Origin of the sequence: Sinorhizobium sp. P24N7 (assembly GCF_042436655.1) — a bacterium.
In the GTDB taxonomy this organism is placed as follows: domain Bacteria; phylum Pseudomonadota; class Alphaproteobacteria; order Rhizobiales; family Rhizobiaceae; genus Sinorhizobium; species Sinorhizobium meliloti_A.
In genome coordinates, this window is the sequence record NZ_JBHMIW010000013.1 from 1 (window position 1) to 56,873 (window position 56,873).

The 56,873-nt window shown below is 61.5% G+C and carries 49 protein-coding genes and 1 pseudogene (1 of these 50 running past the window's edge); 29 read left to right on the forward strand and 21 right to left on the reverse strand.

Annotated elements, in window-relative coordinates:
• Positions 1–297 precede the first annotated feature (297 nt).
• A pseudogene (locus ACFHWW_RS21960) lies at positions 298–1,597 on the forward strand (ISNCY family transposase).
• Between the two features lie 297 nt (positions 1,598–1,894).
• On the opposite strand, the gene ACFHWW_RS21965 reads toward ACFHWW_RS21960, so the two are convergent.
• A complete protein-coding gene (locus ACFHWW_RS21965) occupies positions 1,895–2,635 on the reverse strand; it encodes a hypothetical protein (protein ID WP_379940801.1) in 741 nt (246 codons plus the stop codon).
• 234 nt (positions 2,636–2,869) lie between these two features.
• Between ACFHWW_RS21965 and ACFHWW_RS21970 the strand changes: the two genes are divergently transcribed.
• Positions 2,870–3,262 (forward strand): GFA family protein, encoded by a 393-nt coding sequence (locus ACFHWW_RS21970; protein WP_100673979.1) that lies wholly within the window; start codon positions 2,870–2,872, stop codon positions 3,260–3,262.
• Between the two features lie 27 nt (positions 3,263–3,289).
• On the opposite strand, the gene ACFHWW_RS21975 is transcribed toward ACFHWW_RS21970, so the two are convergent.
• Positions 3,290–4,798, reverse strand: a complete 1,509-nt coding sequence (locus tag ACFHWW_RS21975) for a winged helix-turn-helix domain-containing tetratricopeptide repeat protein (RefSeq protein WP_379940803.1) — start codon at positions 4,796–4,798, stop codon at positions 3,290–3,292.
• Between the two features lie 132 nt (positions 4,799–4,930).
• Between ACFHWW_RS21975 and ACFHWW_RS21980 the strand changes: the two genes are divergently transcribed.
• Positions 4,931–5,143 carry a DUF1127 domain-containing protein gene (locus ACFHWW_RS21980; protein ID WP_379940805.1) on the forward strand — a complete coding sequence of 71 codons (213 nt, stop codon included), beginning with the start codon at positions 4,931–4,933 and terminating at the stop codon, positions 5,141–5,143.
• Between the two features lie 11 nt (positions 5,144–5,154).
• Complete coding sequence (locus ACFHWW_RS21985; RefSeq protein WP_379940807.1) at positions 5,155–6,321, forward strand: MFS transporter; 1,167 nt, start codon at positions 5,155–5,157, stop codon at positions 6,319–6,321.
• Between the two features lie 88 nt (positions 6,322–6,409).
• Here the strand turns inward: ACFHWW_RS21985 and ACFHWW_RS21990 are convergent, their stop codons facing one another.
• Entirely contained in the window at positions 6,410–7,165 is a 756-nt protein-coding gene (locus ACFHWW_RS21990) for an SDR family NAD(P)-dependent oxidoreductase (protein ID WP_379940809.1), read from the reverse strand.
• A 168-nt stretch (positions 7,166–7,333) separates the two neighbouring features.
• Here ACFHWW_RS21990 and ACFHWW_RS21995 point away from each other — a divergent pair, with 168 nt between their 5' ends.
• The 6 genes from ACFHWW_RS21995 (at position 7,334) to ACFHWW_RS22020 (ending at position 11,390) form a co-directional block, all read left to right on the forward strand.
• Positions 7,334–7,915, forward strand: a complete 582-nt coding sequence (locus ACFHWW_RS21995; RefSeq protein ID WP_018097670.1) for a L,D-transpeptidase — start codon at positions 7,334–7,336, stop codon at positions 7,913–7,915.
• 189 nt (positions 7,916–8,104) lie between these two features.
• Positions 8,105–8,245, forward strand: coding sequence for a hypothetical protein (locus ACFHWW_RS22000; protein ID WP_003529619.1), 141 nt, complete (start codon positions 8,105–8,107; stop codon positions 8,243–8,245).
• Positions 8,246–8,408: 163 nt separating this feature from the next.
• Positions 8,409–8,993, forward strand: coding sequence for a hypothetical protein (locus tag ACFHWW_RS22005; protein WP_379940812.1), 585 nt, complete (start codon positions 8,409–8,411; stop codon positions 8,991–8,993).
• Between the two features lie 133 nt (positions 8,994–9,126).
• A complete protein-coding gene (locus ACFHWW_RS22010) occupies positions 9,127–9,714 on the forward strand; it encodes a protein-S-isoprenylcysteine O-methyltransferase (RefSeq protein ID WP_018097672.1) in 588 nt (195 codons plus the stop codon).
• Positions 9,715–9,723: 9 nt separating this feature from the next.
• A complete protein-coding gene (locus tag ACFHWW_RS22015) occupies positions 9,724–10,509 on the forward strand; it encodes a hypothetical protein (RefSeq protein WP_379940814.1) in 786 nt (261 codons plus the stop codon).
• Positions 10,506–11,390 (forward strand): SDR family NAD(P)-dependent oxidoreductase, encoded by an 885-nt coding sequence (locus tag ACFHWW_RS22020; protein WP_379940816.1) that lies wholly within the window; start codon positions 10,506–10,508, stop codon positions 11,388–11,390. The genes ACFHWW_RS22015 and ACFHWW_RS22020 overlap by 4 nt, the downstream gene beginning before the upstream one ends.
• Positions 11,391–12,270: 880 nt before the next feature.
• On the opposite strand, the gene ACFHWW_RS22025 is transcribed toward ACFHWW_RS22020, so the two are convergent.
• From ACFHWW_RS22025 to coaD, 6 genes are all read right to left on the reverse strand, one after another.
• On the reverse strand, positions 12,271–13,092 hold the full coding sequence (locus ACFHWW_RS22025) for a transporter substrate-binding domain-containing protein (protein WP_379940988.1): 822 nt from the start codon (positions 13,090–13,092) through the stop codon (positions 12,271–12,273).
• 290 nt (positions 13,093–13,382) lie between these two features.
• A complete protein-coding gene (tgt, locus tag ACFHWW_RS22030; RefSeq protein WP_275597970.1) occupies positions 13,383–14,513 on the reverse strand; it encodes a tRNA guanosine(34) transglycosylase Tgt in 1,131 nt (376 codons plus the stop codon).
• Positions 14,514–15,596, reverse strand: a complete 1,083-nt coding sequence (queA, locus tag ACFHWW_RS22035) for a tRNA preQ1(34) S-adenosylmethionine ribosyltransferase-isomerase QueA (RefSeq protein ID WP_100673989.1) — start codon at positions 15,594–15,596, stop codon at positions 14,514–14,516.
• A 181-nt stretch (positions 15,597–15,777) separates the two neighbouring features.
• Positions 15,778–16,287 (reverse strand): peptidylprolyl isomerase, encoded by a 510-nt coding sequence (locus tag ACFHWW_RS22040; protein ID WP_003529604.1) that lies wholly within the window; start codon positions 16,285–16,287, stop codon positions 15,778–15,780.
• A gap of 24 nt (positions 16,288–16,311) precedes the next feature.
• Positions 16,312–16,884 carry a peptidylprolyl isomerase gene (locus ACFHWW_RS22045; protein WP_018097677.1) on the reverse strand — a complete coding sequence of 191 codons (573 nt, stop codon included), beginning with the start codon at positions 16,882–16,884 and terminating at the stop codon, positions 16,312–16,314.
• A gap of 26 nt (positions 16,885–16,910) precedes the next feature.
• Positions 16,911–17,402: a pantetheine-phosphate adenylyltransferase gene (gene coaD / locus ACFHWW_RS22050; protein ID WP_018097678.1), complete on the reverse strand. Its 492-nt coding sequence runs from the start codon at positions 17,400–17,402 to the stop codon at positions 16,911–16,913.
• A gap of 225 nt (positions 17,403–17,627) precedes the next feature.
• On the opposite strand from coaD, the gene ACFHWW_RS22055 reads away from it, so the two are divergent.
• Entirely contained in the window at positions 17,628–17,759 is a 132-nt protein-coding gene (locus ACFHWW_RS22055; RefSeq protein ID WP_003529597.1) for a hypothetical protein, read from the forward strand.
• A 243-nt stretch (positions 17,760–18,002) separates the two neighbouring features.
• On the opposite strand, the gene ACFHWW_RS22060 is transcribed toward ACFHWW_RS22055, so the two are convergent.
• The 3 genes from ACFHWW_RS22060 to ACFHWW_RS22070 form a co-directional block, all read right to left on the reverse strand.
• Positions 18,003–19,403 carry an MATE family efflux transporter gene (locus ACFHWW_RS22060; protein WP_100673991.1) on the reverse strand — a complete coding sequence of 467 codons (1,401 nt, stop codon included), beginning with the start codon at positions 19,401–19,403 and terminating at the stop codon, positions 18,003–18,005.
• Positions 19,404–19,570: 167 nt separating this feature from the next.
• Complete coding sequence (locus tag ACFHWW_RS22065) at positions 19,571–20,830, reverse strand: TCR/Tet family MFS transporter (RefSeq protein WP_379940821.1); 1,260 nt, start codon at positions 20,828–20,830, stop codon at positions 19,571–19,573.
• Positions 20,831–20,991: 161 nt separating this feature from the next.
• Entirely contained in the window at positions 20,992–21,900 is a 909-nt protein-coding gene (locus tag ACFHWW_RS22070; protein WP_379940823.1) for a LysR family transcriptional regulator, read from the reverse strand.
• Between the two features lie 118 nt (positions 21,901–22,018).
• Here ACFHWW_RS22070 and ACFHWW_RS22075 point away from each other — a divergent pair, with 118 nt between their 5' ends.
• Entirely contained in the window at positions 22,019–23,017 is a 999-nt protein-coding gene (locus ACFHWW_RS22075) for an aldo/keto reductase (RefSeq protein ID WP_379940825.1), read from the forward strand.
• A 41-nt stretch (positions 23,018–23,058) separates the two neighbouring features.
• On the opposite strand, the gene ACFHWW_RS22080 is transcribed toward ACFHWW_RS22075, so the two are convergent.
• A complete protein-coding gene (locus ACFHWW_RS22080) occupies positions 23,059–23,994 on the reverse strand; it encodes a neutral zinc metallopeptidase (protein WP_018097684.1) in 936 nt (311 codons plus the stop codon).
• Between the two features lie 214 nt (positions 23,995–24,208).
• On the opposite strand from ACFHWW_RS22080, the gene ACFHWW_RS22085 reads away from it, so the two are divergent.
• From ACFHWW_RS22085 to ACFHWW_RS22095, 3 genes are all read left to right on the forward strand, one after another.
• Entirely contained in the window at positions 24,209–25,252 is a 1,044-nt protein-coding gene (locus tag ACFHWW_RS22085; protein ID WP_324763364.1) for a zinc-dependent alcohol dehydrogenase family protein, read from the forward strand.
• A gap of 202 nt (positions 25,253–25,454) precedes the next feature.
• The gene (carB, locus tag ACFHWW_RS22090; protein ID WP_379940828.1) at positions 25,455–28,946 is read left to right on the forward strand and encodes a carbamoyl-phosphate synthase large subunit; all 3,492 of its coding nucleotides are present in this window, start codon (positions 25,455–25,457) and stop codon (positions 28,944–28,946) included.
• 83 nt (positions 28,947–29,029) lie between these two features.
• Entirely contained in the window at positions 29,030–29,374 is a 345-nt protein-coding gene (locus ACFHWW_RS22095; protein WP_379940830.1) for a DUF6894 family protein, read from the forward strand.
• A gap of 3 nt (positions 29,375–29,377) precedes the next feature.
• On the opposite strand, the gene ACFHWW_RS22100 is transcribed toward ACFHWW_RS22095, so the two are convergent.
• Entirely contained in the window at positions 29,378–30,820 is a 1,443-nt protein-coding gene (locus ACFHWW_RS22100; RefSeq protein WP_379940990.1) for an MFS transporter, read from the reverse strand.
• Between the two features lie 319 nt (positions 30,821–31,139).
• Between ACFHWW_RS22100 and greA the strand changes: the two genes are divergently transcribed.
• Positions 31,140–31,616, forward strand: a complete 477-nt coding sequence (greA, locus tag ACFHWW_RS22105; RefSeq protein WP_003529568.1) for a transcription elongation factor GreA — start codon at positions 31,140–31,142, stop codon at positions 31,614–31,616.
• Positions 31,617–31,696: 80 nt separating this feature from the next.
• A complete protein-coding gene (locus ACFHWW_RS22110; protein WP_379940833.1) occupies positions 31,697–32,752 on the forward strand; it encodes a glycosyltransferase family 4 protein in 1,056 nt (351 codons plus the stop codon).
• 6 nt (positions 32,753–32,758) lie between these two features.
• Here ACFHWW_RS22110 and ACFHWW_RS22115 read toward each other — a convergent pair whose 3' ends face one another.
• The 4 genes from ACFHWW_RS22115 to ACFHWW_RS22130 all read right to left on the reverse strand — a co-directional run bounded on the left by ACFHWW_RS22115 (position 32,759) and on the right by ACFHWW_RS22130 (position 36,232).
• Positions 32,759–33,781: a glycosyltransferase gene (locus ACFHWW_RS22115; protein WP_338283091.1), complete on the reverse strand. Its 1,023-nt coding sequence runs from the start codon at positions 33,779–33,781 to the stop codon at positions 32,759–32,761.
• The gene (locus tag ACFHWW_RS22120; RefSeq protein WP_379940835.1) at positions 33,778–34,809 is read right to left on the reverse strand and encodes a glycosyltransferase; all 1,032 of its coding nucleotides are present in this window, start codon (positions 34,807–34,809) and stop codon (positions 33,778–33,780) included. Before ACFHWW_RS22120 ends, ACFHWW_RS22115 begins: the two co-directional genes overlap by 4 nt.
• 18 nt (positions 34,810–34,827) lie before the next feature.
• Positions 34,828–35,664, reverse strand: coding sequence for a glycosyltransferase family 2 protein (locus tag ACFHWW_RS22125; protein WP_379940992.1), 837 nt, complete (start codon positions 35,662–35,664; stop codon positions 34,828–34,830).
• Positions 35,665–35,761: 97 nt separating this feature from the next.
• The gene (locus ACFHWW_RS22130) at positions 35,762–36,232 is read right to left on the reverse strand and encodes an Lrp/AsnC family transcriptional regulator (protein WP_003529557.1); all 471 of its coding nucleotides are present in this window, start codon (positions 36,230–36,232) and stop codon (positions 35,762–35,764) included.
• 433 nt (positions 36,233–36,665) lie between these two features.
• Between ACFHWW_RS22130 and trxB the strand changes: the two genes are divergently transcribed.
• The 7 genes from trxB to ACFHWW_RS22165 all read left to right on the forward strand — a co-directional run bounded on the left by trxB (position 36,666) and on the right by ACFHWW_RS22165 (position 43,365).
• Entirely contained in the window at positions 36,666–37,640 is a 975-nt protein-coding gene (trxB, locus tag ACFHWW_RS22135) for a thioredoxin-disulfide reductase (RefSeq protein WP_379940837.1), read from the forward strand.
• A gap of 233 nt (positions 37,641–37,873) precedes the next feature.
• A complete protein-coding gene (locus tag ACFHWW_RS22140; RefSeq protein WP_003529555.1) occupies positions 37,874–38,770 on the forward strand; it encodes a LysR family transcriptional regulator VtlR in 897 nt (298 codons plus the stop codon).
• A 645-nt stretch (positions 38,771–39,415) separates the two neighbouring features.
• Entirely contained in the window at positions 39,416–39,706 is a 291-nt protein-coding gene (locus ACFHWW_RS22145; RefSeq protein WP_100674004.1) for a helix-turn-helix transcriptional regulator, read from the forward strand.
• Positions 39,707–39,752: 46 nt separating this feature from the next.
• Positions 39,753–40,874 carry an alkene reductase gene (locus ACFHWW_RS22150; protein ID WP_379940840.1) on the forward strand — a complete coding sequence of 374 codons (1,122 nt, stop codon included), beginning with the start codon at positions 39,753–39,755 and terminating at the stop codon, positions 40,872–40,874.
• A gap of 71 nt (positions 40,875–40,945) precedes the next feature.
• The gene (locus ACFHWW_RS22155; protein WP_324763357.1) at positions 40,946–41,740 is read left to right on the forward strand and encodes an aminoglycoside phosphotransferase family protein; all 795 of its coding nucleotides are present in this window, start codon (positions 40,946–40,948) and stop codon (positions 41,738–41,740) included.
• A gap of 55 nt (positions 41,741–41,795) precedes the next feature.
• On the forward strand, positions 41,796–42,305 hold the full coding sequence (locus tag ACFHWW_RS22160; protein WP_379940842.1) for a GNAT family N-acetyltransferase: 510 nt from the start codon (positions 41,796–41,798) through the stop codon (positions 42,303–42,305).
• 46 nt (positions 42,306–42,351) lie between these two features.
• Positions 42,352–43,365, forward strand: coding sequence for a lytic transglycosylase domain-containing protein (locus ACFHWW_RS22165; protein ID WP_275597980.1), 1,014 nt, complete (start codon positions 42,352–42,354; stop codon positions 43,363–43,365).
• Here the strand turns inward: ACFHWW_RS22165 and ACFHWW_RS22170 are convergent.
• The gene (locus tag ACFHWW_RS22170) at positions 43,355–44,395 is read right to left on the reverse strand and encodes an NAD(P)H-binding protein (RefSeq protein WP_379940844.1); all 1,041 of its coding nucleotides are present in this window, start codon (positions 44,393–44,395) and stop codon (positions 43,355–43,357) included. The two genes, ACFHWW_RS22165 and ACFHWW_RS22170, sit on opposite strands and share 11 nt — an antisense overlap.
• Before the next feature lie 90 nt (positions 44,396–44,485).
• On the opposite strand from ACFHWW_RS22170, the gene ACFHWW_RS22175 reads away from it, so the two are divergent.
• Positions 44,486–45,379 carry a LysR family transcriptional regulator gene (locus ACFHWW_RS22175; RefSeq protein WP_379940846.1) on the forward strand — a complete coding sequence of 298 codons (894 nt, stop codon included), beginning with the start codon at positions 44,486–44,488 and terminating at the stop codon, positions 45,377–45,379.
• Positions 45,380–45,444: 65 nt separating this feature from the next.
• Here the strand turns inward: ACFHWW_RS22175 and gyrA are convergent, their stop codons facing one another.
• Positions 45,445–48,240, reverse strand: coding sequence for a DNA gyrase subunit A (gene gyrA / locus ACFHWW_RS22180; protein ID WP_100674010.1), 2,796 nt, complete (start codon positions 48,238–48,240; stop codon positions 45,445–45,447).
• Positions 48,241–48,526: 286 nt separating this feature from the next.
• On the opposite strand from gyrA, the gene ACFHWW_RS22185 reads away from it, so the two are divergent.
• Complete coding sequence (locus ACFHWW_RS22185) at positions 48,527–49,156, forward strand: MarC family protein (protein WP_379940848.1); 630 nt, start codon at positions 48,527–48,529, stop codon at positions 49,154–49,156.
• Positions 49,157–49,222: 66 nt separating this feature from the next.
• Here the strand turns inward: ACFHWW_RS22185 and ACFHWW_RS22190 are convergent, their stop codons facing one another.
• Complete coding sequence (locus tag ACFHWW_RS22190; protein ID WP_003529546.1) at positions 49,223–49,747, reverse strand: single-stranded DNA-binding protein; 525 nt, start codon at positions 49,745–49,747, stop codon at positions 49,223–49,225.
• Between the two features lie 286 nt (positions 49,748–50,033).
• Between ACFHWW_RS22190 and uvrA the strand changes: the two genes are divergently transcribed.
• The 3 genes from uvrA to ACFHWW_RS22205 form a co-directional block, all read left to right on the forward strand.
• Positions 50,034–52,955: an excinuclease ABC subunit UvrA gene (uvrA, locus tag ACFHWW_RS22195; RefSeq protein ID WP_127710944.1), complete on the forward strand. Its 2,922-nt coding sequence runs from the start codon at positions 50,034–50,036 to the stop codon at positions 52,953–52,955.
• Positions 52,956–53,054: 99 nt separating this feature from the next.
• Complete coding sequence (locus ACFHWW_RS22200; protein WP_379940850.1) at positions 53,055–53,858, forward strand: DUF72 domain-containing protein; 804 nt, start codon at positions 53,055–53,057, stop codon at positions 53,856–53,858.
• A 675-nt stretch (positions 53,859–54,533) separates the two neighbouring features.
• On the forward strand, positions 54,534–56,873 hold the 5' portion of the coding sequence (locus tag ACFHWW_RS22205; RefSeq protein WP_379940852.1) for a vitamin B12-dependent ribonucleotide reductase. It continues 1,452 nt past the right edge of the window; only the first 2,340 of its 3,792 coding nucleotides appear in the window; its start codon is at positions 54,534–54,536; its stop codon lies off the right edge, out of view.

The window sequence follows — 56,873 nt, forward strand, 5'->3', positions numbered from 1 at the left end:
TGAAAGCGGCGGAGTGATCGGGATGTCAAAGCTAAAGTTTATCTTGCAGCTGGAGCCATCCGCCGCCGACCGGGCTGCGCAACCCTGACCAGCTCCACCCGGCCGGCGGCTTGCGTCTCCGTACTTTTTAAATATAGCAACTTGCAAATGCAGTAGTAATGGATAGGATGTTGTCGCGTTTCTAAGTTGACTACTTTGTCTCATCTTTAAATAGCTGTGACAATGCATGTAGCCGCAAAGTTAAAGTGTCCTGTTTCTGCAAAGTAAGAATGTCACTCTCCCGGCGGTTTGACGCGCATGACGCTGGTTTCGGCAGCGCATGTCCTGGGCTTAAGCACGCGCCAGGTCCGCCGCTTGCTGGAGCGTATCCGGAGGGATGGTGCAGCATCGATCCGGCACAAGGCCATTGGTCGGCCATCGAACAATCGGATTTGCGACGGTGTGCGGGATTATGCCCTTGCGATCGTGCGCGAACGCTATGCGGACTTTGGTCCGAGCTTGGCAGCCGAGAAGCTTGCTGAGCGCGATGGTTTGCGGGTGTCGCGCGAGACGCTGCGCAGCTGGATGGCGGATGCCGGACTTTTGGCTGTCGCGCAAGCAGCGACGGACGTTTCATCAGCCACGATTGCGACGTGAGGCCTATGGCGAACTGGTGCAGATCGACGGGTCGGAGCATCGCTGGTTCGAGGATCGCGGGCCGCCGTGCTCGCTTTTGGTGTTCGTCGATGATGCGACCGGCAAGTTGATGCAGTTGCGGTTCGTGCGCTCGGAAAGCGCGTTCACCTACTTTGAGGCGCTGGCGCTTTACCTTAGGCAACATGGGGCACCTGTGGCCTTTTACTCCGACAAACATTCGGTGTTTCGGGTGGCGAAGAAGGATGCCAAGGGTGGCCAGGGCATGACTCAGCTCGGGCGTGCACTTTGCGAGCTAAACATCGAGATTCTTTGCGCAAATTCCAGTCAGGCCAAAGGTCGCGTCGAGCGGATGAACCGGACGCTGCAGGATCGGCTGGTCAAGGAATTAAGGCTGGCGGGTATCGACGGCATGGAGGCTGGCAATGCGTTTCTGCCTGGCTTCATGGAGCACTACAATGCGCGGTTTGCGGTTGTCCCTGCCCGACCCGATGATCTGCATCGGCCAATGAATCTGGCGCCCGATCGGCTCAAAGAGATCCTGTGCAAACGCGAGCAGCGCTATGTCGGATCGCAGCTGACGTTTTCGTTCGAGCGCCAGCGGATCATGCTTGAGGAGACCGATGTGACGCGCGGTTTGGCTGGTCGCTATGTCGAGACCTATGCCTATGCCGATGGTCGATTGGATGTGCGGTGGAAAGGCCATTGCCTGCCCTACCGGGTGTTCGATAAGGACCAGCGGGTGACGCATGCGGCGATCACCGAGAACAAGCGGCTTTCCGATGTGCTGGCCTACATCAAGGAGCGCCAGGACGAGCGGCCGCCGAAGGTGAAGACCAATAGCGAGAGGATCGGTTACAAACCGAGTGGCCGCAAGCCGGGACGTCGGACCGATTTCACGAACGATCCAGCGGTCATTGCCCGACGGCGACAAGCGCTCTCCGAGCTCGATGCGGCGGAATGATCCGCCGTCGCAAGGTCTCAAAGCTAAAGCGTTTGGTGCGTCTCACCCGCCCCCTCCCTTCCCTTGCAATCCGATCCAGCCGGTCCGGTCGGGGGCTTGCCTCAGTGCCAGTGGGGATGTCGCATGTCGCATTTCTAAATGGTTGGTGACGCACTCACAGTGACATTTTAACTTTGCGCAACAGCGGACATTTCAACCCGGCCGCCACAATGCATGTAGCCGGGGGTACATTCTATTTCCAAGTGCGACATGGCAATAAAAACAATGGCTTGCCTCTTGCAGATCTTTGCATGTGTCTCAAGAGACAGTGATCTCGGCTTCCGTATCGGATTCCAACTTTAAACAGGCTGTCCATAGAGGTGTTTTGTAATAGGTACCGTCCTGCAGAAAATCTAGCCCTTCGCGCTCTTCCTGCAGCAATCCCAGCCAGCACAAGGGCCGAATAATGTCGTAGCGGAACTCCCCTCTGATCGTTGTAGCTTGGATAATCGTTTCTGCTTGCGCCAGCGAGTACGACTCGCTCGGGTATAACTCGCTCACCAGGTCGTCCAGCGAACAGCCCGTTCTCGCCTTGATATTGATAAGATTGAGAAAGACGTGCCACCACCGCATCCGCACGCGCACATCGTCCCGTGTCTGCCCGTAGTCGATATAGGCATAAAGATAGTCCGTCGCGATCTGATCGAAGAAGGTGTGGGGTCTTGCAAGAAAATCCCGACCGCGTTTGGTGGGAAACAATCGGTCTTTTTTTCGCCGCACAAGCCTTAGGTGCTTGAGCATGTCGTGGACCACCGAAAGCGGCGGCATGTCAGCTTCGTTCAGAACCTTGTTGACGCTGTATAGATCCTCCGGAGTGTTGCCGGGCCAATCGAAGTGAACAGCGGCCCAGTGCACAAACTTGCGGTTCATCGCACCGGACGCAGTCAGACCGATGCCGCCTTCGGTCTCGGCATAGGAGATGGCCATGACCATGCCGCGAACCAGTGGCGACATGACCACTACGTCCACGTCCGCAACGAGCTTAATTTCCGGAAGCATTGCGCGCGCTCCTGGCGAGTCCGGTCGTTTGAATTTATCCGGAACGATCTCCCAAGAGCGCGGAGATTGAAACCCCCAAAAGCTAAGCAAAGGAAAGAAAGCCCCTCACCCGGCCCGGCTCTTGCAACCCGGACCAGCCCGTCACATTCTACCGGATAGACATGCGACAAGCCGCACCTCTCGGGATGCCGGACAACGTCAACGCTGGACCGCTTGTTTTAAGGGAGACACGGTATGGACCGATTCACAGGCGGTTGCCTGTGCGGCAACTTGCGATTGGTGGCGTCGGGACGACCATACCGAGTCGGTCTCTGCCATTGTCTCGACTGCCGCAAGCATCACGGGGCCCTTTTTCACGCGTCCGCCATTTTCCCTGAGGATTCTGTGACGGTCGATGGCGAGACACGCGATTACGCCGGTCGGCATTTCTGTCCCCGTTGCGGCTCGATCGTCTTCGCACGCACCGGAGACGAAATCGAGGTGAACCTGGGATCCCTGGATGCCCCGGATCAATTGATGCCAACCTACGAAAGCTGGACCGTTCGTCGCGAATCCTGGCTGCCGCCGTTTCCCCTCAAGAGACGATACGAGCGGGATCGTGATGAAACGAGTCGCTTCGAGGATTAGGCCCCGCAAACGGACGATGGATGCGGGTCACTCCGGTAGGCCCGCCTTGCGGTAACCGTCAACGAAATGCGCAAGCGTCACAGGGTCGCGGAACGGCTCCGTACTCGCCCAGTGTCGCGTTGTAAAATGCGGGTTGGCGACGAGGAACAGTTCAACCTCGGCGCGCGCCTCGTCGAGCCGGCCCAGTTGGGCAAGGCTTGCCGCCAGGAAACGTCGCGAGCTGGTGCGATACGTCTCGTCCCTCCGCAGTGTCTCGACGGCGGCTTCGTATTCGCCGGCGGCATACTGGGCCTGGCCGAGCGTCAGATAGTACCAGCTTGCCGGAAACGGGTTCAGCCGGAACGCCTTGCGGATGTGCTCAAGACCCTCCTCCACCCGCCCGGCCAAGACCGCTATGTCGGATAAAGTCGCCCAGGTATCGGCCTCATTCGGGTCGAGCTCGATCGCCTTGGCGAATTCCGCATCCGCCTCGGCGAAGCTGCGCTCATATGCAAGCAGGTTGGCCAGCACCCAATGGCAGCCGGCATCGTTCGGATCGATCGCCACGGCTTTGCGTGCCAGTTCCAAAGCAATGCTACGGTTCGGCTCGACCGGTTCGCCCCAATGCACCCATCTCATCCAGTGGTTCATGGCAAGCCAGCGATTGGCCTCGGCATATTCCGGATCAAGCGAAATCGCGCGCGTGAGCATCAGATGCGCTTCCCGCGCCGTCTGAGGCGAATCATCGATCAGTTTCCGCGCCCGCACGCAGAGATCGTAGGCCTCGAGATTCTTGGGGCGATTGCGCGGCGGCTGTGGGCGCAGCCGGCCGAGCAACGCCTCCACGATCTTGCCGGTGACCTCGTCCTGAACTGCAAAGATATCTTCGAGGCTGCGATCGAAGCGTTCCGCCCATAGATGATTGCCGCTCACCGCATCGACCAGCTGTGCGTTGATGCGCACGCGCCCTGCGGCGCGTCGTGCGCTACCCTCCAGCAGATACCGCACGCCAAGGTCCGCAGCGATCTCGCGCACGTCCCTCGCCTTTCCTTTGAAGGCGAAGGCCGAGTTGCGCGCGATGACGAAGAGGCCGGAGATCCTGGACAGGTCGGTGATCAGGTCTTCGGTCAACCCATCCGCGAAGGAATCCTGCTCCGGATCGCTGCTGAAATTAACGAAAGGCAACACGGCGATCGATGGTTCGTTGGGCAGCGCCAGTGGATTTCGCTTCGCGCCACCGACCTGTTCGACAGGGCCCGTGAAGCGGTAGCCGACCCGCGGAACCGTGGCGATCCATTCTCCGCCGTCGGGGGGCGCACCAAGCATTTTCCGCAGCTGCGCGATCTGGACGGTGAGATTGCCTTCCTCGACCGCCCTGCCCGGCCACGCCGCATCCATCAACTCGGCTTTTCCCAGGATTTCGCCCGGCCGTCCGGCGAGCGCCTCAAGCAGCTTCAGCCCGCGATAGCCGACGGCGACGGGGTCATCGTTCCGAACGAGCGTTCCTGCACCCGGATCAAGGACGAACGGACCAAAGACGATGCGTGATCGCTGCATAGGCGCATCTATAGTGCGTTTGGAAGTTTTTGAGAACTTTTTGGAGGAGCTTAATTACGACGCTTTTCGCATAACGCAGAATCGTCCTCCCCAGGTCGAGGGCTCTGCCCCTCAAGCCGTATGGAGGTTGCAATGAACGATACCCCCTCCGTTATGACGGAAACGCCGCGTCGGCCCTACCGCCTCGCGACCCTTCGAAGCATTATCGCGACGTGGGAGGAGCGGAAGCGCTTTCGCTGCGAGCTTGAGCAGAAGTTGAAGGACGATCCGCATTTGATCTGCGATATCGGTCTGACGAGGCTTGAGGCCGAGGCGGAGATCGCCAAGCCCTTCTGGCAAGTATAGGCGTAGTCTGCATGACCACTGAAAGCACGACATTATCGCTCCACGAGCGGATCCCATGGGCCGCCATGGCCGGCATCATCGCGACCGTCACGGTGTTCGCCGTGGCACAGGGGCTTACCTATCCCCTGCTCAGCTTCATCCTGGAGCGGCAGGGGACGACGCCCGGCCTGATCGGCGTGTCCGCGGCGATGACCCCGCTGGGTTTCATCGTATCCGCCCTCTTCATACCGGCACTGGCGCGGCGCATTGGCGGGGCGCGGCTTGCGATCCTGTGTTCGGGCCTGGCCGCGCTCACGCTGATCGCAATCGGCTGGTCGCGGGAGGTCTGGATCTGGATGCCGCTGCGTTTCCTGCTCGGCTTCTTCGCCAATCCGCTTTACGTGATCAGCGAGACCTGGCTGCTCTCGATCACGCCCGCGCGGCGGCGCGGCCGCATCATGGGCCTCTATTCATCGATCGTCTCGGGCGGCTTCGCCATCGGCCCGCTCTCGCTCGGTCTTGTCGGCACGCAAGGGTGGCCGCCCTTCATGGTCGGCATCGTGGCCTTCCTTCTCTGCGGGCTAATCGTGCTTGCGGTCGTGCCGCACCTGCCGAAGATGCCACATGAAGGCGAAGCGACATCGGTCGGAGGCTTTTTCGCACTGGCGCCGCTCCTCTTGTTCGCGGTTTTCGCCGCCGCCGCCTTGGAGCAGACCCTGCTTTCCCTGTTCGCGGTCTATGGCGCGGCGCTCGGCAGCACAGAAGGGCGCATCGCCTCGCTCATCACCTGTTTCATCGCAGGCAATGCCGTGCTGCAGATATTGCTCGGGCGGGTGGCCGAACGGTTCGGGTCGCTGGGGACGATGATGCTCTGCGCCTTGGCTTCACTGGGTGGCTGCCTGCTGCTGCCGGCGATCTTCGAATCATGGCTCATCTGGCCGCTCTTTTTCGTCTGGGGCGGAGCCTCGTTCGGAATCTACACAATGTCGCTGATCCAGCTCGGCGAACGCTTCACCGGCCAGGCCCTGATCGCCGGCAACGCGGCCTTCGCCTTCGTATGGGGCATCGGCGGCATCGTGGGCTCGCCCGCGACCGGACTGGTGATGCAACTGATCGGACATCAGGGGCTGCCATCATCCCTTGGCCTGCTTTGCTTCGTGCTGGCGGTGTTTCTCGTGGCAGAGAGACGGCGGATCTGACCGGGAATTGCGTCGTGCCGCGGTCCAACAAATTGAAACTATGCACTTCCGGACGGAATGCCGTTATCCACCCTTTCCCGGAAGTGCTCTAATGCGCCGTAAAAGCACCGTCGACCGGATAATAGCTGCCGGTGATGAAGCTCGCCTGTTCCGACAGCAGGAAACAGACGAGAGCGGCAACTTCCTCCGGTTTTCCCCGTCGGCCGAGCGGCTGCAGCGCTTCCAGGCGTCGTGTCTTCGCCAATTCCGAATGTCCAGACAGAAGCGGCGTTTCGATCCAGCCGGGACCGACCGCGTTGACGCGAATCCCCATTCTTGCATATTCGATCCCGGCAGCTTTGGTGAGCCCCACCACCCCGTGCTTGGCGGCGGTGTAGGCAGACGCGGTGGGCAAGGCGACTGCGCCGAGAATCGAGGACATGTTGACGATGGCGCCGCCGCCATTTCCGAGCATGGCGGCGATCTGGTATTTCATACAGTAGAAGACGCCGTTCAGGTTGACTTCTATCAGCCTGCGCCAATCTTCGAGCGGGTAGTCCGCGGTCGCTTTGCGCGGCCCCTCTATGCCTGCGTTGTTGACCGCCAGATGCAATCCGCCGCATTCCCGCACGGCGTAGGCGACCATCTGCTCCACCGCCCCCGCGTCGGTGACGTCGACGGTGAAATCTCGCGCCCTACCCCCGGCTGAGCGAATCTCGGCGGCGACGCTGCGCGCCGCTTCGGCGTCGCGGTCGGCGACGATCACTTCCGCACCCTCGCCGCCAAGTTGCCTGGAAACGGCGGCGCCGATGCCGGAACCCGCACCGGTCACGATTGCGATTTTTCCTTCCAGGCCAAGTTTCATCGTGCCGCTCCTTGTCTCCGCTGCTTCCCCGAACCAGTCGATCAGACGCCGGTTCCGGTCGCAAGAGGTTTCATCCTTGCGGTCGTAACCGTTGCAAGGCTTGGCCGACACGCGCTTGGGTGTTAAACACGAAATCGTAGGGACTCACAATTTACTCAGCAGGTGAGAATGGAGAACGATCGCATTACGCGCCGGGTACTCGTGCTGGGTAGCCTGGCTCTATTGGCCTCCGGTTGCAGTTCGTTGCGACCAGCCGACAGCCCGCAAACGGCCAGGACCCGTATAGACCCACGATACCGCAGGCAGGAGGTCGCCTATTATGGCGGCGAAGCGCCCGGAACGATCGTTGTCAATACGGGAGAACGCTATCTCTATTATGTTCAGGGTGGCGGTTCGGCGATTCGCTACGGGATCGGCGTAGGTGAGGAAGGCCGCACTCTCAAAGGCCGAGCGAAAATCGGCCGCAAGGCGGAGTGGCCCTCCTGGACGCCGACTGCAAACATGATTCGCCGCAAGCCGCATCTAGCACAATATGCCGGCGGCGTGAGCGGCGGGTTGCATAACCCGCTTGGGGCCGCGGCCCTCTATCTTTACCAGGGCGGAAACGACACTATGTTCCGGCTGCACGGGACGAACGAGCCCTGGACGATCGGGCAGGCCGTATCGAGCGGGTGCATTCGCTTGACGAACGACGACATCGTCGATCTTTACAGCCGTACCCCGGTGGGTACGACCGTGCTGATCATATGATGGCGTTTTCCGTTACATTTCGGTATAAATGACTAAGCCCCGTGTGTTCCGACGCGGTTGATAACCCGGTAACCATAAAGCGGTTATCAACTGTGTCCTTTCTGCACTAGGCCCCGGCGCAAATCGCCACTATTACTTGAAGTGTTGCCTTCGATAACCCATTCCGACTATTGAGGAAAGGACTACTTGATGAGCCGAATTCTAGTTGTGATGATTGCGTTGCTTTCCGTTGCCGGCCTCACCGCGTGTGATACGATCGGCAAAGGTAAGGGTAAGGCCCCGCCGCCTGCTGCCGTCGATACGGTAGAGCCGGCGCCGGTATACAAGTAACAGTGACTTTGCGCCGTGGGAGAGCTCAACGAGCGCTCTCCCACGGCGCGTTATTCAGGGTTAGACCGGCTGTGAGACTGACGGCATAGTACGTGTCAAGAACTCCAGCAAGCCGGCCCGAGGTCTGGACTGTCAGAACTCGGAAGACAATCTAAGTGGTGTGATGACGCTTGCACGAGGCCGCATATCCTTTGTGATCTTGGTCGCACTGGCAGCAGCAGCATGCCAGACACAAGACAAAAATCCCGAACCGCGCTACGTTTCCAGCAGCCTGAATGCGCCGGCGAAACTTGAATCTCAATCGCGAGAGCAGGGTTATTTCATCGAATTTCGCTCCCGCTACGCGCTGAGCTATGGCCACACCTACGTCATCTACGGGCGCACGAACAAGTCTGGCGCGGTCGTTCAGCGTCAGGTTGCCGGCCTTGCACCGGCCACGCTCGATCCGACGCCGTATGTCCTCGGCCATTTTGTGCCCGTTCCCGCCGAAACCGGCGCGAGCGACGGTGACCTCGAGGAAGAATACCGCTCGGCAAGCTGGCGCGTCATGCTGACGGAGGCGGAATACAAGAAGGTCGTGGCTTTCATCGACAAACTGAAAGCCAGGTCGAAGGTCTGGCACGCGTCGCTCTACAACTGCAACGCCTTCGTGGCCGAAATCGCCCGCTCCATGGGCTATAAGACGCCCGGCATCTGGCTTCGACCGCAGGAATTCATTACAAGGCTTCGGGAGATGAACGGAGGTTGAGAGGCGACGGGCACAGAGCTCGCGATCCAGCCGTCACCGTTCGACATAGAATCACGCTGCGAAGCATCGGCTGAAGAAGGTTCCCGCCCGATCGTTGACGCCAGGCGCATGCTAAGGATTTGGGGAACTAGACATGTCGGTATCCTCCATCGGCGAGATCGCCTGGGTGCTCGGAATCGTTGCCTGGTACTTCATTCGCCGCCCCTATGAACGCCGGGCCAAGCGCGTGCGAGTCGTAAGCCATCGCCGCTCAACCTCCGAGATGCTGGGGCTGGCGGCAGCCCTGCTCGGCCTCGCGATCATTCCCGCTTTTTATGTCGCAACCGGCATCCCGGAAGGAGCCGACCACCCTGCCCGGCTCTGGGCCGTCGTGGTCGGTGCCGCTATTTTCTGTCTGGCCATGTGGGTCTTTCGCAGAACCCACAAGGAACTCGGGCGCAACTGGTCGATCACGCTCGAGATTCGCGACAAGCACGAACTGATTCGCCGCGGTCCTTACGCCCTAGTCCGCCATCCCATGTATACTTCGTTCCTGCTGATGGGCGTCGGCCAGGCGTTTCTTCTGCCGAACTGGGTCGCAGGGCTGGCGGGTCTTGCCGGTTTCGCGGTCCTCTTTCTTCTGAGGGTGGACAAGGAGGAACGCATGATGATGGAAATGTTCGGCTCTGAGTATCGCGACTACATGGCGGACACCAAGCGGATCATTCCGTACATTTACTAGAGGTGCATGATGCGAGGCCGAGCCCTCAAGCTTTCAGCGTCTCGGCGCCTGGTCGGGGATCTCATGCGATTTTCAATGAAGGTGCCGCGGGTGAGCGTGCAGCGGCGGATGAATCTCGGGCCGTTGCTCAAGGCCAGAACATCGCTTAAAAGCAGGCCATCCTGGACCGCGCTTTTCCTCAAAGGATACGCCCTTCTCGCGCAGGAGACGCCCGAGTTGCGGCGCGCTTACGTCAAGTTTCCCAGACCGCAGCTCTACGAGTATCCCGGAAGCATCGCTTCCATCGCGCATGAAAGGGAGTACGAGGACGAACGAATCGTGCTGCTGACGACGATCAAGAATCCGGAGCGCCGTTCGATCGCGGAGCTGGGCTCCTTGATGCAGACGGCGCGAACCAGCCCCGTGCTGGAGGTCAAGGAATTCCGGCGCGCCTTGAAGATCGCCCGCCTCCCCGGCCCTGTCAGATGGCTTCTAATGTGGCTCGGTTTGAATATCGGCCGGCAAAGGGCGCGCCGTTTCGGTACATTTCAGCTGTCGGTCTATTCGGGCCTCGGCGCAGAATCGCTCAACCCCCTCACGCCTTTGACCTCACTTCTGAATTACGGCCCGATCGACAAGGATGGCTCGGTCACGGTGCGTATCCACTATGACCACCGGGTCATGGACGGCGCCAACGTCGCGCGCGCCCTCGAGCGGTTCGAGAGGATATTGAACGGCGAAATCACCGCCGAGCTGGAGGGGCTTGCATTTGGGCGCGACGTGACCGCTGCGGCAGGTTCCGAGGCAGCGCGATGACTTCGGGCGGTCAAAGTCGTCCGGCCGTAGTCGTCGTCGGTGCATCGCGGGGAATCGGCAAGGCAATCGCCGAAGTGGCCGCGAGGGATGGCACGCCGGTCGTGATGGTTGCGCGTTCGGCCGAGTCACTGGCGGCCGCCGCCGACGGTATCCGCAAGGCCGGAGGCGAGGCGTTCACGGTCCCGCTGGATTTCCTGGCTGATGACGCGACGCTCGGTCTCGAGAACTTCCTGTCCGCAAACGGCCTGTTCTGCGACGTACTCGTCAACAGCGCCGGTTATGGATTGCGCGGAGGGGCGACGGTCCTGCCGCTCGATGAACAGCTCGGCCTCGTCGACCTCAACATCCGCGCCCTTACCGAACTCACCCTGCGTTTCCTGCCGGCAATGGTCGCGCGCGGTCGCGGCGGCGTCATCAATCTCGGTTCGGTCGCAAGCTTCACGCCGGGGCCGTATATGGCGCTCTACTATGCCAGCAAAGGTTTCGTCCGCTCCTTTTCGGAAGCGCTGCATCAGGAACTGCGTCGCACCGGCGTGACCGTCACATGCGTGGCGCCGGGCCCGGTCTCGACGGAATTTCTGGCAACCTCCGGCGCCAATCGCGTCGCGCTGTTCAAGATCCTGCCCAAGCTCGAATCGGGCTATGTCGCTGAAAAGGCCTGGCGCGGCTTCAAAGCGGGCCGCCGCCTCGTCATACCCGGCATTGCGTCCAAGCTGACGATCCTGTTGGCGACACTGGTCCCGTCGGCGATCATGCTGCCCCTGATCGGCCGATTGCAGCGCAGGAGCAAGGATCCGTGCCCTTGCGGATCCGGAAAAAGTTTCACCTCGTGCTGCGGTGCCCGCGGCAATTCGCTCGGAATCACCACGCAGAGTCGATAGCGAAGTAGTCGCGGAGTGGCGAGCGGCCATGAAACACCGGCCTCTCCGATGAGGTCGAGCCTCTACGATCGATGAATAAACAGATTAAATGGCGTCCATATCTCCTTGATAATCAAGCGACATCGTCAAAGCCCCTTCTATAGCGTTTCACTGTGCCATTGAAACAGTGAGACGCTATAGCCCTCTGAAACTACGCGCTCTCGGACAGAGAACCGCCACACCTTTCTTGCAAGTGCTCTAACAAAGGCCAGTTGAGATTTCGGATTCCCGCAGCGGCTTGTTTTGTTTGATCTCCTCATTCCTGTGCTTGTCACAGGAATCCCAGCCAGACCAAGTCCTTGGGCTGAAAGAACGCTTCCCGCGCCGCAGACGCGGCGCTGCTGGATCCCCTGTGACGAGCACAGGGATGAGGGTAGAGAGGGTGCGGTCCCTCGGCGCGTTTCATAAACCGTGACGATAGTAAGGCGGCGCGGAAGCTCCCGCCCGTATACCGCGTCCCGCTTCGCTTCGATGTAGTGGCCGCACATCTCGGTCCCTCATTCCTGTGCTCGTCACAGGAATCCAGCCAGACCAAGTCCTTGGGCTGAAAGAACGTTTCCCGCGCCGCAGACGCGGCGCTGCTCTCATCTCTGTGACAAGCACAGAGATGGCGAAGGAGGAGAGGTTGCATTGAAGCAAGCACGTCCGGCGGGAAACTGCTACGACGCGATCGACTGATTTCCAGATCCGAAACGCATCGTTCGGGGATTTGGCCAGGCTCCCATGGACGGCCAAGCGGCTTTTCCCTGACACGGGAAGAACCAGAGCATCGGATCCTGGAAGACCGGATGCTCTGGTCGTGGCTTCAGCACCTCCGAAGAGCGCCGGCTTCGTGACGCTATCAGTCCTTGCTGTAGTCGGCGCCGTACCACGTGGTCGTCAGTTTTCCGAGTGTGCCGTCGGCCTTCATCGCTTTGATGATTTCACCGATTTTGGCAGTCCATTCCGGGTCACCTTTATCGGCAATGACGACCGCGGGCGACCGAAAGGGATAGACATCCTCGAGGATACGGACGGGATAGTCGTTTCTGACTGCATTTTTTGCGGTCTGCTCGGGGGCGATGACCGCGTCCAACCGAACACCGTTGCCAAGACGCAGGTCGTCGAAGGGCATCATGGAATCGGGAAACGTGCGCACCTCTCCCGGTTCGAGTTTGTATTGAACCGGCGGCAAGCCCGGCGCATCGATCTCCAGGCGACGGTTGATGAAGTCTTCGGACGCCGTGCCTGTCTCGACGCCGATAACCTTGCCATTCAGATCTTCTTCCGAATGAATGCCGCTTTCGGCATGAACGACGTAGACGTAAGGGCTGTAATAGTAGATTCCGGCGAAATCGATGACCTCTGCGCGCGCCTTGGTCGGTGCGACGGAACCGACCCCGAGATCGAAACGGCCCTGCCAGTGCCCCCCGGTCATGGTTGCCCATTCCGGAGTTTCGAAACGCACGTTCACGCCCAACCGGTTGCCGATTTCTTTGGCGACATCAATGTCAAAGCCGACAAGGACATTGTTTTCATCGAGGAACCCCTGCGGCGGCCAGCCGACATTGGTGGCGACGACCATCTCTTTTTTCTCGTTGACGCGATCAAGCGTAGGGCCTGCCACTGCCGAACTGCAAAATATAAACAGAGACGCCGATGCTATAGCAGCAATTCTTTTCATGTTTTCTCCTACCCCCCGTTGAACGGTCAACAACTCCTTGGACGTTTTTTGCTGGGATAGTTCTACAAACGGACGCAGCCCGCAAACCCATTTATTAGAATTGTGCTATCGGAATTTCCGATTCCACCTTCCAAAATCGGTTCTGATAGCTTCGGGTTGTCGAAATGAAACCAGCACCGCCGGAGGGTCCAGTTCGTTTCTGTCGGTGGAAGGCCGTCGGCGACGGCGTCGTTCAGGGGAGCCAAACTTTCGAGCGCGCAGATCGCAGTTACCGGCGGGCCGCGCGAAGATCACACCGGTGGCAGATCGCCGCGCTGCCAGCCTTCCATGGTCTCCGCCATGAAATCGGTATAGCGCCCTTCTTCGATCGCCTTGCGGATGCCGGCCATCAACTCCTGATAATAGGCCAGATTGCTCCAGCTGAGCAGCATGCCGCCGAGCGATTCGTTTGAACGGATCAGGTGGTGCAGGTAGGCGCGCGAATAGTCGCGAGTCGCCGGACAGGAAGACTGTTCGTCGAGCGGGCGAATGTCTTCCGCATGTCGGGCATTGCGCAGATTGATGCGGCCGTAGCGCGTGAAGGCAAGCCCATGGCGTCCGGAGCGGGTCGGCATGACGCAGTCGAACATGTCGATCCCATGCGCGACCGACTTCAGGATATCGTCCGGCGTTCCGACGCCCATCAGATAGCGCGGCTTGTCGGCCGGCAGGACGGGGCAGGTCACGTCGAGCATGCCGAGCATGACCTCCTGCGGCTCACCAACGGCCAGCCCCCCGACGGCATAGCCCTTGAGGTCCAGATCCCGGAGGGCCAGGGCCGAGCGTTCGCGCAGCCTGGGAATGTCGCCGCCCTGTACGATGCCGAACATCGCCCTCCCCGGCTGATCGCCGAAGGCGACCTTGCAGCGCTCTGCCCAGCGCAGCGACATTTCCATCGCGCGCTCGATCTCGTCCGGTTCCGCCGGCAGCGCCACGCATTCGTCGAGCTGCATCTGAATGTCACTGCCGAGCAGGCCCTGGATCTCGATCGAACGTTCGGGCGACATATGATAGAGCGCGCCGTCGACATGGCTCTTGAAGGTAACGCCCTGTTCGTTGAGCTTGCGCAGGCTTGACAGCGACATGACCTGGAAGCCGCCGCTGTCGGTCAGGATCGGCCGCTCCCAGCGGATGAACTTGTGTAGTCCGCCAAGCCTGGCAACCCGTTCGGCGCCCGGGCGCAGCATCAGGTGATAGGTGTTGCCCAGAATGATATCGGCGCCCAGATCGCGCACCTGGTCGAGATACATCGCCTTGACCGTGCCGACGGTTCCGACCGGCATGAAGGCAGGCGTACGGATCGTCCCGCGAGGGGTCACCACTTCGCCACGGCGCGCATTGCCGTCGTTGGCAAGCAGTTTGAATTGAAACGCTTCGGTCATCTAATCTTTCCGGAAGAGCAGGCTCGAATCGCCATAGGAATAGAATCGGTACCCCGTTGCGATCGCATGCGCATAGGCGGCGTGCATCGTCTCGAGCCCCGCAAAGGCCGAGACGAGCATGAACAGGGTCGATTTCGGCAGGTGGAAATTGGTCATCAGCATATCGACCGCGCGGAAGCGATAACCCGGCGTTATGAAAATCCCGGTTGCGCCCGACCAGGGACGGATGCTTCCGTCTTCGGCGGCTGCGCTCTCGATCAGCCGAAGCGATGTCGTGCCGACACAGACGATGCGGCCGCCGCGTTCGCGCACGGCATTGAGCTTCGCAGCGGTCACCGGATCGACGTGACCGATTTCCTCGTGCATCACGTGGTCGGCGGTATCGTCTGCCTTGACCGGGAGGAAGGTTCCCGCACCTACATGCAGCGTGACGAAATACCGTTCGATCCCGGCCTCGTCCAGGCTGGCGAAAAGCCGGTCGGTAAAGTGCAGCCCCGCAGTCGGCGCGGCTACCGCCCCTTCCTCGCGCGCATAGACCGTCTGGTAGTCGGTCCGGTCCCGTGCATCGTCGGCACGCTTGGATGCGATGTAAGGCGGCAGGGGAATGTGTCCGACGGCCATGATCGCCTCATCGAGCGAGGGGCCCGAGAGATCGAAGCGAAGCGTCACCTCGCCGGCATCGCCTTTCTCCTCGACCACGGCCTCCAGCGATCCGAGCAGGCAGGCATTGCCGCCATGACCGAAGCTGATCCGGTCACCCGGCTTCAATCTGCGGGCCGGACGGGCGAAAGCTTTCCAGCGACTGGGCGCAACCCGCATATGCAGCGTCAGCGACACGGGCGTGCTTATGTCCTCACCCCGGTAGCGGACGCCTTCGAGCTGCGCCGGTATGACCTTGGTGTCGTTGAAAACCAGCGCATCGCCCGGCCGCAGGAATGACGGCAGATCGAGGACGCCGCGATCTTCGAGAACCGGTTCGCCGTCGGGGCGAACGATGAGCATGCGGGCGCTGTCGCGCGGGCTGGCGGGCCTCAGCGCAATCGAATTTTCCGGCAGGTCGAAATCGAACAGGTCTACGCGCATCTATGGTATCAATTAAAAGCAAACCCGCCCCGGCGGCTCGCGCGCGATCGGGGCGGGCAGGTCAGTGCGCTACAGCGCCGCGCGTCTGACAAGACGCGCGAAGATCGCCGCAGCACGTCGAACCGCTGCATGTTCCGTCCTTGGATCGATGACGATCCAAGGCAACATGCAGTAGCGCAGATCAGGCGTCGGCGGCAACCCGCATCGAAACGATGGTATCCGGATCGCGGACCGGTTCGCCGCGCTTGATGTTGTCGATATTCTCCATTCCTTCGACGACCTGGCCCCAGACCGAATACTGCTTGTTGAGCCAGGGAGCGTCGGTGAAGCAGATGAAGAACTGGGAATTGGCCGAGTTCGGCATCTGGCTGCGCGCCATGGAGCACGTTCCGCGCACATGTGAAACGTCGGAGAATTCGGCCTTCAGATCCGGCTTCGAGGAACCGCCCATGCCCGCGCGGGACGGGTTGAATTGCTCGCCGCCGGTCTTGCCATATTGCACGTCACCGGTCTGGGCCATGAAATCCTCGATCACGCGGTGAAAGACCACCCCGTCATAGGCGCCTTCACGCGTCAGTTCCTTGATGCGGGCGACATGGCCCGGAGCCACGTCCGGCCGCAGCTCGATCACCACCCTGCCCTTTGTGGTTTCCATGATGATCGTATTTTCCGGATCCTTGATCTCGGCCATGATTCTTCTCCTTCTGTTTCAGTCTTACCTGCCGACCTTAACGCTGATCATGCGATCTGGATCGGCGACGGCACCATTATTGGCGTCATCGCCGAGCTTGATCTTGTCGACGTTCTCCATGCCTTCGACCACCTTACCGACGACCGTGTATTGGCCGTTGAGGAAATCGCCCGGTGCGAACATGATGAAGAACTGCGAGTTGGCACTGTTTGGATCCTGGGCGCGGGCCATACCGACCGTGCCGCGCTCGAAGGGAACGTCGGAGAACTCGGCCGGAAGGTTGGGCTTGGACGAGCCGCCGGTTCCAGCGCGATCGGGCTGGTAGCCGTCCTTCACGTCGCCGAACTCGACGTCGCCGGTCTGGGCCATGAAGCCCTTGATGACGCGATGAAAGGCGACATTGTCATATTCGCCCGCCGCGGCCAGTTCCTTGATCTGCTGGACGTGCTTCGGGGCGATATCCGGACGCAGTTCGATGACCACCGGACCATCCTTGAGCTGAACCGTCAGAATGTTTTCGCCGGACTGCGCCAGCGCACCTCCCGTGAAGGTTGCGAGCGCCAAGGCTCCGGCAAAAGCGAATTGGAGAATCTTCATTGGGACTCCTTGCGTGATGTAAAGCTTTATTTGCGCTTTGCCTGCAGCGCCTGGTGAACCGCCCCAGGGACGAAAGCGCTGACGTCACCGCCCATAGCCGCGATCTGCCGAACCAATGTGGCCGTAATGGGCCGCGAGGCGGTACCTGCCGGCAGGAACAGGGTCTGAATGTCAGGGGCCATCTGCCGGTTCATGCCCGCCATCTGCATCTCGTAGTCCAGGTCCGTTCCATCGCGGAGCCCCCGGACCAGCAGCCTTGCGCCGTGCTTGCGGGCGGCATCGACCACGAGATTGTCGAAAGAGACGACGGAGATGTCGGCTGCCCTCTCCGGCAGCGTCTCCTCAAGCGCGGCCCGGATGAGATCCGCCCTTTCGTCGAAAGTGAAAAGCGGCGCCTTACCGGGATGAACTCCGATCGCGACGATGACCTTGGCTGCGACGTTCAATGCCTGGACGAGTACATCGAGATGCCCGTTGGTGATCGGATCGAAGGAGCCGGGATAGAAAGCCGTGGTCATCGCGCCTGTTTCCGTTTGGTGAAGCCTTTTGTCACGGACGGCCGCGGACCGCAAGGGTTGTACGATCCTTGCTTCCTGTTCCCCCGGAAACAGCGTCGGCAAAATGGTGAATGCTAGATGAACGCAACGTTCAAGAGGGTTTCACACCGCAAGTCTTAGTGTGGAGCCAAGTCGACGGGAACTTTTTTCAGTACCTGCCGTTTAAAACCACGAAAGGAGACGGCCATGGGACTTGCTCTATTTTCGATGGCGATGTTCTTCGCGATGGTCGTTGCGACGATCCATGCGCTGCGAGACGAGGACCGTGACCGCGCGACCGTGCTGTTGCCGCTGGCCGATAGACGCAGGCGCAAATGACGAATTCTAATATCGTGGCTCGCCACAGTTGAAACCAATGCCTCCAGGAAACTTCTCGCCGGAAGTTTCACAAGCGATCCCATTCTTCCCCTGATGCGATCGCTTCTACAAGCCGGACGGTCTCCCCTGCCCGTCCGGCTTTTTCTTTGCGCACAGGCCCTGCCTTTCTGGCTGGATACCTGTGACAAGCACAGGAATGAGGAAATCAAACAAGACGCCGCGGGTATCCGATCTCGACAGGCCTTAGCCGGCCGGGGCCACGCTCACCCTGCGGAGGAGACGGAAGAAGCGCCAGTTGAGCAACAGCGCCGCAGACGCAAGACCGAGGACGAAGCCGAACCAGACGCCGACGCCGCCGAAACCCAGCGGAAAGGCAAAAGCCCAGGCGCAGAAAAAGCCGATCGGCCAATAGGCGATCATCGCCAGGATCATCGGTATGGTCGTGTCCTTGAGGCCGCGCAGCATGCCGGCGGCAATGGCCTGCAGGCCGTCGACGAGCTGGAAGGCACCGGCGATGACGATCAGTGGTCCTGCAAAGGCGAGAACCTCGGCTGCATCGGGCCGCCTCGTATCGAGGTAGAGGCCGGCAAGCTCGTGCGGAAACAGGGCGAAAATCGTGCTGCCGACGGCAGCAAAGCCGACGCCGAGCGTCAGCACGGCAATTGCGGCACGCTTCACGCCTACCATGTCGCCGCTGCCATAGGCCAATCCTATGCGAACCGTTCCGGCCTGCGCCAGCCCAAGCGGGATCATGAAAGCGATGGACGCGAACTGGAGTGCTATGCCGTGGGCCGCCAGCTCGATGGTTCCGATCGTGCCCATGAGCAGCGAAGCCACGGTAAACAGGCTGACTTCCGCGAGAATCGTCACGGAGATCGGAATGCCGAGATAGACCACCTCTCCGAAAGCGGGCCAATCCGGCCGCCAGAAGCGGACGAACAGCTCGTAGCGATGCAGTTCCGGCTGCCGGCGGATATAGCCTATCGTCAGGGCCGCACCGAGCAGGGCCACGCCTAGAGCGGCGACGGCCGCTCCGAAGATGCCCAGCTCTGGAAAACCGAAATGGCCGAAAATCAGGACATAGCAAAGCGCGGCATTGAGAACCAAAGTCACGAGCGTCACGTAGAGGATCACCCCTGCCCGCTCGAGCCCGCTCAAGAATGCCCTGAGGACCATGAAAATGAGGCTGGGGAAGATCGCCCATTGCGCGATATGCAGATATTCTCCCGCAAGCGCAGCGACTTCGGGTTTCTGCCCGGCAAAGAGAAGGATCGGCTCGGCCATCCAGAGGACCGGCGCAGTCAGCACGCCGTAAAGCAGCACCACCCACATGCCCATGCGTACCGAGCGCCGCACGGAGACCTGATCGCCCCGGCCCTGCGCCTGAGCAACCATGGGGACCACCGCATTGGCAAATCCGCTGCCGAATATGAAGACCGTGAAGAAGACCTGCGTCGCGAGGATGATCGACGCCAGCTGGGTGGCGCCCAGCTGGCCGACCATGAGCACGTCCGTCGTATTGATTGCCAACTGGGCCAGCTGGGCGCCGATAAACGGCACGCCAAGATAGAGGCTCGCGCGAAAATGCGTGGGCCATGAATTGTCGCTCTGCGCAAGCACGAAGTCTTTGGTCGCGGTCAGCATGAGGAATCCTGGCTCTGCACCGGCAATGGGCAAAGGGAAAAATGAAGAAGAGAGAACGAATTAGAGCACCACCAGGGCTTGCGCCAGCGGTAAAGGCCGAACTGCTCGATTTTTCATCGATCGATCAAGAATATTGATCAATCTGGAGGCAGGGAAGCCACGGACCGCTATGCCTCCGTCACGCTCGGAACGGCATCCCGGATGACATTTCCCCGGCCGGCGCGGACCTTGGCAAGGAAAATCACCAGCGCGGCGACGATCAAACAGCCTGCCAGGGCATAGGGGGCGCCGGAAAAGCGATAGGCGGCTGCAGGGTCGGTGAAGAAGGCGAAAATTTGCGTGAACATCAGAGGCCCGAGGATCGTGGTGATGCTGGATATGCTGGTGAGCGCACCTTGCAGCTCACCCTGTGCCGAAGGCGGGACATGGACGGAGGCTATGCTGCGGAGCGGTGGGTCGGCGAGGCTTTCGAGCGCCGTCGCGACGATCACCGCATAGACCATCCAGCCTTCCCAGGCAGCCGCATAGCCGGCCATCCCGAGGGCTGTGAAAGTGAGTCCGAGCGCTGCCGTTCGCCTTTCTCCTATTGCGGGCACGACGCGGGGGAGCACCAGCGCCATCACGATTGCGCCGCCGACACCGAAGATCCCCAGCGAAAGTCCGATCTGCCCTTCGCTCCACCCGTAGCGATAGGAAGCAACGAAGGACCAGACGGCCGGGTAGACGGCGTGAGCCAGCCAGTAGAGGAAGAAGACGAGGCCTACCCAGCCGATCCCCGGATAATGCCGCATCTGCTTGAGCGCGCCGAGCGGATTGGCCCGATGCCATTCGAAGTGGCGCCGGTTGGCCGGGGCGAGCGTTTCCGGCAGGAGAAAGACCCCCATGATGAAATTGACGAAGGAGAGCGCTGCAGCACCATAAAAGGGCACTCTCGGGCCCAATTCGCCAAGGAAGCCTCCGATGACCGGGCCGAGCGCAAAACCGGTGCCGAAGGCAATGCCGATCAGCCCGAAATTCTTGGCGCGGTTCTCGTCGTCGCTGACATCGGCAATGTAGGCGGATGCGGTGCCGAAGCTCGCGCCGCTGATGCCGGCAAGGCTGCGTCCGATGAAGAGCATCCAATAACTGGTCGCAAGCGCACAGATCAGGTTGTCGATAGCGAATGTCAGCACGGAGGCGAGCAGGACCGGCCGACGCCCGAATCGATCGCTCAGATTCCCGATTAGCGGTGCGAAGAGAAATTGCATCGCCGAATAGACGAGCAACAACCACCCGCCGTCGATGGCGGCCTCGCCGACATCCGCGCCCGTCAGCTCCTCCAGATAGGTCGGCAACACCGGCACGATGATTGCGATGCCCATGATGTCGAGGAAGAGAATGAGGAAGACGAGGAACAGGCCGCGTCTCACGAATTTCTTGTCGAGCATGAAGCTCCCTCCCCGCTTTCCGCCGGAGCGGAGACAGAACGTGAACGACGTTACCAGATTAGGTGTAACGGCTTGCCTGATCCGAAACAATACGTGAACATGTCAAAGTTTAAGATGGTACCGATCGGTTGTGCTGATAGCTCGTATAGCCTCCGCGTGCATCATTGCCCCGCATGCCGCTGCTCCGACTTCAGGAAGTCCACGAAGGCGCGCACGGGCGCCGGCAGGTGCCGGCGACCGGCATAGTAAAGGAACGGCCCGGGAAAGCTGGTCTCCCATGCTGCGAGGATGCGAACCAGTCTCCCGGCCTCGATCTGCGGCATCAGGAACTCCTCGAAGGTACGTATCACCCCCAGGCCGTCGACGGCCGCGCCGAGCTCGAGGTCGACCGAATTGGCGAGCACTGCCGGCGGCGGCGCAATATTCATCGCCATTTCTCCCTCGCCAAATTCCCACGGCAGCGAAACGCCGTTCTGGAATCGGTGGCGGATGGTCGCGTGGTCGAGAAGATCGCGCGGATGTTGCGGTTCGCCGTGACGGGCGAGATAGTCCGGAGCGGCCGCGGTGATGTAGCGCTGCACGCGCGGACCGATGGGAATTGCGATCATGTCCTTCTCGACGCGTTCCTCGTAGCGCACGCCGGCATCGAAGCCGGCGGCAAGCACATCGATGAAGCCATCCTCGGCGGTGACCTCCAAGGTGATCGCCGGATGCGCTTTCATGAATCGGCCGACGAGCGGCGGCAGGATGACCCTTGCGACGATGGTCGGAACGTTCAACCGCAATGTACCTGCCGGACTGCCGCGCTCGCTCGCCACCTGATCGAGCGCTCCGGCAATCTCCCCGAGCGCCGGCGACAGCCGCTCGAGCAAGCGCTTGCCCGCTTCCGTCGGCGTGACGCTGCGCGTCGTGCGGTTGAGCAATCTGACGCCGAGTCTCGCCTCCAGCCGTCGCAGGGCTTCGCTGAGCGCCGAAGCGGAAACGCCGCGCTTCAGGGCGGCCGTACGAAAGCTGCGCTCCCGTGCAACCGCGGCAAAGGCGTCGAGATCGGCAAGCGGCAGATCATGCATTGTACAAAATTCAGAACAAGTCGTTTCGCTTGTGGGTGATTATCGCACACTGCCATCCGAAGTAAACATTGCATCGACGCAAGCGGCCGCGGGACGGCCTCATCAAAGGAGAAACGAGATGCACATGGTTTCGCTCGGGAATTCCGGTCCGGAGGTCTCGGCAATCCGGCTTGGCTGCATGGGAATGTCGGGCATGTACGGTCCGTCCGATCGCGCGGAAAGCATCGCCACCATTCATGCGGCCCTCGATGCGGGCATCACCCTGCTCGACACCGGCGACTTTTACGGCATGGGGCACAACGAGATCCTGATCGGCGAGGCGCTCAAGGGACGCAATCGAGACCAGGTGCAGTTGAGCGTCAAGTTCGGCGCATTGCGGGATCCGGCCGGCGCATGGCTCGGTTACGATGCACGACCGAACGCTGTACGCAACTTTCTCGCCTATACGCTGCAGCGCCTCGGCGTCGAATATATCGACGTCTATCGCCCCTCCCGTCTCGATCCGAACGTGCCCATAGAGGAGACGATCGGTGCCATTGCCGACATGGTAAAGGCAGGCTATGTGCGCCATATCGGTCTCTCCGAAGTCGGCCCGGACACGATAAGGCGCGCGGCAGCCGTTCACCCGATCTCAGACCTCCAGATCGAATATTCGCTGGTTTCGCGCGGCATCGAGGACGAGATCCTGCCGGTCTGCCGCGAACTCGGCATCGCCGTCACGGCCTACGGTGTGCTGTCGCGCGGGCTGATCAGCGGCCACTGGCAGAAAGATGCCGCAAAGGGCGGCGACTTTCGAGCGATGAGCCCCCGGTTTCAGGAAGGAAATGTCGAGCGAAACCTCGCCTTGGTCGAGGCGCTCAGACGCATCGCCGAGGCCAAAGGCGTTACCGTCGCCCAGATCGCCATCGCCTGGGTCGCCGCTCAAGGTCATGATATCGTGCCGCTCGTCGGTGCGCGCCGGCGGGACCGTCTCGCCGAAGCACTCGGCGCGCAGGCGGTCCGACTGGACGCTGACGACATGTCTGCGATCGAAAGCGCCGTGCCGAAAGGCGCCGCCGCCGGTGCGCGTTATCCGGAAGCACAGCTCGTGCACATGGACAGCGAGCGGCAGAGATGACGAAGGAACGCCGGACCGGGCAGCCCGGTCCGGCGTTGTGATCAGATAGCGCCGGAGAACGTGTCGCAATCCGACATCTTGCCGCTGTCGAAGCCCCGCTGGAACCACCGCATCCGCTGCTCGGACGTGCCGTGATTGAAACTTTCCGGGACGACATAGCCCTGCATGCGCTTCTGCAGCGTGTCGTCGCCGATCTGGGTCGCAGCGTTCAGCGCCTCCTCCAGATCGCCACGCTCCAACAGCCCCTTCTGCTCGGTGTACTTGCCCCAGATTCCGGCGAAGCAGTCCGCCTGCAGTTCGACCCGGACCGACATCTGGTTCGCCTCGGCCTCGCTCATGCGTTGCCGCATTTCATTGAATTTTGGCAATACGCCGATCAGGTTCTGGACATGATGGCCGACTTCATGCGCCAGCACATAGGCCTGGGCAAAGTCGCCGGAGGCCTCGAACTTCTGGGCCAGCTCGTCGAAGAAGCTCATATCGAGATAGACTTTTCGGTCGCCGGGGCAATAGAAAGGACCCGAGGCGGACGAGGCAAAGCCGCAGGCCGAGCGGACCGAGCCGCTGAACAGCACCAGCCTCGGTTCTTCATATTGCTCGCCGCTTGCCTGGAAGATGCCGTTCCAGGTGTCCTCCGTCTCGGCAAGAACCGTGGCCATGAAGGCCTTCATCTCTTCTTCCTCGGCCGTGCCCTGCGGCGCCCCCGAACCGTCGCTCTGCTCGAAGCCCGGCATGTTCGCCGGGCCCCCACCCTCGAGCACCTGGAGCATGTCGATGCCCATCGCCTTCAGGACGAAATAGAGAATGACGAGGAAGATGAGCGTGCCGAAGCTCATGCCGCCGCCGGCGCGACGCATTCCGCCGCCACCACCCGGCAGGCGGAATCCACCGCCACGACCGAAAGGACCGCCTCCCCGGGGGCCGGCCCCGCGTTGATCCTCGATGTTTCCGGACTGGCGGCGGCCCTTCCATTCCATGATCTGTCCTCCAGAAGGCGTCGCCTCTACTTTAGCGCGCTGAGTGATTTTATAAGCCGGGGCGGCAATCCTTGTAAAACGCAATCGCCGTCACCCGGTTGCATGCGACGCATCGTTTTGTCGAGCGGAGCTGCCGGCGCAAAGGGCAAGGGCCTCAGGATTGACGCTCGCGCCGTGTTCGGCTCCAATGGAAAGCAGGCGACGGGAGGAACAGATGAAGGCAGTGCGTCTGGAGTCGGTGGGCAATATCTCCGTTCGGAACGTCGAGATTCCCGTGCCCGGGCCTGACGATCTGCTCGTCAAAGTGGAAGCCTGCGGCATCTGCGGGACCGATCGTCATCTTCTTCATGGAGAATTTCCGTCGACGCCGCCGGTAACGCTCGGCCATGAATTCTGCGGCATCGTCGTTGAAGCGGGGAGCGGCGTTCGAGACATCGCACCGGGTGCGAGGATTACCGGAGATCCCAACATCTCCTGCGGTCGCTGCCCCCAGTGCCAGATGGGCCGGGTCAATCTCTGCCGGAACCTGCGCGCGATCGGCATCCATCGCGACGGCGGCTTCGCCGAATACGTCCTGGTGCCGCGCAAGCAGGCGTTCGAAATTCCGCTTACTCTCGATCCCGTGCACGGCGCTTTCTGCGAGCCTCTCGCCTGCTGCCTGCACGGTGTCGATCTTTCGGGCATCAAGGCGGGCTCGACGGTGGCGATCCTGGGCGGCGGCGTGATCGGCCTGCTGACGGTGCAGCTCGCGAGGCTCGCCGGCGCCACGACGGTCATTCTGTCGACACGCCAGGCAGCGAAGCGTCGTCTGGCCGAGAATCTCGGCGCCACCGCATCGGTCGACCCATCGGCCGGCGACGTCATCGAGGCGATCGCGGGTCCGGCAGGTCTCGTCCCCGGAGGGGTCGATGTCGTCATCGAGTGCGCCGGAGTACCGGAAACGGTGAAGCAGTCCACGCGCCTCGCCAAAGCGGGCGGTACGGTCGTGATCCTCGGCGTGCTGCCACAAGGCGAAAAAGTCGAAATCGAACCGTTCGACATTCTCTTCCGCGAGCTCCGCGTGCTTGGTTCCTTTATCAATCCCTTCGTCCACCGCCGCGCGGCCGACCTGGTCGCGGCAGGCGCGATCGAGATCGACCGGTTGATTTCACGGCGCATATCGCTCGATGAGGCGCCTGATGTCATTTCAAATCCCGCCGCTGCCGGCGAGGTGAAGGTATTGGTGATCCCGTCCGCCGAGCGGGTGGCGCAGCAGTAGCGATTCCATAGGAGAACCGTTGGTTCGAGAGGCGGAACAAATATCTTCGCTTTCTTGTCGATTCCCGAATTTTCGGGGTTCCGCTGGCGAAAACATTTGCCTATAAGCCGCTTCTAGCCTGAAAAGACCATCAATGCGCGACCCGGCCGGTGACCTCCCAACCTGGCCGGTTTTTCGCGCAGCTAGAAACGGATGATTGCCCATGCCGAAGCGCCAAGACATCAAATCGATCCTCATCATCGGCGCGGGGCCGATCGTCATCGGTCAGGCATGCGAATTCGACTACTCCGGCACCCAGGCGTGCAAGGCGTTGAAGGAGGAAGGCTACCGCGTCATCCTGGTCAACTCCAACCCGGCGACGATCATGACGGATCCGGGACTGGCGGACGCGACCTATGTCGAGCCGATTACGCCCGAGGTCGTCGCCAAGATCATCGCCAAGGAACGCCCGGACGCCCTGCTGCCGACCATGGGCGGACAGACGGCGCTCAACACGGCCCTGTCGCTGCGCCGTATGGGCGTGCTCGACCGCTACAATGTCGAGATGATCGGTGCGAAGCCCGAGGCGATCGACAAGGCGGAAGACCGTGCCCTGTTCCGCGAGGCCATGGCGCATATCGGCCTGGAGACGCCCAAGTCGCGGCTGGCGAACGCCACGGACATCAAGGACCACGACCGCAAGTCACACGAGGCGGAGCGCTCGGCCCTCAAGGCGAAGCTTTCCGGTGACGAACTCGACAAGGCGTTGGACGAACTCGAAAACCAGTGGAATCTGGGCGAAGGCGATCGCAAGCAGCGCTATGTGAACCATGCCATGGCGATCGCCGCACAGGCGCTCGACGATGTCGGCCTCCCCGCGATCATCCGGCCGTCCTTCACGCTCGGCGGCACCGGCGGCGGCATCGCCTATAACCGTTCGGAGTTCTTCGAGATCGTGGGCAGCGGTCTCGACGCGTCGCCGACGACAGAAGTCCTGATCGAAGAATCGGTCCTCGGCTGGAAGGAATATGAAATGGAGGTCGTCCGCGACAAGGCGGACAACTGCATCATCATCTGCTCGATCGAGAACATCGATCCGATGGGCGTCCACACGGGCGATTCGATCACCGTTGCGCCGGCGCTGACCTTGACCGACAAGGAATATCAGATCATGCGCAACGCCTCGATAGCGGTGCTGCGCGAGATCGGCGTCGAAACGGGCGGCTCGAACGTCCAGTTCGCCGTCAACCCTGAGAATGGCCGCCTCGTCGTCATCGAGATGAATCCGCGGGTCTCGCGCTCCTCCGCACTCGCATCGAAGGCGACCGGCTTCCCGATCGCCAAGATCGCCGCCAAGCTCGCCGTCGGCTATACGCTCGACGAGCTCGAGAACGACATCACCGGCGGCGCGACGCCCGCATCATTCGAACCGTCGATCGACTACGTCGTCACCAAGATCCCCCGCTTCGCCTTCGAGAAATTCCCGGGAGCCGAGCCGACGCTCACGACCGCAATGAAGTCGGTGGGCGAAGTCATGGCGATCGGCCGGACCTTCGCCGAATCGCTGCAGAAGGCGCTGCGCGGGCTTGAGACCGGGCTGACCGGACTTGACGAAATCGAGGTTCCTGATTTCGACGACAACGGCGACGGTCGCAATGCCATCCGCGCTGCGCTCGGCACGCCGACGCCGGACCGCCTGCGCATGGTCGCCCAGGCGCTGCGTCTCGGCATGAGCGAAGCCGAAGTGCATGAAGCCTGCAAGATCGACCCCTGGTTCATTGCCCAGTTCAAGGCGATCGTAGACATGGAGGCGCGCATCCGCGAGCACGGCCTGCCCACCGACGCCGAGAACCTGCGCATGCTGAAGGCGATGGGCTTCTCCGACGCCCGGCTTGCGACGCTTACCGGCAAGCGTCCGAAAGAAGTGGCAGAGCTCCGCAACGCACTGAACGTGCGCCCCGTCTACAAGCGCATCGACACCTGCGCGGCCGAGTTCGCATCGCCGACCGCCTACATGTATTCGACCTACGAGACGCCTTTCGTCGGTCCCGCCCGGTCGGAGGCGCAGGTTTCCGATCGGAAAAAGGTCGTCATCCTCGGCGGCGGACCGAACCGGATCGGCCAGGGCATCGAATTCGACTACTGCTGCTGCCATGCCGCCTTCGCACTGAAGGACGCCGGCTACGAAGCGATCATGATCAACTGCAACCCGGAGACGGTTTCGACAGATTACGACACCTCCGACCGGCTCTATTTCGAGCCCCTGACGGCAGAGGACGTGATCGAGATCATGCGTGCCGAACAGGAAAACGGCACTTTGCACGGCGTCATCGTCCAGTTCGGCGGCCAGACTCCGCTGAAGCTTGCCGAAGCGCTGGAAAAGAACGGCATCCCGATCCTCGGCACCGCGCCGGACGCGATCGACCTCGCCGAGGACCGTGATCGCTTCCAGAAGCTCCTGATGAAGCTCGACCTTAACCAGCCGAATAACGGCATTGCCTACTCCGTCGAGCAGGCCCGCCTCGTCGCCGGCGAAATCGGCTTCCCGCTGGTCGTGCGCCCGTCCTATGTTCTCGGCGGTCGCGCCATGCAGATCATCCATTCGGAAAGCATGCTGCAGAGCTATCTGCTCGATACCGTTCCGGGGCTGGTTCCTGAAGATATCAAGCAGCGCTATCCGAACGACAAGACCGGCCAGATCAACACCTTGCTCGGCAAGAACCCGCTCCTCTTCGACAGCTACCTGACGAATGCGATCGAAGTGGACGTCGATTGCCTTTGCGACGGCAAGGATGTCTTCGTTTCGGGTATCATGGAGCATATCGAGGAAGCCGGCATCCACTCGGGCGACTCCGCCTGCTCGCTGCCGGTGCATTCGCTCGGCACGGAGATGGTCGACGAGCTGGAGCGTCAGACGGGGGCGCTCGCCAGGGCGCTGAATGTCGGCGGTCTGATGAACGTGCAGTTCGCCATCAAGGACGGCACCATCTATGTGCTCGAAGTGAATCCGCGCGCTTCACGCACCGTTCCCTTCGTCGCCAAGACGATCGGCGCGCCGATCGCCAAGATCGCCGCCCGCGTCATGGCCGGCGAAATGCTCGACGAGGCGATCGCCGCCTATGGCAAGAAGCCGGATCCGCGCAACCTGAAACATATCGCCGTCAAGGAGGCCGTGTTCCCCTTCGCCCGCTTCCCGGGCGTCGATACGCTGCTTGGCCCGGAAATGCGTTCGACCGGCGAGGTCATCGGCCTGGACACCGACTATGCGCTGGCCTTTGCCAAGTCGCAGCTCGGTGCCGGCGTCGACCTGCCGCGCGACGGAACGGTTTTCGTTTCGGTTCGCGACGAGGACAAGGAACGGGTGCTGCCCGCGATCCGCATTCTCGCCGATATCGGCTTCAAGGTCATGGCGACCGGCGGCACGGCGCGCTTCCTCGGCGAGCAGGGGATCGTGGCAACCAAGATCAACAAGGTCCTGGAAGGACGGCCCCATGTCGAGGACGCCATCCGCAACCGGCAGGTTCAGCTCGTGATCAACACGACCGACGGCAACAAGGCGATCTCCGACTCGAAATCGCTTCGCCGTGCGACGCTGATGCAGAAGGTGCCCTATTACACGACGATGGCCGGCGCCGAGGCCGCGGCACTCGCCATCAAGGCACTGAAGGCAGGCAACCTCGAAGTGCGTCCGCTGCAGAGCTACTTCGAAGCCTGACCATTGCGGATTTACGCTTCTGAACGCAGCCTGAATGTCCGATTCAGGCTGCGTTCCATTGCCGCATGGTTCCATGCCCCGACATGCGGAAACGGATCACCCGTGACGCGCATGGTTGGGGCAACGACATGCAGCTATATTTCTTCGATCTTCATTGGGATGACGATTGTGTCACCGATGACGAGGGCATCCTTCACTTCGACGAGGGATCGGCGCTCTATTACGCCCAGCGCATTGCCGACAGGATCGGCCGCGACGCGGATTATGGTTCCCTGAAGGTCACGATACGCTCGCAGGCAGGCGCGCTCCTTGCAACCGTCACGCCTTCGCAGGGCCGCGCCGCCGAACAGGAAGCCCTGCTCGGCCGCCGCCCCGGCCTGTTCCCGCATCCGTTCAAAGCCGGCCTTGCGCCGGCCGCCGCTCGGTGAACGCTACCGGATGGCTGCCCTGCCCTCGCATCGCGCCAGCCGCAGGGTCCTGATCCCGAAGAAGAGCGACGCGGCGGCGAGAACGCAGCCGAGCGCGAAAACGCTCAGCATTGCCGTCGAAATCACCCGAGCGCTGACACCTTCGTCGAATCCTCCGGCATTGGCGACCGCTCCGAAAACGGCCGCGCCGATCGCGTAGCCGGCGGATTGCAGCGTCGGCAGCAGCGCCGAGGTCTTGTCGCGTTCCTCGATGGTCGAGACGTTCATCAGCAGCTGGCTCAGCGTTCCCCAGCAAAGGCCGAAACCGGCTCCGACGGCGCTCTGGCTGACGAAGACGAGGCCGTATTCGCCGGAGCCGACGGCGAGCGTCAATCCGCCGAGGCCGAGGCAGAGGAACAACGGCCCGGTCCAGACCAGCCGTATGCGCGTCTCGTGAGAGCGAAGGCTCGCGACGATGATTGCCGTCAGGCTCCAGGATATGGCCATCAGGGCGTTCGAGAAGCCGGCGGCGGTCGGGCCGAAACCCCAGAGATGTTGCAGTGTGTAGACGAGATAGACGGAGCCCGAGGCCTGTGCCAGAGGCATCAGCAACACGACCCAGAGCCCCGTTCCAAGCGGACGGTCGAACGAAAACGCGCCGAAGGGGAGGATGGACTGCGGCGATCGGCGGTCGAAGCGAACGGTTGCGACGAAGACCGCGAGTGCCGCCGCCAGCAGCGCCGACATCCTGTAGCCGTCGGCAGCCGTATTCGAAAGCGAGATCAGCATTATGCCGAAGCCGAACGCCACGAGGCGCAGCAAGGGAACCGGTCCGGCCGCCCTTGGACCTTGCTTTGGCTGACGAAGGATTGCGACGACGAGCGCTATGAAGATTGCGGCTGCCGGTATGTTGACGAAGAAGGCCGCACGCCAGGACCAATATTCCGTGAGCAGGCCGGATATCAGCGGCCCCCCGAAGGCGGCGGCAGCCCATACGATCGCTTCTGCGCCGAAGATCTTGGGCACCAGCCGCTGTGGAAAGAGCTCCGGTATCAGCGCGTAGCACAGGGCGGCAATGATACCCTCCCCAAGGCCCTGAAGCACTCTCCCGGCCAGAACCTGCGGCATGCTGCTCGCCATCGTCGCGATGGCCGTGCCCGTCGCGAAGACGAGCGCGGCAACGATCAGCGTGTTGCGCGCACCGAACCGGACCTTCAGGCTTGCCGCCAAGGCGCCACCGACGATGGCGAAAACGAGGTAAAGCGTGAAGGCCCAGGACAACAGGGCGGCTCCGCCAAATTCCGCGACGGCCGTCGGCAGTGCCGTCGAGACGAAGAACTCGTTGAAGGCAAAAAGCGCCACGCCAAGGCACAGCGTCACGGTTGCGGCGAGGTGGCGCGGCCGAAGGAGCTCGCTCCAGCTCCCCTCCTCCACGTCGATCTCCGTCTGCGGCGCCGGACCGGCCACTTGTGATTCCTCTTCGACTAAACTCATGATTCGGCCCCGTGTGGTTGGTATGGAGCCGGCACTGATACGACCTCAATCGCGGTTGAGGTAAAGAGGCTTTACTGCAGAATCTCACCTTTATCCCAACCCGCCGGAAGCCGCGGATCGACATGACGTGCCGCGCGAGGATCGCGAAAAATCTGGCTTTCGGACTTCGGATTCTGTTATAAGATCGGTTCGGTTTGTTCGGACGGTTCCGGTGCTTGCGCTCCGGAGGCCGTTTTCTTTTGCGCTGGCGCCGCCGAAAGGCGGCGCCGCGTGTTTGATGAAGGATGATGAAATGGTCGACAAGGTGCCCATGACACAGGGTGGATTCGTCAATCTGCAGGAGGAGCTGCGCTGGCGCCAGCAGGAAGAACGGCCGCGCATCATCGAAGCGATCGCCGAGGCCCGCGCCCATGGCGACTTGTCGGAAAACGCCGAATATCATGCGGCAAAGGAAGCCCAGAGCCATAACGAGGGAAGAATTTCCGAACTCGAAGACCTGATTGCGCGCGCCGAAGTCATCGATCTTTCGAAAATGTCCGGATCGAAGATCAAGTTCGGCGCCAGGGTGAAGCTCGTCGACGAGGATACGGAAGAAGAAAAGACCTATCAGATCGTCGGCGATCAGGAGGCCGACGTCAAACAGGGACGCATCTCCATCTCCTCTCCGATCGCCCGCGCGCTGATCGGCAAGGAGGTCGGCGACTCGATCGAAGTCAATGCACCCGGCGGATCCAAGGCATATGAGATTCTCGCCGTTCAATGGGGCTGACCTGCCTTTAGGGGCGCGCCGGCCCCGCGCCGCCCCTCCTCCCTTGAATTGATTGTCGCAGGCGCAAGGAGAGCGCACAGGTGGTCGATATCCGCGACGTCGAAGTGATCGCGCCCAATTTCAAGCAGCGCCTGTCCGGCGTCACCTCGACAATCATTCAGCTGGTGCCTGTGCAGCGTGCCCTTGGACAGAAGATCGCGGTTCTCGGGCCGGGCCTGCCCAAGAGCCTTCCTTCGGTCCGCTTTCGCGATCTCATTCATCTCTGGAAGAGGCCCGAAGGCCGGCCCTGCCGCGTTTGGCACGCGCGTCGAAACGTCGAAATGCTCCCGGCCATCCTTCTGCGCGACCTGCTGCGCATGAAGATCCGGATCGTCTTTACCTCCGCTTCGCAACGCCGGCATACCGGATGGAGCAAGTTCCTCATCCGCCGGATGGACGCGGTTATCGCCACCAGCGGCAGGACGGCCGCCTATCTCGATGTACCGAACACCGTCATCCTGCACGGGATAGACACCAAGCGCTTTCAGCCACCCTTCGACAAGACGGAGGCGAAGAAGGCGCTCGGCCTCGATCCCGCGAAGAAATTCGTAGGATGCTTCGGGCGCGTACGACATCAGAAGGGGACCGACCTCTTCGTCGACAGCATGATCGCCCTCCTGCCCTGCCGGCCGGGTTGGGGCGCTATCGTTGCCGGGCGGGCCACCGGCCCTCACCTCGCCTTCGAGTCGGAACTGAAGGAACGCGTCGCCAAGGCCGGTCTCGCCGACCGGATCCTGTTCGTAGGCGAACACACGAATATTCCCGACTGGTACCGCGCCCTCGATCTCTTCATCGCCCCGCAACGCTGGGAAGGCTTCGGCCTGACGCCGCTCGAAGCAATGGCGACCGGGGTCCCCGTCGTGGCAACCGATGTCGGCGCGTTTTCGGAACTGGTAACCAGCGGTTCCGAGGAGACGGGCCTCATCATCGCGGCCGACGATCTCAAGGCGATGGTCGATGCGGGAGCCGCCTTCATGGACGATCTACCGCGGCTTGCCGCCGCCGGCGCCAACGGCCTGGCACGGACCGCCGAAAACTTCGCCATCGAGCAGGAAGCCCGCGCGATCGGAGCGGTTTACGAAAGCCTGATGCGTTGATCTTGGCTACGGCTTCGAGGCAAACAGCTGCAGATAGGCGTCAGTGATCGCTTCCCTTGAGAACTGACCGACAAGCGTCTCGTGGCCGCGCTCGGCCAAGCGCGTGCTCAGGGAATTGTCGGCCACGATCTGCTCGACGGCGCGGGCGAAACCTTCGGCATCGCCGATATCGACCATCAGGCCGTTTTCGCCGTCGCGCATGAACCATTGCGGCCCCTCGGAACGGGTCGATACGACTGGCGTTCCCTGGGCCCATGACTCGAGAATGACGTTGCCGAGCGGCTCGTGGCTGGACGACATCACGAAGACGTCGGCCGCAGCCAGGAAGGGCCTCGTGTCTTCCTGCCAGCCGGCAAAGCGAACGCGGCTGGAAACGCCGAGGTCCGTCGCGAGCTTGTGCAGATTGTCACGCTCCTCTCCATCGCCAAGCAGCCAGAGATAGATCCCCGGCAGTCTGGCGACCGCTTCGATCAGCGTATGAAACCCTTTCCGCTCGACGAATCGGCCCATGGACATCACCACGGGCGCATCGGCTGGCGTATCGAGCATTGCCCGGTCTATCGCCTCGACGCGCCCGGTTCCGGTGAAATTGGAGATGACCCTTATCTCCCGTTTCCAGCCGAGACCTCGAACGCGCTCGGCAATTCCCGGCGTGTTGCACACGATGCAGTCGGTGTTTCTGAAATAGCTCAACCGGGTCGGATAATCGCCGAGGCGCGAGATCTTGAGTGCGCCTTTGTAGTTCGGCATCAACTCGCTTGCCCGGGGCGCCCAAGCCATCAGGACATCGGGCTTCTCGCGCCGCGCCATGTGCTTCACCTTCAACGGCAGCAGGATCCGATCGAGCGAGAGGTTGCGAAAATGGCTTTCCCGGATCGTCGCGGCGCCTTCGATGTCTCGCCGCCAGCCGCGTCCGGGGCGGATGATCGCCGACTGCTCGACGCCGCGTTCCGCAAGCGCATTGACCAGGTGTACGAAGAAACGCTCGGCGCCGCCGTCCTTGCCGAAATGAAAGTGAGTGACTTTCATCGCTTTGCGACACCTCTGTCGAAAAGGTCGAGATAAGCGTCGGTGATCGCTTTTTCGGAGAAGCGCGTGCGCAAGGTTTCGCGGCCGCCGGCGCTCAGCCTCTCGCGAAGTGCCGGATCGTCGCGTAGCCGCCGAACGGCCTCCGCAAGACCCACGTCATCGCCGCAATCGACCATGAGAGCATCGCTCTCATGCGTCATCACCCAGGATGGCCCCTCAGCGCGAGAGGCTATCGTGGGCTTTCCGGCGCCCCAGCCTTCGAAGCAGACATTGCCGAGAGGCTCGTGCGACGAGTTGATGACGAAGGCGTCGCCGGCGGAGAGAAAACCATAGGCGTTGGTCTGCCATCCGGTGAAGCGCACGCGATCGCGAAGCCCGAGTTCGTCGGTCAGCTGCTCGAGCTGCTCTCGTTCCGGACCATCCCCGACCAGCCAGAGATAGGTGTTGTCCACCTCCTTCACGGCGCGGATGAGCCCTGCGAAACCCTTGCGTTTGACGAAGCGGCCCATGCCGACCACGACGAAGGCATCCGCCGGTGTCTGCAGGTCGGCCCGCGCTACGGGCGATGCAGGCTTTGCGCGGGTGAAGTTCGCGATCACCTCGATGTCGCGCTTCCAGCCAAGTTCGCGAACCTTGGCGGCCATATCCGGTGTGATGCAGACGAGTGTCTCGACATTGGTATAGTAGCCGAGATGTTCGGGATAATCCCCCAGCCGGGAAATGCGAAATGCCTTGGCGTGAGCCGGCATGAAGCGGCTCGCCCGCAACTGCCAGGCCATTATGACGTCCGGCTCGAACTCGCGAAGGACCCGGTTCATCCGCCATTTCAGGAGGAAGCGAGAAAGCGAAATGCGCCGAAAAACCCCTTCATAGATCGTAGCACTGTTCTCCAGGTCCTTACGCCAGCTGCGGCCCGGGCGGATCAGTGCGCGTTGTTCGACGCCCCTCTCATGCAGCGCATTGACGAGATTGACGAAGAACCGCTCCGCACCGCCCTCCCTGCCGAAGTGAATATGCATGACCTTCATGCCGAACCCCTTGATCGATCAATGCGAAAGCGCATCATCCACATTCGGGCGCGCCTTCAGAGCGTGCCGCTGGTAGATCTTCGCCGCCGTCAGGAAGGCATAGACCGCCCCGGTCATGGCCTCGATGAAGCCCGAAAGGCCGCAGCGCCAGAGACCGTTGCGGAAATAGAGCCTGAGAAAATAGATGGGCGGGGTGAAGATGAGCTTGTAAAAGCGCGGCCGTTTTCCGGACTCGACCTGCTGGTCCGCTTTCAGTGTCGAATATTTGTTTTCCTTCAGGATCTGCTCGTCCATGACCAGCGGACGGAAATGAAGGAGACTGCCGGTTCGGGCATTGTCGACATTTCCCTCGGGAACGATGCCTTCATGGACTTTCTGGCTAAGGTCGTAACGTCCCTTCCCGCGCCGGATCAGCCGCAAGTTCCGCCGCTCGCGGACGTTTTCGGGGGTGTAGCCATAGCCGATCAGATAGGGACGACGCGCCACGCGCCAGCCGACGGTTTCGGCCGATGCTGCGAGCAGCTCAGGCAGCAATTCCCGTAGCGCCTTGTCCAATCTTTCGTCCGCATCGATGTTGAAGCACCAGGGCTGGCTGCACCGCTCGAGCGCGAACTGCTTCTGCCCGGCATAGCCGCGCCACGGCTCGTACATGAAACGGATGGGCCATCCCGCGTCGATATAGGATTGAACCAAAGCGGCGGTGCCGTCCGTCGATCCGGAATCGACGATCACGATTTCCGCGCACCGCTCGAGGCTCTCGATGCATTTGCCGAGATAAGCCTCCTCATTCAAGCAGATGATGAAGGCTGAAAGCGGAAGCTTGGGGGTCGTATGGCCGTCCCGCGTCGCCGGAATCGGCAGGGTTCCCTCGCTCTCGTCCTGGTAATTGCTCAATTCATTCGGTCCGCGGGGCGTTTGGTTGCGATGCTCGGCGGCCGGGCCGCCCTGCACATCAGATTTCTACCTGACATGCGTCCTTCACTTGACGGATCGTCAGCATCGTCCGCACCGTGTCGACATTCTCGGTGGCGGTCAGTTCTTCAATAACGAAATCCTGAAAGCTCGCAAGGTTTTCGGCCACGCACTGCAGCAGAAAATCCGATTCCCCGGAGACCATCCAGGCCTCGCGAACAAGCGGCCACGAGGCGGTGCGGGCGGCAAACGCCTTCAGATTGGCATCGGACTGGTGCTTGAGGCCGACCATGCAGAAGGCGACGAGGTCGTATCCCAGCGCGGACGCGTTCAGAAGCGCACGATAGCCTCTGATGACACCGGCTTCCTCGAGCTTGCGCACGCGGCGCAGGCACGGAGGAGCCGAGATCCCCACCCTCTCGGCCAGTTCCACATTCGTGATTCGGCCGTCGTCCTGCAGTTCGCGCAGTATCTTCATATCGATGGCATCGAGCTCGACGCGTACGACCATTGCCCAAATCCCCAATCCTGTCGGCCTTGCGGGGAAGGCCCCGTTTTATCCGCCAATCAACTGCACCACAGGCCGTAACCGCAGCGCCTATCCGTCCGCACCAAAGGGCGCCTGGCGGCGGCTGCCCCCGGGCTGTCTCCGTGCTTGGGTAGCACGTAACCGAATGCCGATACGAGAGCGCTTGCAGTTGCATGCACAAAAACCTTGTGCGCCCGGGCGCTGGAGCGTGTTATGCCGGTGCTGCGGGTCAAAACCGATGCAAATATGCCCGATCTGGTGTCAAATCGACGCTGACCACGCAACCACTTGTGTGTATCAGAGGACGCGCCCTTGAAAGTGCGCGCTGTGAATACCTAAAGTAAGGCAATATTTGCATTGGCGGATTGCACCGGAGGACGCTCCCTGCTCTCTCCGGCGGACGAAGGACAAAAGCATGACTGCGCGCCACACGAAAGTGTTGATTATCGGTTCCGGCCCTGCCGGTTATACCGCGGCCATCTATACGGCGCGAGCCATGCTTTCGCCGGTCCTCATCGCCGGTATGGAACAGGGCGGCCAGCTGATGATCACCACGGATGTGGAGAACTATCCGGGCTATGCCGATCCGGTCCAGGGGCCCTGGATGATGGAGCAGATGCTGAATCAGGCGATCCACGTCGGCACCGAAATCGTCAACGACCTCGTAACCGACGTCGACCTGTCCGTCCGCCCCTTCCGCATCAAGACGGATAGCGGCACGGATTGGTCGGCGGACGCTTTGATCATCGCCACCGGCGCCAAGGCGAAATGGCTCGGCATCGAAACCGAGCCGACCTTCATGGGATTCGGCGTTTCCGCCTGTGCCACCTGCGACGGGTTCTTTTATCGCAACAAGGATGTCATCGTCGTCGGCGGTGGCAACTCCGCGGTGGAGGAAGCACTTTATCTCTCCAATCTGGCGAAGACCGTCACCGTCGTTCACCGCCGGGATGCTTTCCGCGCGGAAAAGATCCTGCAGGAGCGCCTTTTCGCAAAGCCGAACGTCAAGGTGATTTGGGACCACGAGGTTCTGGAATATCTCGGGACGCCCGCAAAGCCGCCGATGCCGGCCTCGGTCAACGGCGTGAAGCTTCGCAACACCAAGACCGGGGAAACATCCGACATGTCCATCGACGGCGTTTTCGTCGCGATCGGTCATGCGCCTGCGGTCGAGCTCTTCAAGGGCAAACTTCGCCAGAAGCCGAACGGGTATCTCTGGACTGCGCCGGATTCCACCGCGACGGACGTCCCGGGCGTCTTCGCCGCAGGCGACGTGACCGACGACATCTATCGGCAGGCGGTTACCGCCGCCGGCATGGGTTGCATGGCTGCGCTCGAAGCGGAGAAATACCTGGCGGGTCATATGCCCGTCGCAATTGCAGCCGAATAGAAGCTGCTAAACAGGGCACGCGCCGGGATCGGGGGCGCGGCTCTGCGAGCGCGGGATGAGGAAAAGTGCGTGCGGTTTTCCGCCGTATCCCGCGTCTCAACTTATTAGAATCGATCACGTTCATGATCTTAGGTCGATCCGACTAAGATTATCGTGATCTAGGGAACAGATGCATCGGTCGTCTCCGGAGAAAAGTGGCAAGCTTTTCCGGCTGAGCCTTTATGGGGGATTCTATGTCGCTGGACTGGGACAAACTGCGCATTTTCCATGCGGCGGCCGAGGCTGGCTCGTTCACGCACGCAGCAGACAAACTCCACCTTTCGCAGTCGGCGATCAGCCGGCAGGTCAGTTCGCTCGAGCAGGATGTCGGTATCAAGCTCTTTCATCGGCACGCCCGCGGCCTGATCCTCACCGAACAGGGCGAAATGCTCTATCGCACCGCGCACGACGTGCTGATGAAGCTCGAAAGCGTCAAGGCGCAGCTTAGCGAGACGACGGACAAGCCGAGCGGAAAGTTGCGGATCACGACCACGGTCGGCCTCGGCCAGGGGTGGCTGACCGACAAGATCCAGGAATTCATGTCCTTGTATCCGGAAATCCAGGTACAGCTCATCCTCGACAACGAGGAACTGGACGTGAACATGCGTCATGCGGACTGCGCCATCAGGCTGCGGCAGCCGCAACAGTCGGATCTGATCCAGCGCAAGCTCTTCACCGTGCACATGCATGTCTATGCCGCGCCGTCCTACATCAACAAATATGGCGAGCCGCAGTCGCTTGACGATCTCGACAATCACCGGATCATCACCTTCGGCGAGCCCGCCCCCAACTATCTGCTCGACGTGAACTGGCTGGAGATTGCCGGACGCGATTCCGACAATCCGCGCATTTCGCATCTGCAGATCAACAGCCAGACATCGATCAAGCGCGCCTGCCTGCTCGGCATCGGCATCGCCATGCTTCCGGACTATATCGTCGGCCGCGATCCCGGTCTCATTCAACTGCCGATCAGCGCCGACATCCCCTCTTTCGATACCTATTTCTGCTATCCGGACGAATTGAAGAACGCGGCGAAGCTGAAAGTCTTCCGCGATTACATCGTCGCTAAAGCGAGAAACTGGAACTTTTGACGTTCCGTTCAATTGCCCGATTTGTGAGCAATTGCCAGCTTCTTGCGTAAGCCTTTGTTATTGTATGTCTCTTTTCGAGCGAGAGCGAAGCTCCTCGCGAAGCGCATCCTTGTGCGCTGCAAAAATGAGCAGCGATGCGCAAACGGCATGGCTGTCATGCATATTAAATGATTGCCGACAGCCCAAAAAAGCAGCATACCACACTCAGCTGATGCATCTTTGGTGGCTTCTCCTCCCAGTGCCACCGCAGCAGCTGTTCCCCTCTGGAGGTTTTAATTACCTTCACAACTACAAGGGCCCAAGTTTTCTTGTGGCCCTCTTTTTTTGCCTGCGGGAGCCCCACAGCCCTCAGTTGCGAAAATCTTCGGAACGGCTATTGAAAGCGGCTACGGCCCTCCCCATATCTCTTTCAGCTGGTGCATCTAGCGGCTTTCTCCTCCCCAGCCGCTGCAGCAGCTGTTCCCCTCTGGAGGTTTGAAACCTTCACAACTGAAAGGGCCCAAGTTTCTTGTGGCCCTCTTTTTTTGCCCGCGTTTTGCCCGGCATTCACACGTCATTTGGGACCTCGGTATTCACGACGTTGTGACTTCCTGTATCGAATTTTAGCGATATATATATCGGAGAAACTAAATACGTCGAAATACGATGGATAGAGACGAAATCCTCAAAGCACTGGCGCATCCAACGCGCATGGAGATCCTGACCTGGCTGAAGGAGCCGCAGACGCATTTCTCCGGCCAGGAGCATCCGCTCGACATGGGCGTCTGCGCAGGGCAGTTCGAAAGATGCGGCCTGTCGCAGTCGACGGTTTCATCTCATCTCGCCGTGCTGCAGCGCGCCGGTCTGGTGACGACCCGCCGCGTCGGCCAGTGGGTCTTCTATCGGCGCAATGAGGAGACCATCGCAGCGTTTCTGAAGACCATCGGCGATCTCTGATTTCCCCACTCCTCCCAAGTCTCAACCGCAATGGAAAGGACAATCCATGGCCTCTCTCTTCGACCCGATCACGGTAGGCGATATCAGCCTCAGCAACCGCGTGGTGATGGCACCTCTGACCCGGAACCGTTCACCCCAGGCCGTGCCCAATGACCTGAACGTCGCCTATTACGAGCAACGCGCATCCGCCGGCCTGCTGATCACCGAAGCGACGGCGATAAGCCACCAGGGCCAGGGCTATGCCGACGTGCCGGGCCTTTACAAACCGGAGGCCCTCGCCGGCTGGCGCAAAGTCACGGATTCGGTTCACAAAGCCGGTGGCAAGATCGTCGTGCAGATGTGGCATGTCGGGCGGATATCCCACGACTCGCTCCAGCCGCAGGGCGGCAAACCGGTCGCCCCTTCCGCTATCCGCGCCAAATCGAAGACCTATCTCGTCAATCCCGATGGGACCGGCAGCTTTGCCGAAACCTCCGAACCGAGGGCGCTCGAACTGGCGGAGATCGGCGGAATCGTCGAGGATTACCGCAAAGCTTCTCGGGCCGCGATCGAAGCCGGTTTCGACGGCGTCGAGATCCATGCTGCCAACGGCTATCTGATCGACCAGTTCCTGCGCTCCGGGTCCAATCAACGCACGGACGCCTACGGCGGCTCGATCGAGAACCGCGCCCGCTTCCTCTTCGAGGTGGTCGATGCCGTTACCAAGGAGCTCGGCGCTGGTCGGGTCGGGATCCGCATCTCTCCCGTGACCCCCGCCAACGACGCCTTCGATCCGGATCCGCAGCCGCTCTTCACCTATGTCGTCGAGGGCCTAGCCCGCTATCCGCTCGCCTATGTGCACGTGATCGAGGGCGCTACCGGTGGCGCGCGCGACCATCAGCAGGGTGACCGGCCCTTCGACTACATAAGCCTCCGTGCCGCCTACGCAGCCGCCGGCGGCAGGGCAGCCTGGATGACGAACAACGGTTACGATCGCGATCTGGCGCTGAAGACGGTCGAAAACGGCGAAGCCGATCTGGTTGCTTTCGGCAAACCCTTCATCGCCAATCCGGATCTCGTTCGTCGTTTGAGAGACAACGTGCCCCTGAATGCGCCGGACCAGGCGACCTTCTATGGCGGCGGCGCCAAGGGTTATACGGATTACCCGTCGCTCGAAAACGTCGCCTGAATCGATAAAGACCAAGGAGCCCCGCCCGATGCGCGGGGCTCCTTGCGCAGCGAATCGATTATGCTGCCCCGATGTTCACGTCCTTCATCGATGAATGGTCTCTAGAGCCCGAAGGCGACCCTATCCTCACGCGGACGAGCCGTCTCCTGCCCGTTCGCTGGCGCGGCCTGCCGGCGATGCTCAAGGTGGCAGACGAGCCGGAGGAAAGATTTGGTGGGCAGTTGATGCGATGGTGGGATGGCCACGGCGTCGCCCGGGTCTACGCCGCAACCGAAAGCGCCATCCTCCTCGAACGGTCGGAGAGCCGCCGATCGCTTTTTCATATGGCGATGACCGGCAGCGACGACGACGCCACCCGGATCGTCTGCCGCACCGTTGCCGCGTTGCATGCACCACGGGCCTCCATGCCTGCGGGTCTCGCACCGCTCGAGCGCTGGTTCCAGGCGCTGGACCCTGCAGCCCGCGCCCATGGCGGTATTCTCAGGACCTGTGCAGACGCCGCCCACCATCTCCTATCCGCGCCCGAAGAGCCAGTCGCACTGCACGGAGACATTCACCACGGCAACATTCTCGACTTCGATGCCCGGGGCTGGCTCGCCATAGATCCCAAGGGTCTCTATGGCGATCGCGGTTTCGATTACGCCAATCTTTTCTGCAATCCGGAGCTTCCCGTCGTAACCGCTCCGGGGCGGCTATCCGGACAGCTTGCAATCGTCGCCCATGAGGCGCGGCTGGAGCCGAAGAGGCTCCTTCGGTGGATCATCGCCTATGCCGGCCTGTCGGCGGCCTGGTTCCTTGGCGACGGAGAAAGCCCGGAAAGCACTTTGGCAGTGGCCGCGATTGCAGCCGCGGAGCTGAGCGGCTAGTGGACGGGGAGAAACTCTGTTGAGCTGACAAGCCCGCTGGACCCGGAGGAAGAGTATGGAAATCAGAGATGCCGCCGAAACCGATCTTCCGGCGATATGCGCGATCTACAACGACGCTGTGGCGAACACGACGGCGATCTGGAACGAGACCCTTGTCGACGTCGCCAATCGGAAAGCCTGGCTGAAAGCACGCAACGCTGCCGGCTTTCCGGTGCTTGCCGCCCTTTCCCCTGACGGCGAGGTCGTCGGCTACGCCTCCTTCGGCGAGTGGCGCGCCTTCGACGGATACCGGCACACGGTCGAGCACTCGGTCTATGTGCGGACGGACCAGCGCGGCGGCGGCATAGGCCGGGCGCTGATGCTCGCGCTCATCGATCGGGCCGAAGCACTTGGCAAGCACGTGATGGTCGCGGGGATAGAGTCGGCAAACGTGCCGTCGATCCGTCTCCATGAGCAACTCGGTTTTCGTGAGGCCGGCCATATGAAGGAGGTCGGCACGAAATTCGGTCGATGGCTCGACCTCACCTTCATGCAACTGATCCTTCGCACCGGTTCTCCGGACTGAAAGCTTTGCAGCCCGATTTCTCGTCCGCAACGAAGATGCTATCTATATGCACTCGTTGGTCGCCGAGGGCCGCATGGTCGCGTACGAAAAGGCAGGCACAAGCTGTATCCGGAGCACCCTGAAGGGACGTCTGGCACGCGTCGCCGCGGCCGTGTTGTCCGTGGTCATGTGTTTTGTCTCCGCCCACTCCGGGGCTGCGGAGGCACGCACCGACGCGCCGGCTCCGCCGCGGAAGTGCCTCTACTCGGGGGTGTCCACGGCAAACCCCTTCCTCCGTCTCTGCATCAGCCCCGACAATTTCGCCCGCGACGTCTGCGGCATCATCGAACATTATGCCAAGGCGAACGATCTGCCCGCCGCTTTCTTCGCCCGTCTGATCTGGCGCGAAAGTCTTTTCCAGCCGGACGCCATCAGCCCCAAGGGCGCAGAAGGAATTGCCCAGTTCATGCCCGCGACGGCAAAGCTGCGCGGCCTCTCGGACAGCTTCAACGCGGTGGCGGCGCTCGGCAAATCCGCCGAATATCTGAGGGAGCTCAAGTCCCGGTACGGCAATCTCGGTTTTGCGGCGGCGGCCTACAATGCCGGCGAAGCAGGCCTGGAGCGCTTCCTGGAAAAGGACCGTCTACCCTATGAAACGCGGGATTACGTGCTGGCGATCACCGCCTATTCGGTCGAAGACTGGCGCGACAACCCACCGAAGTCGCTCAACATCGAACTCGACAAGGACAAAAGCTTCCTCGATGGCTGCGTCGCCCTTGCCAATACGCGGCGCTTGCGCGAGCTGGTTATCGCCGATGAAGCCGTCTGGGCGCCCTGGGGCGTTCAGCTTTCGGCCCACTATCAGAAATCCATGGCGCAGCGGCTGTTCCTGAACGCCGTGAAAAAATTGCCCGCTCCGATCAACAGGGAAAAGGCAGTTCTGGTGCGGGAGCGCAATGCCAGCTTCGGGTCCAGGCGCCGCTACGCTGCCCGCATCGGCCGGCAGACACGCGCCGAGGCAGACCAGCTTTGCGCCGCCATCCGCAAGAGCGGTGGCGTCTGCGTCGTCTTCAAGAACTGACGGATGCACGCCCCAGCGCGTTGCTGCTATGCCCGGCGGGGAAATTGTTGCTCGTTTCACTGCGCAGGCAATCAAGAGACGCAAGCGTCGTTGCGACGGCTTGGTCGATCGGCGTATGCGGCTCTTCGCCCAGCAGCGCGACAAGGCGATCGTTGCGCATTTCAAGCGGCTTCCGCCAAAGATAGCGCATCTCCTTAACTTCCCGGAAGAACGGGACGAAGGGCGACGCCAGCGTGACGAGCCACCACGGAAAGGTCCGAACCCTTAGGTGCGGCCTGTCCGCCGCACGTCTGATCGCGGCGATCATTCCGGTGCCTTCATCGTCGAAGTGTCCGCGCATATGGAAGACGGCGAAGGGCGGGAGGGTTTCCGCACGCTCGATCAGGCGTGCCATCGTCTCCGCCATGTCCGGCAAATAGGCCCATTGGTGCCCGACCCCTTTCGCGCCGGGATAAGTTACCGTCGTCAGCGGCTTTCCAGGCTTCACCAGCCCTTGCGAGAACCAGTTGTTCCCAGCATTCGGCCCGAAGAAATCCCCCGCCCTGAGGATGATGACGCCGGTGCCTTCCTCAGAGGCAGCTTTCAGCCGAGCCTCCATTTCCTTGCGAATCGTCCCCTTTTTCGTCAGTGGCCGCTGCGGTGAATCCTCACGAAGAATTGGGAAAGCGTCGGGACCGAAGTTATACATCGTGCCCGGTAACACGATGCGGGCGGCAACCTGTCTGGCCGCACTTATGGTGTTGTCGAGCATCGGCAGCACCAGGCGTTCCCAATCGCGGTAACCGGGCGGATTGACCGCATGAACGATGAACCCCACTCCCTCTGCCGCGGCACGAACATCCGCGGCGTTCATCGCGTCGCCTTGAACCCACTCGAGGGCCGGCATTTCTGCGGATACCTTCGCAGCGTTGCGGTGCAGTGCGCGGACTTTCCACCCACGCGCATTCAGGTTTTGCGCCACGGCGCCACCGATTCCGCCTGTTGCACCCAGCACCAGGACCGCTCCTGTATTCTCTTTCGTCGCGCTCATCATTCTCTCCATCGCTTGAGGAAGGGAGCATCGGCCATCATTCGGCTAAACGGAATTGTCTAAATAGGTCTTGCCGCTATACTGAAATGCATGAACCTTATTGAGCCGAGTTGGGACTTCTACCGCACCTTTCTCATGGTGTTGCGCGAGCGCTCGCTATCGGCAGCGGCGCGCCAGCTCGGCCTGACCCAGCCGACTGTTGGCCGGCACATAGATGCCTTGGAGACGTCCGTGGGGTTTCCGCTCTTCACGCGTTCGCCGCACGGATTGATGCCGACCGACGCCGCGCTGGAGTTGCGGCCCTATGCCGAGACCCTGGCAGCGACAGCTGCAGCCCTGTTGCGTGCCGCATCAGGACAACACGGTGCGATCGGCGGAACGGTCCGTATCAGCGCCAGTGAGGTCATCGGCGTTGAAGTCCTGCCTCCGATCCTCGCCGAATTGCACAGGGACTACCCGGACCTCTCCGTCGAACTTTCCGCATCGGATGTCGTCGAAGACTTGCTTCGCCAGGAGGCGGACATCGCTGTGCGGATGGTCGCGCCGGCCCAGGAGGCATTGGTTGCGCGCCATATCGGTGCGGTTCCGCTCGGCTTCCATGCGCATCGCTCCTATCTGGAGCGCCGTGGGATACCGCAGACGCTTGAGGATCTCTCGCGCCACAGCGTGATTGGCTATGACCGGGAAACGCCGGCGATCCGCTCGATCAAAGGAAGAGCACCGGACTTGCCGATCGGGCGCTTCGCTTTCAAATCCGATAGCAACCTTGCTCAACTCGCGGCGATCCGCGCCGGTTTCGGCATCGGCATTTGCCAAAACGCGCTTGCCGCCCGCGACCCGGATCTCATGCACGTGCTGGCGGATGCCTTTGAACTGAAGCTCGAGACCTGGCTCGTAATGCACGAAAATCTGCGTGCGACGCCACGTTGCCGCGTGGTTTTCGATGCCCTTGCCCGCGGGCTTCTCGACTACCTGCGCCAATAAATCGATTCCACAAAAAAGACCCGCCGCTGGAAAGCGGCGGGTCTGAACTTATTCCTGCGCTTCGATCACTCCTCCGGTGTCGACGTGGTGTCCGGCGGCAGCTCCGGTTCGGCCATGACGCCTTCGGCACCTACGGCTTCGATCTCCTCGTCGCCATCCGGCTCACTGATCCGCTCGACCGAAACGACCTTCTCGTCCTTGGCGGTGGAGAAAATGGTCACGCCCTTGGTGGCGCGGCTCGCCAGGCGAATGCCTTCCACCGGAACCCGGATGAGCTGACCTCCATCGGAAACGAGCATGATCTGGTCGTTATGCTCGATCGGGAAGGCGGCGACGAGTTCGCCGATTTCCGCCGTCTTCGAGGTATCGGTGGCGCGAATGCCCTTGCCGCCGCGGCCTGAAGTGCGGAAGTCGTAGGAAGAGGAACGCTTGCCGAAGCCTTTCACCGAGACCGTCAGGATGAATTGCTCGCGCGCCTTCAGTTCCTCGTAGCGCTCATTGGTGAGTTCGCCGCCATTGGTGACCTCCTCGCCGACAAGCACGATTTCCTCTTCTTCACCGGTCAAGGCGCGACGCTCCGCGGCCGACCGTTTCAGATAAGCGGCACGCTCCCAAGGCTCGGCTTCGACGTGAGCGACGATGGCCATCGAGATGATCCGGTCGCCGTCACCGAGCGAAATGCCGCGAACACCGATCGAGTTGCGGCCCGCAAAGACGCGGACATCGGCAACGGGGAAGCGGATGCACTGGCCGAGGGCTGTCGTGAGCACCACGTCGTCGAACTCGGTGCAGGTGTCGACCGAGAGGATTTCGTCGCCCTCCTCTTCGAGCTTCATCGCGATCTTGCCGTTGCGGTTGACCTGGACGAAGTCTGAGAGCTTGTTGCGACGGACCGTTCCACGGGTCGTCGAGAACATGACGTCGAGGTTTTCCCAGGTCGTCTCGTCCTCGGGAAGCGGCATGATCGTGGTGATGCGCTCGCCGGGTTCCAGCGGCAGCATGTTGATCAGCGCCTTTCCGCGCGACTGCGGCGTGCCGATCGGAAGGCGCCAGACCTTCTCCTTGTAGACGATGCCGCGGGAGGAGAAGAACAGAACCGGCGTGTGCGTATTGGCGACGAACAGCCTGGTAACGAAATCCTCGTCGCGCGTGGCCATGCCCGAGCGGCCCTTGCCGCCGCGGCGCTGCGCCCGATAGGTCGTCAGCGGCACACGCTTGATGTAGCCGAGATGGGACACGGTAACCACCATGTCCTCCTGCGCGATCAGGTCCTCGTCGTCCATGTCCGGACCGCCGTCGGCAATCTCGGTTCGGCGCGGCGTGCCGAACTCGTCGCGGACTGCGGCAAGTTCGTTCTTGACGATCTGCATGATACGGAGACGGGACGACAGGATGTCGAGGTAATCCTTGATCTCCTCGCCGATCTTGTTGAGTTCGTCGCCGATCTCGTCGCGGCCGAGCGCGGTCAGACGCTGCAGGCGCAGGTCGAGGATCGCGCGAGCCTGTTCTTCGGACAGGTTATACGTAGCGTCGTCATTGATCCGGTGGCGCGGGTCGTCGATCAGGCGGATCAGCGCATCGACGTCGTGCGCCGGCCAGCGGCGCTCCATCAGCTGTTCGCGCGCGGTCTGCGGATCCGGCGCCTGGCGGATGAGCTTGATCACCTCGTCGATATTCGCGACCGCGATCGCGAGACCGACCAGCACATGCGCCCGCTCGCGCGCCTTGCGCAGCAGGTATTTCGTGCGCCGGCTGACGACATCCTCGCGGAAGGAGACGAAGGCGCGCAGCATATCGAGCAGCGTCATCTGCTCCGGCTTGCCGCCGTTCAGCGCCACCATGTTGCAGCCGAAAGAGGTCTGCAACGGCGTGTAGCGGTAAAGCTGGTTGAGAATGACCTCGGCGTTGGCGTCGCGCTTCAGTTCGATGACGACGCGATAGCCCTGGCGGTCGGATTCGTCGCGAAGATCGGAAATGCCCTCGATCCGCTTCTCGCGGACGAGTTCGGCCATCTTCTCTATCATCGTCGCCTTGTTCACCTGATAGGGGATCTCGGTGATGATGATTTGCTCGCGATCGCCGCGCATCGGCTCGATATGGGCACGCCCGCGCATGATGACGGAGCCGCGGCCGGTCTCGTAGGCCTGACGGATTCCCGAACGGCCGAGGATCAGCGCCCCGGTCGGGAAATCCGGCCCCGGGATGATCTGCATCAGCTCCGGCAGTTCGATCGCGGGATTGTCGATCAGGGCGATACAGCCGTCGATCACCTCTACGAGGTTATGAGGTGGGATATTGGTCGCCATGCCGACTGCGATGCCGCCGGCGCCGTTGACGAGCAGGTTCGGGAACTTTGCCGGGACGACAACGGGCTCGTGCAGGGTGCCGTCGTAGTTGTCGCGGAAATCGACCGTGTCCTTGTCGAGATCGTCCAGCAGCGAATGCGCCGCCTTCTGAAGCCGGCACTCGGTATAACGCTCTGCCGCCGGCGGATCGCCGTCGACGGAGCCGAAGTTGCCCTGGCCGTCGATCAGCGGCAGCCGCAGAGACCAATCCTGCGCCATGCGTGCGAGCGCATCGTAAATCGCCATGTTGCCGTGCGGATGGTATTTACCCATCACGTCACCGGTGACGCGGGCGCATTTTACGTATTTCTTGTTCCAGTCGATGCCGAGCTCGCTCATTCCGTAGAGGATGCGGCGATGAACGGGTTTGAGACCGTCGCGCACGTCGGGAAGCGCGCGCGACACGATCACGCTCATGGCGTAATCGAGATACGACCGCTGCATTTCCTCGATGATGGAAATCGGCTCGATGCCTGGCGGATTCTTTCCGCCGCCGGGGGTGCTTTGCTCAGTCAATGGCGATCACGATCTTTGTTCAGAATCAATCGGTTTTTTATAGCCGAATGCGGCTCGGAGCGCCAATTTTCGGCCGGTGTTTTGAACAGTCTTTTGCCGCAGGAACAGGCTTTTCTAGGGCAAGGAAAGGAGCTCGCAAGGAAAGCTGCGCGCCTCGGGGATGGCGCTGGTTTAAGCCATTGCGTTGCACTTGGCTACCCGCTCTTTCCAAGCTCGCGTCGCTTGCCTAACAATGCGGGCCGCACCACCGGGAATAGCCGGGGTAGAAATCCGGAAGGGGATACGGATGTTCGATGTCGATCTCTTGATCAATGCGCTGACGACGCTGCTCGTCACGCTTGATCCGCCCGGCCTTGCGCCGATCTTCCTGAGCCTGACCGTCGGCTTGAGCCGGCAGCAGCGCTTCCAGGTCGCGACCCGCGGCTCGCTCATCGCTTTTTTCATCCTCGCCGCCTTTGCGCTTTTTGGCGACGGCATCCTCGGTCTGCTCGGCATCTCGATCGGCGCCTTCCGGATCGCCGGCGGCATGCTGCTCTTCTGGATCGCTTTCGAGATGATTTTCGAAAAACGCCAGGAGCGAAAGGAGAAGGCCGGGGAAACGGCGATCACGAAGGACCACCTTCACAATATCGCGGTCTTCCCTCTCGCACTGCCCCTGATCGCCGGACCGGGAGCGATCTCGGCAACCATCCTTCTCGGCAGCTCCTTTCCCTCGGCATTGGATCGGGTGCAGCTCATCGTCGTCATCGCCGCATCGATGGCCATACTGTTCCTGGCGCTGGTGATCGCCGAGCGCATCGACCGGTTCCTGGGCGTCACCGGCCGGGCGATCCTTACCCGCCTCCTCGGCGTCATCCTTGCCGCACTCGCCGTCCAATTCGTCGTGGACGGCGTGCGCTCGGCGTTTCAGGTCTGAAGGCATAACGAGAACGGCCCGCGACGAAGCGGGCCGGATGGGTCTCGGACTGGCTGGAGCAGTCGATCAGAACGGAATGTCGTCGTCGAGATCGCGCGAGAAGTTGCCGCCCTGGTTCGGCTGGTTCGATTGACCGCCGGAGCGGGCGCCGCCCGATGAGGGCCGCGACTGATCGTATTCCTCGTAGCCGCCACCGCCGTAGTCGCTGCCGCCGCGGCCTGCGCCGCCGCCCTCGCCTCCGCGACCGTCTAGCATCGTCAGGGTCGAGTTGAAGCCCTGAAGGACGACCTCGGTCGAATAGCGGTCATTGCCGGTCTGATCCTGCCACTTGCGCGTCTGCAGCTGACCTTCGATGTAGAGCTTGGCGCCTTTCTTCACATATTGCTCGACGACCTTGCAGAGGCCTTCGTTGAAGACGACGACCGTGTGCCACTCCGTCTTCTCGCGGCGCTCGCCCGAATTGCGGTCGCGCCAGGTCTCGGAGGTGGCAATTCTGAGGTTGGCGATCGGCCGGCCGTCCTGCGTGCGCCGGATTTCCGGGTCGGCCCCGACGTTTCCGATCAAGATCACCTTGTTGACGCTACCAGCCATATCGCTTTTCCCGTTTCTGCCGCCGGACCGCTCGGCCGGCTTTCCAATGTCTCATGTGCGAACACCTTAGCGGCCCGCCGCCGCCGATACGCCCCGTATCGCGCATAATCCACAGTTGATTTGGCGTGGATATGGCAGAGTTTGTTCTTTTTTTGTTCTAGTATTCCTCTATGCTCCTGTCAACCGAATCGCAATTGAACCGCCTCTTTTGCCGATTGCGCCTCGACATGGGCGCGGCCGTCATTACATAGGGGGCTTTCAACCGACATACAAAGCTGGCCTTCCGATGAGCGAACTCAAGACCATCTCCATTCGCGGCGCTCGCGAGCACAATCTCAAGGGCATCGACCTTGATCTGCCGCGCAACAAGCTGATCGTGATGACCGGCCTTTCGGGCTCCGGAAAATCCTCGCTTGCCTTCGACACGATCTACGCCGAGGGCCAGCGGCGCTATGTCGAGAGCCTCTCGGCCTATGCGCGTCAGTTCCTCGAAATGATGCAGAAGCCCGACGTCGATCAGATCGACGGGCTCTCGCCGGCGATCTCGATCGAGCAGAAGACCACGTCGCGCAACCCGCGCTCGACTGTCGGAACCGTTACCGAAATCTACGACTATCTGCGCCTGCTCTTCGCGCGCGTCGGCGTGCCCTATTCTCCCGCCACGGGCCTGCCGATCGAAAGCCAGACCGTCAGCCAGATGGTCGACCGGGTGCTGGAGTTCGGCGAGGGAACGCGCCTCTATATGCTGGCCCCGCTCGTGCGCGGGCGCAAGGGCGAGTACAGAAAAGAACTCGCCGAGCTGATGAAGAAGGGCTTCCAGCGCGTAAAGGTAGACGGGCAATTTTACGAGATTGCCGACGTGCCGGCGCTCGACAAGAAATACAAGCACGACATCGACGTGGTCGTCGACCGTGTCGTGGTGCGGCCCGATATCGGAACCCGTCTCGCCGACAGTATCGAAACCTGCCTTACGCTCGCCGACGGCTTGGCGATCGCCGAATTCGCCGACCGCCCCCTGCCTCCGGAGGAGACCTCCGCCGGCGGCTCGGCCAACAAGTCGCTGAACGAAACCCATGAGCGGGTGCTGTTTTCCGAGAAGTTCGCCTGTCCCGTCTCGGGTTTCACCATTCCCGAGATCGAGCCGCGGCTTTTCTCCTTCAACAATCCCTTCGGAGCCTGCACGACCTGCGACGGGCTGGGCAGCCAGCAGAAGATCGACGAGGCGCTGATCGTTCCGGAGCCGAACCGCACCCTCAGGGACGGCGCCATCGCACCCTGGGCGAAATCCACCTCGCCCTACTACAACCAGACGCTCGAGGCACTCGGCACGGTTTTCGGCTTCAAGCTCGGCAGCCGCTGGAGCGAGCTTTCCGAGGAAGCACAGGACGCGATTCTCCACGGCACCAAGGACAAGATCACCTTCCACTATCAGGACGGGGCCCGATCCTACAACACGACGAAAACCTTCGAGGGCATCGTGCCGAATCTCGAACGCCGCTGGAAAGAGACCGACAGCGCCTGGGCGCGCGAAGAGATCGAGCGCTATATGTCGGCGGCGCCCTGCCCCGCCTGTGCCGGTTACCGGCTGAAGCCGGAAGCGCTTGCCGTCAAGATCCACGCGCTGCATATCGGCGAGGTTTCCGATATGTCTATTCGCGCCGCACGCGACTGGTTCGAGGTTCTGCCCGAGCATCTCAGCACGAAGCAGAACGAGATCGCCGTGCGCATCCTCAAGGAGATCCGCGAGCGCCTGCGCTTCCTGAACGACGTCGGCCTCGAATATCTGAGCCTTTCGCGCAATTCCGGGACGCTTTCGGGCGGAGAAAGCCAGCGCATCCGGCTCGCGTCGCAGATCGGCTCAGGGTTGACGGGCGTTCTCTATGTTCTCGACGAGCCCTCGATCGGCCTTCACCAGCGCGACAATGCCCGCCTCCTGGATACGCTGAGGCATCTGCGCGACATCGGCAACACGGTCATTGTCGTGGAGCATGACGAGGATGCGATCCTGACGGCCGATTACGTCGTCGACATCGGCCCGGCGGCCGGCATTCACGGTGGCGAGGTCATTGCGGAAGGGACCCCTTCCGATATCATGTCCAATCCGAAATCGCTGACGGGGAAATATCTCTCCGGCGAGCTTTCCGTTGCCGTGCCCGGCGAACGGCGCAAACCGAAGAAGAAGAAGGAAGTTACCGTCGTCGGCGCGCGCGCCAACAATCTGAAGAACGTGACCGCATCGATCCCGCTCGGTGTCTTCACCGCCGTCACCGGGGTATCGGGCGGGGGCAAGTCCACCTTCCTGATCGAGACGCTCTACAAGGCTGCCGCCCGCCGCGTCATGGGCGCGCGCGAAAATCCGGCCGAACACGACCGGATCGACGGCTTCGAGCATATCGACAAGGTGATCGACATCGACCAGTCGCCGATCGGCCGCACGCCGCGCTCCAACCCGGCGACCTATACCGGAGCCTTCACGCCCATTCGCGACTGGTTTGCCGGGCTGCCGGAAGCAAAGGCGCGCGGCTACCAGCCGGGCCGCTTCTCCTTCAACGTCAAGGGCGGCCGCTGCGAGGCCTGTCAGGGGGACGGCGTCATCAAGATCGAGATGCACTTCCTGCCGGATGTCTACGTCACCTGCGACGTCTGTCACGGCAAGCGCTACAATCGCGAGACCCTGGACGTTCACTTCAAGGGCAAGTCGATCGCCGATGTGCTCGACATGACGGTGGAGGAGGGCGTCGAGTTCTTCGCGGCCGTTCCGGCGGTGCGCGACAAGCTGGTGACACTGAACCAGGTGGGCCTCGGCTATATCAAGATCGGCCAGCAGGCGAACACGCTTTCAGGCGGCGAAGCCCAGCGCGTCAAGCTCGCCAAGGAGCTGTCGAAACGCTCAACCGGGCGCACGCTCTATATTCTCGACGAGCCGACAACAGGCTTGCATTTCCACGACGTAGCCAAGCTTCTTGAAGTTCTGCATGAGCTGGTCAATCAGGGTAACTCCGTGGTGGTCATCGAGCACAATCTCGAAGTCATCAAGACGGCCGACTGGATCATTGACTTCGGCCCGGAAGGCGGCGACGGAGGCGGCGAGGTCATTGCGCAGGGGACGCCGGAAGAGGTCGTGAAGGAGCCGCGCTCCTATACCGGCCAGTTCCTGAAGGAGCTTCTGGAGCGCCGGCCAGTGAAAAAGGTGGTTGCGGCGGAGTGATGTGGCCGGGCCGGACGCCTCGTGAAATCGGGTGGCGTCTCTGATTCGCCCCGGCTACAGCGGTTTTGCGCGTCTGAGTGAGCATCGAGGAGGAAGAGGATGGCAAATTCGGGACAAATCCGCATCGGCATCGGCGGATGGAACTTCGAACCTTGGGAAGGCACCTTCTATCCGGACGATCTTCCGAAGAAGCGGCAGCTCGAATTCGCCGGCAAGGAATTGCGGACGATCGAGGTCAACGGCACCTATTACAGCTCACAGAAGCCGGCGACTTTTGCCAAATGGGCGTCGGAGGTTCCCGACGGCTTCATTTTTTCGCTGAAGGCGAGCCGCTTCGTGACCAATCGCAGGGTCCTGTCCGAAGCCGGTGAATCCGTGGAGCGGTTCCTGACCCAAGGACTGACGGAACTCGGCGACCGCCTCGGTCCCATCCTCTGGCAGTTCGCGCCGACCAAGAAATTCGACGCGGAGGATTTCGAGGGATTCTTGAAGCTCCTGCCGGACAAGCAGGACGGCCTGAAGCTCCGCCACGTGGTCGAGGTCCGCAACCCCAGCTTCCAGGTTCCGGACTTCGTCAAGCTCATTGAAAAATACAAGGTGGCCGTCGTTCTCGCCGAGCATGCGGACTACCCGATGATCGCCGATGTCACGAGTGATTTCGTCTATGCACGGCTGCAGAAGGGCAGCGACGAGGTGAAGACCTGCTATCCGCCGAAGGATCTCGATCGCTGGGCCGAGCGGCTGAAGTCCTTTGCCGCCGGCGGTGAGCCGGACGACTTGGAGAAAGCTGCGTCGGAACGCAAGCCCGAGACGGCACCTCGCGACGTCTTTGCCTTCTTCATCTCCTCAGGCAAGGTCAACGCGCCGAACGGCGCCAGGGAACTGCAGAAACGCGTGGGCTAGGCGTGGCCATTCGCCGAGGTCTTGTTCATGAGCCCCTCTGGCAGGCCAGAGGGGCAGCAAGATCACCGCATCCGAATCACCAAACGGGCCGCTTCACACACCCACCTGATTCGCAATCGCGAGTAGCGCTGGGCTACGTCTTTTACCCGCTTTTTCATCCATAAAAATTTGAATTTCGGCCTGCCGCTAGCTCATCTTCGCAGGCAAGCGGTGGAAGTCCCTGTTTTTCAACGAATTGATCGATGTCCCCGTTTTCCACAGTCGACCCACACAAGATATAGCGCCCAAACTTCCGTCACAAACCACCCCTTGACGCCCCGAGGCGATTCACGGTTAATGGATTTCACGTTGCGACGGCGGCGGACCGGGAAGTTCAGAGGCCGGTTCACACCCCCAAATCGTCGGTTCCGACATGCGGCCCGGGCGAATGAGCCCGAGCGGCTGCAGTGGCGGAATTTTGCGCGAAATTTGGGTCGCCAAAGCGGCATTTCGAGCTGGCGTAAAGAGCCTGTTAATACTATATTTAGTGTTTGCAGCCAGCATCATCACAAGATACAGGGTTACCCAGGAGCTGGGTTTCCTCACATCGACAGAAATTTTTAGGCTGGCTGCGAGATCCATCGCGGCCGGGCGAGGTTAACTGCGCTTTAGCGCATGGCAACAAAGGACGGGACAATGAAGATCGAGCGTCGTTTCACAAAGGCAGGGCAATCCGCCTATGCCGAGATTGAGTTCCGCAAGGCGACGAGTGAGATCAAGAACCCGGACGGGTCCGTGGTCTTCCGCCTTGCGGATATCGACGTGCCGGCGCAGTTCTCGCAGGTCGCCGCCGATATTCTCGCCCAGAAATATTTCCGCAAGGCCGGCGTGCCGGCAAAACTGAAGCGCGTCGAGGAAAACGACGTGCCGTCCTTCCTCTGGCGCTCGGTTCCGGACGCCGACGCGCTGAAGGCGCTGCCGAAGGAAGAGCAGTACGGTTCCGAAACCGATGCCCGCCAGGTTTTCGATCGCCTGGCCGGCACCTGGGCCTATTGGGGCTGGAAGGGCGGCTATTTCGACACGGAAGAGGACGCCGGCGCCTTCCGTGACGAGCTCGCCTACATGCTCGCCACCCAGCGCGTTGCTCCGAACTCGCCGCAATGGTTCAACACCGGCCTCCACTGGGCCTATGGCATCGACGGCCCCGGCCAGGGCCACTTCTACGTCGATCCCTTCACCGGCAAGCTGACGAAGTCCAAGTCTGCCTACGAACACCCGCAGCCGCACGCCTGCTTCATTCAGTCGGTCGCGGACGACCTCGTCAACGAGGGCGGCATCATGGATCTCTGGGTGCGCGAGGCGCGCCTCTTCAAATACGGCTCCGGTACCGGCTCGAACTTCTCGCATCTGCGCGCCGAAGGCGAAAGGCTATCGGGCGGCGGCAAATCCTCGGGCCTCATGAGCTTCCTGAAGATCGGCGACCGCGCCGCGGGCGCCATCAAGTCGGGCGGCACGACGCGCCGCGCCGCCAAGATGGTCGTCGTCGATATCGACCATCCCGACATCGAGGAATATATCAACTGGAAGGTCAAGGAAGAGCAGAAGGTCGCCGCCCTCGTCACCGGCTCGAAGATCGTCGCCAAGCACCTGAAGGCGATCATGAAGGCCTGCATCAATTGCGACGGCAGCGACGATGCCTGCTTCGATCCCAAGCAGAACCCGGCGCTGAAGCGCGAGATCCGCGCCGCCAAGCAGGCGCTGGTTCCGGAAAACTATGTCAAACGCGTCATTCAGTTCGCGCGGCAGGGTTATAAGGACATCCAGTTCAAGACCTATGACACGGATTGGGATTCGGAGGCCTATCTCACGGTTTCCGGCCAGAATTCCAACAACTCGGTCTCGATCAAGGACGACTTCCTGCGCGCCGTGGAGGCGGATGGCGATTGGCACCTGACCGCCCGCAAGGACGGCCGCGTCATGAAGACCCTGAAGGCGCGCGATCTCTGGGAGTCGATCTCCCACGCCGCCTGGGCCTCGGCCGATCCGGGCCTGCACTTCAACACGACGATGAACGACTGGCACACCTGCCCGGCTGCAGGCCCGATCCGCGCATCGAACCCGTGCTCGGAATACATGTTCCTCGACGACACGGCTTGCAATCTCGCCTCGCTCAACCTGATGCAGTTCAAGGATGCCGCGACCAAGCGGATCAATATCGGCGACTACGAGCATGCCGTCCGTCTTTGGACGGTCGTTCTCGAAGTCTCGGTGATGATGGCGCAGTTCCCGTCCCGCGAGATCGCCGAGCTCTCCTACGAATACCGCACGCTCGGCCTCGGCTATGCGAATATCGGCGGCCTGCTGATGTCGTCAGGCATTCCCTATGACTCCCCCGAGGGCCGCGCCATCGCCGGCGCGCTGACCGCGATCATGACCGGCGTCGCCTATGCCACCTCGGCCGAGATCTCCGCAAAGCTCGGCCCCTTCCCCGGCTTTGCGCCCAACCGCGACAACATGCTGCGCGTCATGCGCAATCACCGCCGCGCGGCTCACGGCGAGACCGCCGGTTATGAGGGCCTGTCCGTCAACCCGGTCGCGCTCGTCCACGGAGATTGCCCGGACCAGGAGTTGATCGCCCATGCCAAGAGCGCCTGGGACAAGGCGGTCGAGCTCGGCGAGAAGCACGGCTACCGCAACGCTCAGGCCACCGTGATCGCGCCGACCGGTACGATCGGACTCGTAATGGATTGCGACACGACCGGCATCGAGCCCGATTTCGCCCTGGTGAAATTCAAGAAGCTCGCCGGCGGCGGCTACTTCAAGATCATCAACCGTGCTGTTCCCGAGGCGTTGCGCACGCTCGGCTACTCGGAAAGCCAGATCGCCGAGATGGAGGCTTATGCCGTCGGACACGGCAACCTCAACCAGGCGCCCGCCATCAACCCGACGACGTTGAAGGCCAAGGGCTTCACCGACGAGAAGATCGAAGCCGTCAATGCGGCGCTTAAAGCTGCCTTCGACATCAAGTTCGTCTTC

What these genes read in the sequence shown, in the direction of transcription:
- queA (WP_100673989.1), bottom strand. Translation starts at nt 15,596, where the DNA reads ATGCGCGTAGACCTGTTCGATTTCGACCTGCCGGAAAATTCGATTGCG.
- ACFHWW_RS22095 (WP_379940830.1), top strand. Translation starts at nt 29,030, where the DNA reads ATGCGGAAACGGATCACCCGTGACGCGCATGGTTGGGGCAACGACATG.
- ACFHWW_RS22185 (WP_379940848.1), top strand. Translation starts at nt 48,527, where the DNA reads ATGTTCGATGTCGATCTCTTGATCAATGCGCTGACGACGCTGCTCGTC.
- trxB (WP_379940837.1), top strand. Translation starts at nt 36,666, where the DNA reads ATGACTGCGCGCCACACGAAAGTGTTGATTATCGGTTCCGGCCCTGCC.
- ACFHWW_RS22155 (WP_324763357.1), top strand. Translation starts at nt 40,946, where the DNA reads ATGTTCACGTCCTTCATCGATGAATGGTCTCTAGAGCCCGAAGGCGAC.
- ACFHWW_RS22040 (WP_003529604.1), bottom strand. Translation starts at nt 16,287, where the DNA reads ATGGCCGAGATCAAGGATCCGGAAAATACGATCATCATGGAAACCACA.
- ACFHWW_RS21985 (WP_379940807.1), top strand. Translation starts at nt 5,155, where the DNA reads ATGACCACTGAAAGCACGACATTATCGCTCCACGAGCGGATCCCATGG.
- ACFHWW_RS22080 (WP_018097684.1), bottom strand. Translation starts at nt 23,994, where the DNA reads ATGGAATGGAAGGGCCGCCGCCAGTCCGGAAACATCGAGGATCAACGC.
- ACFHWW_RS22075 (WP_379940825.1), top strand. Translation starts at nt 22,019, where the DNA reads ATGCACATGGTTTCGCTCGGGAATTCCGGTCCGGAGGTCTCGGCAATC.
- ACFHWW_RS22085 (WP_324763364.1), top strand. Translation starts at nt 24,209, where the DNA reads ATGAAGGCAGTGCGTCTGGAGTCGGTGGGCAATATCTCCGTTCGGAAC.
- coaD (WP_018097678.1), bottom strand. Translation starts at nt 17,402, where the DNA reads ATGACCACGGCTTTCTATCCCGGCTCCTTCGATCCGATCACCAACGGG.
- ACFHWW_RS22150 (WP_379940840.1), top strand. Translation starts at nt 39,753, where the DNA reads ATGGCCTCTCTCTTCGACCCGATCACGGTAGGCGATATCAGCCTCAGC.
- ACFHWW_RS22000 (WP_003529619.1), top strand. Translation starts at nt 8,105, where the DNA reads ATGAGCCGAATTCTAGTTGTGATGATTGCGTTGCTTTCCGTTGCCGGC.
- ACFHWW_RS22175 (WP_379940846.1), top strand. Translation starts at nt 44,486, where the DNA reads ATGAACCTTATTGAGCCGAGTTGGGACTTCTACCGCACCTTTCTCATG.
- ACFHWW_RS22015 (WP_379940814.1), top strand. Translation starts at nt 9,724, where the DNA reads ATGCGAGGCCGAGCCCTCAAGCTTTCAGCGTCTCGGCGCCTGGTCGGG.
- ACFHWW_RS21965 (WP_379940801.1), bottom strand. Translation starts at nt 2,635, where the DNA reads ATGCTTCCGGAAATTAAGCTCGTTGCGGACGTGGACGTAGTGGTCATG.
- ACFHWW_RS21995 (WP_018097670.1), top strand. Translation starts at nt 7,334, where the DNA reads ATGGAGAACGATCGCATTACGCGCCGGGTACTCGTGCTGGGTAGCCTG.
- ACFHWW_RS22025 (WP_379940988.1), bottom strand. Translation starts at nt 13,092, where the DNA reads ATGAAAAGAATTGCTGCTATAGCATCGGCGTCTCTGTTTATATTTTGC.
- ACFHWW_RS22145 (WP_100674004.1), top strand. Translation starts at nt 39,416, where the DNA reads ATGGATAGAGACGAAATCCTCAAAGCACTGGCGCATCCAACGCGCATG.
- ACFHWW_RS22020 (WP_379940816.1), top strand. Translation starts at nt 10,506, where the DNA reads ATGACTTCGGGCGGTCAAAGTCGTCCGGCCGTAGTCGTCGTCGGTGCA.
- ACFHWW_RS22165 (WP_275597980.1), top strand. Translation starts at nt 42,352, where the DNA reads ATGCACTCGTTGGTCGCCGAGGGCCGCATGGTCGCGTACGAAAAGGCA.
- ACFHWW_RS21975 (WP_379940803.1), bottom strand. Translation starts at nt 4,798, where the DNA reads ATGCAGCGATCACGCATCGTCTTTGGTCCGTTCGTCCTTGATCCGGGT.
- tgt (WP_275597970.1), bottom strand. Translation starts at nt 14,513, where the DNA reads ATGACCGAAGCGTTTCAATTCAAACTGCTTGCCAACGACGGCAATGCG.
- ACFHWW_RS22010 (WP_018097672.1), top strand. Translation starts at nt 9,127, where the DNA reads ATGTCGGTATCCTCCATCGGCGAGATCGCCTGGGTGCTCGGAATCGTT.
- ACFHWW_RS21980 (WP_379940805.1), top strand. Translation starts at nt 4,931, where the DNA reads ATGAACGATACCCCCTCCGTTATGACGGAAACGCCGCGTCGGCCCTAC.
- ACFHWW_RS21970 (WP_100673979.1), top strand. Translation starts at nt 2,870, where the DNA reads ATGGACCGATTCACAGGCGGTTGCCTGTGCGGCAACTTGCGATTGGTG.
- ACFHWW_RS22045 (WP_018097677.1), bottom strand. Translation starts at nt 16,884, where the DNA reads ATGAAGATTCTCCAATTCGCTTTTGCCGGAGCCTTGGCGCTCGCAACC.
- uvrA (WP_127710944.1), top strand. Translation starts at nt 50,034, where the DNA reads ATGAGCGAACTCAAGACCATCTCCATTCGCGGCGCTCGCGAGCACAAT.
- ACFHWW_RS22190 (WP_003529546.1), bottom strand. Translation starts at nt 49,747, where the DNA reads ATGGCTGGTAGCGTCAACAAGGTGATCTTGATCGGAAACGTCGGGGCC.
- ACFHWW_RS22170 (WP_379940844.1), bottom strand. Translation starts at nt 44,395, where the DNA reads ATGAGCGCGACGAAAGAGAATACAGGAGCGGTCCTGGTGCTGGGTGCA.
- ACFHWW_RS22060 (WP_100673991.1), bottom strand. Translation starts at nt 19,403, where the DNA reads ATGCTGACCGCGACCAAAGACTTCGTGCTTGCGCAGAGCGACAATTCA.
- ACFHWW_RS22115 (WP_338283091.1), bottom strand. Translation starts at nt 33,781, where the DNA reads ATGAAAGTCACTCACTTTCATTTCGGCAAGGACGGCGGCGCCGAGCGT.
- carB (WP_379940828.1), top strand. Translation starts at nt 25,455, where the DNA reads ATGCCGAAGCGCCAAGACATCAAATCGATCCTCATCATCGGCGCGGGG.
- ACFHWW_RS22140 (WP_003529555.1), top strand. Translation starts at nt 37,874, where the DNA reads ATGTCGCTGGACTGGGACAAACTGCGCATTTTCCATGCGGCGGCCGAG.
- ACFHWW_RS21990 (WP_379940809.1), bottom strand. Translation starts at nt 7,165, where the DNA reads ATGAAACTTGGCCTGGAAGGAAAAATCGCAATCGTGACCGGTGCGGGT.
- ACFHWW_RS22160 (WP_379940842.1), top strand. Translation starts at nt 41,796, where the DNA reads ATGGAAATCAGAGATGCCGCCGAAACCGATCTTCCGGCGATATGCGCG.
- greA (WP_003529568.1), top strand. Translation starts at nt 31,140, where the DNA reads ATGGTCGACAAGGTGCCCATGACACAGGGTGGATTCGTCAATCTGCAG.
- ACFHWW_RS22005 (WP_379940812.1), top strand. Translation starts at nt 8,409, where the DNA reads ATGACGCTTGCACGAGGCCGCATATCCTTTGTGATCTTGGTCGCACTG.
- ACFHWW_RS22065 (WP_379940821.1), bottom strand. Translation starts at nt 20,830, where the DNA reads ATGCTCGACAAGAAATTCGTGAGACGCGGCCTGTTCCTCGTCTTCCTC.
- ACFHWW_RS22070 (WP_379940823.1), bottom strand. Translation starts at nt 21,900, where the DNA reads ATGCATGATCTGCCGCTTGCCGATCTCGACGCCTTTGCCGCGGTTGCA.
- ACFHWW_RS22055 (WP_003529597.1), top strand. Translation starts at nt 17,628, where the DNA reads ATGGGACTTGCTCTATTTTCGATGGCGATGTTCTTCGCGATGGTCGTT.
- ACFHWW_RS22200 (WP_379940850.1), top strand. Translation starts at nt 53,055, where the DNA reads ATGGCAAATTCGGGACAAATCCGCATCGGCATCGGCGGATGGAACTTC.
- ACFHWW_RS22130 (WP_003529557.1), bottom strand. Translation starts at nt 36,232, where the DNA reads ATGGTCGTACGCGTCGAGCTCGATGCCATCGATATGAAGATACTGCGC.
- ACFHWW_RS22120 (WP_379940835.1), bottom strand. Translation starts at nt 34,809, where the DNA reads ATGAAGGTCATGCATATTCACTTCGGCAGGGAGGGCGGTGCGGAGCGG.